Source organism: Streptomyces sp. NPDC002309, from assembly GCF_053593375.1.
Window position 1 is genome coordinate 286,014 of record NZ_JBSFCI010000003.1, and the last position, 45,380, is coordinate 331,393.

The window sequence follows — 45,380 nt, forward strand, 5'->3', positions numbered from 1 at the left end:
CGACGGTGCCGGACGAGCTGGAGGTCACCGCGCGCACGCACGACGGCATCATCATGGGCCTGAGACACCGAGAACTCCCGGTCGAGGGCGTGCAGTTCCACCCCGAGTCGGTGCTGACCGAGCATGGTCACCGGATGCTGGCCAACTGGCTGACGGAATGCGGCGACCAGGGCGCGGTGGCGAGGTCGGCGGGGCTCGCCCCGGTGGTGGGCAGGGCCACGGCGTGACCGCGCTGCGCCCCGAGCGCGAGTCCGGCGCCGCGGCTTACGGCGACGCCGGCGACCAGGGCTTCTCGTACGGGCAGCAGCCGTACGAGGGGGCGGGCGCGTTCGGGGACTGGTACGGGCCGCAGCAGTACGGGTCGCAGCAGCACGGGGCACCGATGGGCGGTGTACCGGGCCAGGCATCGCCGGGCTTGCCATCGATGGGCCAGGCATCCCCAGGCCAGGCATCTGCAGGCCAAGCATCCCCAGGCCAGGCATCGATGGGTCGGACATCGCCGGGGCAGTCATCGAACGGCTGGGCATCGACTGGCGGAGTAACCGCTGGCGGGGCACCCGCTGGTGGGGCAGCGGTTGGCGGAGTGCCGGGGAGTCGGGCTCCGGCGGACGACGCGACCATGGCCCTGCGAATGCCGGAACCGCCGGGCGGAACCGCGGTGGCGGGCTCCGCGACGGGCCGGGGCAGGGCCGCACGAGCCACGGGCGTCACAGGAGCCGCAGGCGCCTCGACGGAGGCCGGGGCGACCGGAACCGCTTCGGGCGGCCGCGCGGCCCGCAGAAAGGCCGCCAAGCGCCGTCACGGGCGTCATGGCGCCCACACCGACCCGGCCGTCCGGTCCGGATCAACGGCGGAGGGTGGTGGGGGGAGCCGGCCGCTCTCCCGGGTCGAGGCCCGCCGTCTCGCGCGCGAGCGCAAACCCGGTGCCGCGGTGGTCGCCAGCCGGCTGATCGGCGAGGTGTTCATCAGCACCGGTGTGCTGATGCTGCTCTTCGTCACCTACCAGCTGTGGTGGACCAACGTCCGGGCGCAGGCGCAGGCCGGCAGCGAGGCCAGCCAGCTCCAGGACGACTGGGCGAACGGCAAGCGCAACCCCGGTGCCTTCCAGCCGGGGCAGGGCTTCGCGCTGCTCCACATCCCGAAGCTCGACGTGGTCGTGCCGATCGCCGAGGGCATCAACAGCGACAAGGTGCTGGACCGGGGCATGGTCGGTCACTACGCCGAGGGCGCGCTCAAGACGGCGATGCCCGACGACAAGACCGGCAACTTCGGGCTCGCGGGTCACCGCAACACGCACGGTGAGCCCTTCCGTTACATCAACAAGCTCCAGCCGGGCGATCCGATCGTCGTCGAGACCCAGGACAAGTACTTCGTCTACGACATGGCGTCGATCCTGCCGGTGACCCCGCCGAGCAACGTGAGCGTGCTCGAACCGGTGCCGCGGGGGTCGGGCTTCACCGCGCCCGGCCGCTACATCACCCTGACGACGTGCACGCCGGAGTTCACCAGCAAGTACCGGATGATCGTCTGGGGCAAGATGGTCGAGGAACGGCCGCGCAGCAAGGGCAAGCCGGATGCGCTCGTCAGTTAAGGGCAGATGACACGTGGCAGCGACCACCGATCGTGAAGAGCACACCGGCGCCTTCCCCGGAGCGCCCGAGCCACGGCGCCGCGGGCCCGGCGGGATCGCCATGGCGGTCAGCGTCCTCGGTGAACTCCTCATCACCGCGGGCCTCGTGCTCGGCCTCTTCGTCGTCTACTCGCTGTGGTGGACGAACGTCCTCGCCGACCGCAGGGCGCACCAGGACGGCGACCGGGTCCGCGACAACTGGGCCGCCTCGCAGCCCACCGGGCCCGGCCGGCTGGACACCAAGGACGGCATCGGTTTCCTGCATGTGCCGGGGATGAACAAGGACGAGATCCTGATCAAGAAGGGCACTTCGACGGATCTTCTCAACAACGGCGTCGCCGGCTACTACACCGATCCCGTCAAGGCGACCCTCCCCGGCAGCGGCAAGAACGGCAACTTCTCGCTCGCCGCCCACCGGGACGGTCACGGCGCCAAGTTCCACGACATCCACAAGCTCGAGAAGGGCGACCCGATCGTCTTCGAGACGAAGGACAAGTGGTACGTCTACAAGGTCTACGCCGTCCTTCCCGAGACGTCGAAGTACAACGTCAAGGTCCTCGACGCCATCCCCGAGGAGTCCGGGGCGAAGAAGGCCGGCAAGTACATCACCCTGACCACCTGCACCCCGGTCTTCACCAGCCGCTACCGGTACGTCGTCTGGGGCGAGCTGGAGCGCGTGGAGAAGGTGGACGGGGAGCGGACGGTGCCGGAGGAACTGCGCGGCTGACAGGCCTCCTTGGAGGAGGTTTGTCCCCTGGCATGGCGGAGGCCCCACGCCACAACTTGCTCTTGCGGCTTCGGGCCTCTTCACGTCATGCCACGCCTACTCGAGGATCTTCAGTGGTTCACCGGCGCTCCACTCCTCCAGTACGCCGCGGTGCACGACGGTGATGCCGGCCTCGGCGGCGATGCTCAGGGCCTCGGGAGTGAAGGGGCATGTCGCCACGTAGAGATGTGGCGCTCGAAGGTGCGGCCGTTCATGGCGCCCATGGCGGCCATGACTCCGACGGTGGGGCGGTCGTCCCGTACTCCTTCGAGCCGTTTCAGTCGGGTGTGGTGCTGGTGGAGGCGCTGTTCGATGCGCTGGACGCCGGCGCGGAGCGCGATCAGCTCGCTGCGGTGCTCGCCCGACGTCTCGATCAGCGCGTTGAACATCGGCACGACCGTCTTGCCGAGGATGTGGGTGATGCGCTGGTCGATGCGGTCGTCCAGGGACACGACGTCTGTGGGGTCGGTGGGGGCCGGGTTTTCCACAGGGTGTGTGCGGGCCCGGTACTCCATGCGAGGAGGTACACACGTACCTGACGAGCGACTTCGCTCTCGCGGAGGAGCATGGCGACGTTGAGGACGGCTCGGCGGGGAAACAGCGCGAGGGACCCTGTGCGCGACTGAATCCCACTGAGGTCCTTGAAGGACCTCAGTGGGTCGCCCGTCAGGAGTCGGTAGCCGTTGGCCTCAAGTTCTGTTCGGTGATCCTTGACGAGTGACTTGATGGCTTCGAGCCCCACCTCGAAATACGCCGCCACCATCGCCGTCGTCACATGCATCCCGTCCGGAAGCAGCGACAGCGCTTTCACCCTGTCGAGCACGTCCGTTCGTTCCAGGACGCTGTCGCGCAGGGTCTTCGACTCCAGCAGCGCCGATTCGTCGATCACGTTCTGCCCTTTCGCTCAGGTGTGGCTCTCGGGCCGGGGCGGAGCTCTGACTCCCCACCCCAGCCGATCAACGAGTCGTGAAATGTGAAGACACGATCGAAATGCGTGCGGGTGTGCGGGTGTGGTGCTTCGTAGGGGTCGTCAGGCCACCTGTACCTATGACGGAGCCCCGGCCCCCTGAGAAGGGGGCCGGGGCTCCGTCATAGGTACGGCGGGAGCGGTCAGTCGCCGTCGTTGCCTCCGAAGAAGCCGCCGCCGTTGTTGCCTCCGTTGTTGCCGTTCAGGTTCACCGTGCGCAGGGTGATCGGCGTGGCGGCCGGGTTGTCGACCTCCTGGTCACCCGACGGGTTCTGCGAGGCGACGATCGCTGCGTCGCTCTGGTCGCTGCCGGGCTCGAACTGGATGTTGGTGAAGCCGGCCGCGTTCAGGATCTGCCTGGCGTCGGCCACGGACTTTCCGAAGACGTTCGGGACCTTGACCTTCTGCTGCGGCTGGCCGACCTTCAGGTTCACGTTCGAACCCTTGTCGACCGGCGTACCGGCAGTCGGTGTGATCTCGAAGACCTTGCCGATCTGGTTCGGGTCGGGGGTCGGCACGTCGTTGCAGGTGCCGGTGAGGCCGCTCTCCTCGAGCCGGCGCTTGGCGTCGTCGCAGGACTGGCCCAGGACGTCCGGGACGGTCGCCTTCTCCTGGGCCTTGGCGACCTCCAGGGTCACCGTGGAGCCCTTCTCCAGCTCCGTGCCGGGGTCGGGGTCCTGGCTCAGGACGGTGCCCTCCGGGGAGGAGGACTCGGTCGCCTCGGTCTCGACCTTGAAGCCCTTCTTCTCCAGCTGCCGTGTCGCGTCGTCGACGTTCTTGTCGATGACGTTCGGCAGGGCCACCTTCGGCGCGCCCGTGGAGACCACGAGGTTGACGACGGTGTTCTTGTCGACCTCCGTCTTGGGCTGCGGGTCCTGCGAGCAGATGGTGCCCTTCTTCTCCTCCTCGCAGGGCTGCGGTGTGACCGTTCCGACTTCCAGGTCGCTGTTGGTCAGCAACTTTCTGGCGTCGGCCTCGGTGTGCCCGACGAGGTTGGGGACCGGCACCTTGCTGTTGCCCACGCCTCCGTCCCCGCCGAAAGCCAGGCGCCCGATGAGGATCGCGCCGACCAGGACGAAGACCGCCGCGACGACCAGCAGGATCGTCGAGGTGTTGGACTTCTTCTGGCGACGCCGGTCGGGCCGGTCGTCGTAGCCGAAGCCGCCGTCGTCCGGGTTGGTCGGGGGCAGCAGGGTCGTCGCGCCGCCGTGGCCGTTGGAGTGCATGGCCGTCGTCGGCTGGTCGTCGGGGTAGCCGCCGTAGCCGACCGCGCCCATCGCCGCCGTGGCGCCGACGGGCTGGCCGTCGAGGCAGGCCTCGATGTCGGCGCGCATCTCGTCGGCGGACTGGTAGCGGTAGTTCGGGTCCTTGACCAGTGCCTTGAGGACGATCGCGTCCATATCCGGCGTGATCTCGGGGTCGTACACCGACGGAGGCTGCGCCTCCTCGCGGACGTGCTGGTACGCGACCGCGACGGGGGAGTCGCCGACGAAGGGCGGGCGGACCGTCAGCAGCTCGTACAGCAGGCAGCCCGTGGAGTAGAGGTCACTGCGCGCGTCGACCTGCTCGCCCTTGGCCTGCTCGGGCGAGAGGTACTGCGCGGTGCCGATCACGGCGGCCGTCTGCGTCATCGTCATGCCGGAGTCGCCCATGGCGCGGGCGATGCCGAAGTCCATGACCTTGACCTGGCCGTTGCGCGTCAGCATGACGTTGGCCGGCTTGATGTCGCGGTGGACGATGCCGCTGCGGTGGGCGTACTCCAGGCCCTGCAGGATGCCGATGGTCATTTCCATGGCGCGCTCGGGCAGCAGCTTGCGGCCGGAGTGCAGCAGCTCACGGAGCGTGGAGCCGTCGACGTACTCCATGACGATGTACGGGATCGAGACCCCGTCGATGTAGTCCTCGCCCGTGTCGTAGACCGCCACGATCGCGGGGTGGTTGAGCGAGGCGGCCGACTGGGCCTCCCGGCGGAAGCGGGCCTGGAACGACGGGTCGCGTGCGAGATCCGCGCGCAGCGTCTTCACCGCCACCTGGCGCCCCAGCCTGGTGTCATGCGCGTGGTAAACCTCCGCCATGCCACCACGGCCGAGCACCGGGCCCAGCTCGTACCGGCCGCCTAGGCGACGCGGCTCTTCCATAGCTACCTACCAGCCCTCTCCGTCGGTCCCGGCCGGCCTGTCGTGCGGCCGGAGACTGCCGTCCGGGCCTACCGTACCCGGCTCGCGTTGTATGACCTGGCCAAGCCCGTCAGCCGATACAGGACCGGTATCGCAACGTGCATCAATGTGCAGGCGACGTGACGGGGCTCTCAGTGCTTGTTCTGGATGACCGCCTCCATCACGCTCTTCGCGATGGGGGCCGCGAGGCCGCCGCCGGAGATGTCGCCCCGGTCCGCCTCCTGGTCCTCGACCACCACGGCGACGGCGACCGGCGAGCTGCCGTCGGGGAGCTTGGCGTAGGAGATGAACCAGGCGTAGGGCTTCTCGCTGTTGTCGATGCCGTGCTGGGCGGTTCCGGTCTTGCCGCCCACGGTCACGCCGTCGATCTTCGCGTTGCCGCCGGTGCCCTTGTCGACGACGGTCTCCATCATCGACTGGAGGATCCGGGCGTTGTCCGAGGAGAGCGGCTCGCTGAGCTCCTCGGGGTCGGTCTGCTCGATGGTGTCGACGTCGGGCGCCTGGAGCTTGTCGACCATGTACGGCTTCATCAGCGTGCCGTCGTTGGCGACCGCGGCGGCGACCATGGCCATCTGCAGCGGGGTCGCGGCGGTGTTGAACTGGCCGATCGAGGACAGCGCGACCTCGGAGGGTGCCATGCCCTCGGAGAACACGGAGGCGTTCGCGCGTACCGGCGTGAACTGCTCCGCGGTGAAGCCGAACTTCTTCGCCGTCTCCAGCATCCTGTCGTTGCCGAGGTCGGAGCCGACCTTGCCGAAGACGGTGTTGCAGGACCACTGCAGGGCGACCCTGAGGGTCGCGTTCTTGCAGGGGATGTTCCCCTCGTTGTCCAGGTGGGTCGTGGTGCCCGGCATGGTCCACGGCAGCGGCGTCCTGGTAGGCGAGTCCGCGTCGGTGTACAGGCCGTGCTCCAGGGCCGCCGCGGCGGTCAGGACCTTGAAGGTCGAGCCCGGCGGGTAGGTCTCGCGCAGCGCCCGGTTCAGCATCGGGTCGTTCGCGTCGTCCGTCTTCTGGAGCTTGTTCCAGGCCTTCTGGTCGTCGTCGGAGTACCCGGCGATCGTGGAGGGGTCGTACGAGGGGTAGGAGGCCTGCGCCAGGATCGCGCCGGTCTCCGGGTTCAGCGCCACCACGGCGCCCTTGCCGCGCTCGGCCAGGCCCTCGTACGCCGCCTTCTGCGCGGCCGCGTCGAGGGTGGTGACGACGTTGCCGCCGGCCTTCTTCCTGCCGGTGACCATGTCGAGGGTGTTGCGGAAGAACAGGCGGTCGTCGTTGCCGGTGAGGATGCCGTCCTCGAGGTTCTCCAGCTGGTTGGTGCCGAAGGCCTGGGAGGCGTAGCCGGTGACGGGGGCCCACATGGGGCCGTCCTTGTAGGTGCGGACGTACTCGAAGTCGCCGCCGGTGGCCCGCTTGGAGCCGGTGATCGCCCTGCCGCCGACGATGACGTCGCCGCGCGGGGTGGCGTAGCGCTCTATCGCCACGCGCCGGTTGTCGGTGTCGCTCGCCAGCTCGTTCGCCCGCGCGTACTGGAGCCAGTTGTCGCGGACCAGCAGGGTCAGGACGAGCAGTCCGCAGAAGATCGCGATCCGGCGCAGAGGCGTGTTCATGACGGGCGGACCACCTGCGTCATCTCGGCGTCGGGGTTGGGAGCGGGGGTCGGTGCCGGGCGGCGTGCGGTGTCGCTGATCCTCAGCAGGATGCCGATCAGTGCCCAGTTGGCGATCACGGACGAGCCGCCGTAGGCCAGGAACGGCATCGTCATACCGGTCAGCGGGATGAGCCCCATCACACCGCCGGCGACGATGAACACCTGGAGCGCGAAGGCGCCGGACAGTCCGACGGCGAGCAGTTTGCCGAAGGGGTCGCGGGCGGCGAGGGCGGTGCGGATGCCGCGTTCCACGATGAGGCCGTAGAGCAGCAGCAGCGCCATCAGGCCGGCGAGGCCCAGTTCCTCGCCGAACGTGGCGAGGATGAAGTCGGAGTTGGTGGCGAACCGGATCAGCTCGGAGTGGCCCTGGCCCCAGCCGCTGCCGAGGGTGCCGCCGGAGCCGAACGCCCACAGCGCCTGCATGGCCTGCTCGGAGTGGAGGATGCCGTCCTGGACGCCCTCGCGGCTGAGCTCGTACTCGCGCATCGGGTCGAGCCAGGCCTGCACACGTGTCTGGATGTGCGGCTCGAAGGAGGCCACGCCGACGGCGCCGACCGCGGACATCAGCAGACCGAAGACGATCCAGCTGGTCCGCTCGGTGGCGACGTACAGCATGATGACGAACATTCCGAAGAACAGCAGCGACGTGCCGAGGTCGGTCTCGAAGACCAGGATGATGATCGACATGCCCCAGACCACGAGGATCGGGCCGAGGTCGCGCCCGCGCGGCAGGTAGAGGCCCATGAAGCGGCGGCTGGCGAGCGCGAGCGCGTCCCGTTTGACCATCAGGTAGCCGGCGAAGAAGACCGCGAGGACGATCTTGGCGAACTCGCCGGGCTGGATGGAGAACCCGCCGACGTTGATCCAGATCTTGGCGCCGTAGATGTTCTGGCCGAGGCCCGGGACCAGTGGCAGCAGCAGGAGGACCAGCGCGCCGACCATCGAGATGTAGGTGTAGCGCTGCAGCGCCCGGTGGTCCTTGAGGAAGATCAGCACCGCGATGAAGAGCGCGATGCCCATGGCCGTGTACAGCAGCTGCCGGGGGGCGGCGGTGCCGGCCTGGCCGATGTCCTGCAGCAGCTCGGACTGGTCCAGCCGCCAGATGGCGACCAGTCCGAGCCCGTTGAGCAGGGTGGCCAGCGGCAGCAGCAGCGGGTCGGCGTACGGCGCGAACTTGCGGACGACGAGATGGCCGATGCCGGCCAGCAGGCCGAGGCCGAGGCCGTAGCTCAGCAGGCCGGCCGGTACCTGGTCGTTGATGGCGAGGCCGACGTTGGCGTAGGCGAAGACCGGGATGACGACGGCGAACACCAGGAGCCCGAGCTCGGTGTTGCGCCGGCTCGGCGTGCCGATCGAGCCGATCGTGGACGTGTGCTGCGTCGACGGGTTGGAAGTACTGCTCATCGTGTGACGGGGCCTCTCACGGCTTGCCTACTGCTTACCGCACAGCGAGACGACCTTCTGCTCTTCCTCCGAGAGGCTGGGGCCGGGGCTGGGAGTGGGCGCGGTCGCGGACTGGCTCGGGGACGTGGAACCGGTGGCCGACGGTGTCGGTGTGGCCTTGGACGTGACGGAGGTGCGGGTGGTTCCCGTGGTGCCGCCTGCCTCGCCCTGGCCGGGCTGCGCGCTGTTCTCGCTCTCGGCGGCGCGGCGCTGCGCCTCCTTCTTGCACGCGGAGGCCTGCACGCCCAACTCGTCGATCTTCGCCTGGGCGTTCTTCAGCCCGCCTTCGGCGATCGTCGCCTCGACCAGCTTCTGCTGGTAGGGCGGCAGGTACTTGAGTTCGATCTCGGGGTGGTCCTTCTCGACCTTCGACAGCGAGACCCAGGCCAGGTCCTGGCTGATGCCCCGGTACAGAGCCACGTGCTCGTCGCTGGTGCCGACGTAGTACTGGGTCTGCGTCCAGCGGTGGCCCCCGTAGAGGCCGCCGCCGATGACGGCCAGCGCGAGGATGCCGTAGAAGGATCGCTTCAGCCAGCGGCGGCGGGGCCGCGGCTTGACGAAGTCGTCCTCGTCGTAGTCGCCGAAGCCGTCCGCCGGGATGTAGCCGGTGGTGTCTCCGGAGCCGGGCGGGCCGAACTCGCCGCCCTGGCCGGGCACCTGGCGGCCGAGGCCGGCGGCGCGGCCGGCCGGGGTCTGCATGATGCCGTTGTCCTGCAGGTGGTTCTGGTTCTCGGCGACCGCGCCGACGACGACGGGGGTGTCGGACAGCTGTCCGGCGAGGGTGTCACCGGTGTCGAGGTCGAGGACGTCGGCGACGATGACGGTGATGTTGTCGGGGCCGCCGCCGCGCAGCGCCAGCTCGATCAGCTGCTGCACGGTCTCCTGCGGGCCGTGGTAGCTGGCGAGGGTCTCCTCCATCGTCTGGTGGGAGACGACGCCGGACAGGCCGTCGGAGCAGATCAGATAGCGGTCGCCGACCCGCACCTCGCGGATCGACAGATCGGGCTCCACGTGGTCGCCGCTGCCGAGAGCCCGCATCAGCAGGGAGCGCTGCGGGTGGGTGGTGGCCTCTTCTTCGGTGATCCGGCCCTCGTCGACGAGGCGCTGCACCCATGTGTGGTCCTGGGTGATCTGCGTGAGGACGCCGTCGCGCAGCAGATACGCGCGCGAGTCGCCGACGTGGACCAGGCCGAGCCGCTGGCCCGTCCACAGCAGGGCGGTGAGCGTGGTGCCCATGCCCTCCAGCGACGGGTCCTCCTCGACCATCTGCCGCAGCTGGTCGTTGGCGCGCTGCACGGCCGTGCCCAGCGAGGTGAGGACGTCCGAGCCGGGGATGTCGTCGTCGAGCTGGACGATCGTGGAGATCGCCTCGGAGGAGGCGACCTCGCCGGCCGCGGCGCCGCCCATGCCGTCGGCGATCGCGAGCAGGCGCGGACCGGCGTATCCGGAGTCCTCGTTGCCCTCGCGGATCATGCCTTTGTGCGAACCGGCGGCGAAGCGCAGTGACAGACTCATGCGCACCTCGCCCGCCGGCTCCGGGTACAGCCGATCGTGTCGAGCCACACTGCCCACCCTCCGGTCGGGAGCGCGCCGGGGCCCCGGGTGTGGACCGCCGCTGCGTGCTCGCTCCGCTCGCGCTCATTCATGATGTAGCACTACTTCCGCAGCTCGATGACGGTCTTGCCGATGCGGATCGGTGCACCCAGCGCGATCGGCGTGGGGGTCGTGAGGCGGGTCCGATCGAGATAGGTGCCGTTCGTGGACCCGAGGTCCTCGACGATCCACTGACCGTCCCGGTCCGGGTAGATCCTGGCATGCCGGCTCGAGGCGTAGTCGTCGTCCAGCACGATCGTGCTGTCGTGCGCCCGGCCCAGGGTGATGGTCTGGGACTGCAGGGCGACGGTGGTGCCGGTGAGTGTGCCTTCCGTCACCACGAGTTTGGTCGGGGCGTTGCGTCGTGCGCGGCCACCGGCCGGTTGCTGGCGCTGCTGAGGCGGCGCTTGGCGCGTGGCCTGCTGCGCCCGTCCCGCGTCCCGTCGGGATCCGCGCTGTGTGACGCGCGTACCGAACAGATCGCTGCGGATGACCTGCACGGCCACGATCACGAACAGCCACAGTACGGCCAGGAAACCCAGCCGCATGACCGTGAGGGTCAGCTCTGACATTGCCCCCGGATCACCCTTCGGCTTGCCTATAGATAACGGTGGTGCTGCCCACGACGATCCGTGAGCCGTCGCGGAGCGTAGCGCGGGTGGTGTGCTGCCCGTCCACCACGATGCCGTTGGTGGACCCGAGATCCTGGATCGTGGGGGGCGTTCCGGTCCGGATCTCGCAGTGCCGGCGGGATACGCCGGGGTCGTCGATCCGCACGTCGGCCTCGGTGCTGCGGCCCAGTACCAGCGTCTGGTGAGAGATCTGGTGGCGGGCACCGTTGATCTCGATCCAGTACCTGGTCCGGGAGCCGGAGGCGGCGCCCGGGGCGGCCCCCGGACGCTGTCCGGCGGGCTGTGCCGGCTGCGGATAGCCGTAGCCGCCGGGGCGGGCGCCGGGCGGGGGCGCCGAAGGCATGGGGGGAGCACCCGAGGGCTGCGGCGGGGTACCCGCGGGCGGGTATCCGTAGCCGCCGGCAGCGCCCTGGGGGCGGGCGCCGCCCGGCGTGGAGCCGGGGGCCTGCTGGTCGGTGGAGGAGGCGAGCGTACGGCTGCGCACCCGGTACAGACCGGTGTCCAGGTCGTCGGCCTTCTCCAGATGGACCTTGATCGTGCCCATGAAGGTGTAGCGCTGCTGCTTGGCGTAGTCGCGGACCATGCCGGCGAGCTCGTCGCCGAGCTGGCCGGAGTAGGGGCTGAGGCGCTCGAAGTCCGGCGCGCTCAGCTCCACGATGAAGTCGTTGGGCACCACGGTGCGGTCGCGGTTCCAGATGGTCGCGTTGTTGTCGCACTCCCTCTGGAGCGCTCCCGCGATCTCCACGGGCTGCACCTCGGACTTGAACACCTTGGCGAAGGTGCCGTTGACCAGACCTTCGAGACGCTGCTCGAACTTCTTCAGGACTCCCATGGGGCACCTCCTCCGGCGTCGCCGTCCTGTGTACTGCCTACCCGTGTACTGCCTACCCGGTACTGCTTACTGATCGTATCCACGCCCCGGTTAATCGGCTGGTTCCCCCTGTCAGCCCGGTCGACGGGTGTCGACGGGTGTCGACGCCTGACGAGGTTCCCTGCGGCGCTCCCCTTCGAACTTCTGGCATGGATCGTAGAGGGGGTCGCAAACAAGTGTCCCGCACCGGACTGCGGACTCTGTCCGGTGCGTGGGCAGACGGGCAGGACCGGTACGAGGTTGATACGTGCGGAGGGTCTCCTGGCCGGTCGGCGTGCCTGTGCGGGGTGCCCCTGCCCCGAATAAGGGATGTGAACCCACCCAGTCCAGCGTGCTAGTGTTCTGGATGTCGGAAGGCGCCGACCCCAAGGGGAAGAGGCCGGAGACACACCCAATGCGCGGGTGGCGGAATAGGCAGACGCGCTGGATTCAGGTTCCAGTGCCCGCAAGGGCGTGGGGGTTCAACTCCCCCCTCGCGCACAGCTGAAGCGGTCGGCATCGTGATCACGATGTCGACCGCTTCGTTTTGTTCTGCTGTCTCTGGGGTAACTTCTGCTGTCCCTTGGGGTGCTTCTCCTGCTTCTCGGGCTCTTTCTCCTGTCTCTCGGGTTGCTTCTTCTGCCTCCTGGGCGGCTTCTGTCCCCTGGGCTGTTCCGTGCGGCGCCCCTCACCGTGCTCCCGGGTCGTGTGTGAGGAACGTCTCAGGGTGCGGTGGCGGTGGGCAGGGCGTGTGCCCGTGGTGGTGACGTGCCGTCGCCACCGCGAGGACCGGCGCAGGCGCCGCCCGTCGCGCCGAGCGCATTCGAGGGGGCTCCGGTGCGCTGTCCCACGGGTGCCGTTCCCGCTCCTCGTCAACGGTGATCGAGTCGTCGTCGAGGGCACTCGTGCGGCCCGTGGTGCGGGGGAGCGTGGTCGTGGTCGTGGGGGTTGTGGTGTGGCGGCGAGCGGGCCGGGCGGTGGTGCGGGCTCCGGAGCGGATCAGTGCAGAGCCTTTCTCCGGAACGTGCACCGCGCTCGGGACCGGCACCGGGAAGTCCAGGCAGGCGGGCGGGAGTTGGGCCGGCAGTCGGGTGAGCGGGCGCGCCGGCACCGGCGCGAGCAGCGCACCCGCCGTGATCAGTGGCGTGGGGCGGACGGCGTACGTCGCGGGGTACGTGCGTTTTCCACAGGTGAGGAGTTGTCCACAGGGTCTGACGGGATGCCGCCCGCCGGTTGTACCGTCGGCACGAGTTGATGTTCGTGCGAGTCACGGGGGAGGCGGTCGCCATGACCGAGGCCGGTGTGCGGGAAGCGGGTTCCGGGACGGTGCGCATCCCGCCGGTGCGGGGTTTCGCCGAGCGTTCCGCGCAGGGCGCGCCCTCACCCAAGGCCGAGGGCAAGGCCCTGCGGGAGCGGATCCCCCGGCGCGTCCACGCCACCCTCGACGTGGACGGCGCCCGGCCCGACGCGGTGGCGGCGGTCGAGGAGTCCAACCAGGGCCGGATTCCCGGGCTCACACCGATAAGGGTGGGCAGGATGGCGGCCACGCCGTTCGCCTTCCTGCGCGGAGCGGCCGGCCTGATGGCCTACGACCTCGCCCGCACCCCCATGACCCGTATCCGCGCCCAGATCTGCGGCGACGCGCACGCGGCGAACTTCGGACTGTACGGCGACGCCCGCGGCGGCCTGATCATCGACCTGAACGACTTCGACGAGACGGTGTACGGCCCCTGGGAGTGGGACCTCAAGAGGCTCGCCGCCTCGCTGGTGCTCGCGGGCCGGGCGGTCGGCGCCGACGAGGACGTCTGCCGGGCGGCCGCCCATGACGCCGCCGGCGCCTACCGCCGCACGATGCGGCTGCTGGCCCGGCTCCCGGTCCTCGACGCGTGGAACGCCATCGCGGACGAGGAGTTGGTCTCCCACACCGACGCCCACGATCTGCTCGGCACGCTGGAGCGGGTCGCGGAGAAAGCGCGGGCCAACACCAGCGGGCGGTTCGCGGCGCGGTCGACCGAGCCCACCGAGGAGGGCGGCCGGCGGTTCGTGGACGCGCTGCCGGTGCTGCGCCGTGTCCCGGACGCCGAGGCGGCGGCGGTCGCGACCTCGCTGGAGGAGTATCTGACGACGCTGTCCGAGGACAGGCTGCCGCTGCTGTCCCGGCACGCGGTGCACGACGTGGCGTTCCGGATCGTCGGCACGGGCAGCGTGGGCCTGCGGTCCTACGTCGTGCTGCTGCTGGACCACCGCGGTGAGGCGCTGATCCTCCAGGTGAAGGAGGCCCGTGGCTCGGCGCTGCTGCCGCATCTGCGGACGGCCGGGTTCCCGGCACCGTCCGTCGGCCACGAGGGCCGGAGGGTGGTTCTCGGGCAGAAGAGGATGCAGGTGGTCAGCGACATCCTGCTCGGCTGGACGACCGTCGAGGGCCGCCCGTTCCAGGTCCGTCAGTTCCGCAACCGCAAGGGCAGCGTGGACCCCGCGGCGCTCTCCGTCGACCAGCTCGACGACTACGCCCGGATGACCGGCGCCCTTCTGGCCCGTGCCCACTCGCACAGTGCCGACCCGCGTCTGATCTCGGGCTACTGCGGCAAGAACGGGGAGTTGGACGAGGCGGTGGCCGAGTTCGCCGTCGCGTACGCCGACCGGACCGAGGCGGATCACGCGGCGCTTGTGGCGGCGGTCCGGGCGGGGCGGGTCGCGGCGGAGTCGGGGGTGTGAGCGGCAGTGGGTGTCGAGGAGGGGCTCTTGCACGGTGAGGGGCGTTCCCGCGGTGCGGAGCCCGCGGTCGGAGCCGGGGTTCCGGGAGCTGGTGGCGGCGTGGCCTACGCTGGTCGGGTGACGACCCCGGAAGCTGAGCAGGGTGGTGTCGCCGACGAGGCCCGGGCGACGCCCGAGGATGGCGCGCCCCGGCCCGAGGAGCGGCTGGAGCGGGCCGTGCGGGCGGCCGAACAGGCGCTGATCGAGTACGAGATCGCGGTCGAGACCTTCCGGGTCGAGATCGAGAACTTCTCCCGGCTGCACCACCAGAGGCTCGGGCCGATGTATGCCCGCCTCGAAGAGCTGGACGCGCAGATAGCCGAGGCGAAGGCGGCCCGTACGGGCGACCCGGAGGATCTGCGCCGTGCGCAGGAGCTGCGGGCCCGGGTGCTGCCCATGCCCTCGGTGGAGGAGCTGTTCCACGGCTGGATGGACGGCGACGGCCTGTTCCCCGAGGCCGCCGCGATGCTGACGGACCGGCCTGTCCGGCCCCCGCAGCGGGTCCGCCCGAGCGACGAGGCCCGCCGTCTCTACCGCGAGCTGGCCCGTAAGGCCCACCCCGACCTCGCCCAGGAGGACGGCGAGCGCAAGCGGCGTGAGGAGTTCATCACCCGTGTGAACACCGCCTACGCCCGTGGTGACGAGGTGCTGCTGCGCGAGCTGGCCGAGGAGTGGGCGGCGGGTCCGGTGCCCGAGGAGCGCCGGCCGAGCCCCAGCGAGGAGCTCTACGCCCGGCTGGACTGGCTCGCCCGGCGCAAGGAGCTGCTCTCGGTCGTCGCCCGTGAGCTGGAGGAGGGCGCCATCGGCTCCATGCTCCGGCTGGCGCCCGACGATCCGGACACTCTGCTCGACGAGATCGCCGAGCAACTGCTCAGGGAGGTCGACGCGCGCGAGACGGAGCTGGCGGCGCTGATCGGTCAGTGAGCGGCCAGGGCGGCCTCCGAACGTCCTCGGGAGTGCTTCGGGTAGCGTCGGGACCATGAATTTCGGAGCTGTTCCCACGGTCGGGGTCACCGACCTCAAGGACGACGACTTCCTGCTGGACGTCCGTGAGGACGAGGAGTGGCAGGCCGGCCATGCCGCGGGCGCGCTGCACCTTCCCATGAGCGAGTTCGTGGCCCGGTACGGCGAGCTGACCGAGGCCGCCCCGCAGGACGGCCGCGTCCACGTGATCTGCCGTTCCGGCGGTCGCTCGGCCCAGGTCGCGATGTACCTCAACCAGCAGGGCATCGACGCCGTGAACGTCGCCGGTGGCATGGAGGCGTGGCAGGCGACCGGGCGGGCGGTGGTCACGGACGCCGGGGAGCCGGGAAGCGTGGTCTGAGGCCGAGGCCGCTGGGCGGACTGGTGCGGGGGCGCGGGGAACCAGTGGCCCCGCGCTTCTGGGCCCGCTTAGTGGACTGGTGGGGGCGTAGGGAACCAGCGGTCTCGGGTCGTCGGGTGGCCGGGGGCAGGGCCGCGGGGAACAGTGGTCTCAGGCTGTCGGGTGGCCGGGCTCGGGGAACTGTGGTCTTGGGTCGTCGGGTGGCCGGGGGTAGGGCGTGGGGGCGTCGGCTGGGGCTGAGGTGGGCCTCGGGCGTGCCGTTCTCATTCCGGTGAATGTGCCGCCAGCAGATCCCCCAGCGCCTCCTCATGCGCCGCCGCCGGGCCGAGGGACAGTTCGAGGTGCTTGGCCCAGGCGTGGTACCGGTGCAGGGGGTACTCGACGTCCGCCCCGAAGCCGCCGTGCAGATGCTGTGCCGTCTGCACCACCCGCCGCACCCCTTCCGAGGCCCAGATCTTGGCGACGGCCACGTCTCCGGCGGCCGGCAGCGCCCCCGGCGCCCCCGAGCTGATCCGCCACGCCGCCTGCCACAGCGTGGCCTCCATCGCCCGCAGGTCGATATAGCGGTCGGCGGCCTGCACGGCGACGGCCTGGAACGTCGCGATCGGGTGCCCGAACTGCTCGCGCTTCCCGGTGTACTCGCCGGTCATCCGCAGCACCCGCTCGCCCAGACCCAGTGCCAGCGCACAGGTCCCGGTGGCCAGCAGCTCCCGCAGCCACTCCCAGGCCCCCTCGGCCGTGACGACGTACCGCTGCGGGACCCGCGCCGACTCCAGACGCAGCTCCCCGAGGCGCTCGCCCGTTGTCGCGAACTGCTCGGCCGTCACAGCCCCTTCGTGTCCGCGGGGGACGAGGGCGAGTACGGCGCGGTCCGCCTCGGTGTGCGCGGGTACGACGGTGAAGTCGGCGTCGTGGATCCACGGCACCGCGGTCTGCACCCCGTCCAGGACCCAGTCGTCCCCTTCCCGCCGGGCGGTCACCGCCCGTTCGGCGGGGTCGTGACCGCCGGTACGTCCCTGCGCGGCGACGGTCAGCACGACCTCGCCCCGCCCGGCCCTTTCGAGCAGCTCGGACTTCAACTCCTTCTCGCCGTAGGCCTGTACGGCGGCCAGCGCCGCGCTGCTCTCCAGCAACGGCACCCGCGCGAGCACCTTCCCCGCCTCGCGCAGCACCAGGCACAGCGCGACGGCGTCGAGACCCGCCCCGCCGTGCTCCGGGTCGAGCAGCAGGCTCAGCAGATCGGCGCCGGCGAGCCTGCCCCACAGCGCGCGGTCGAAGTCGTCGGCCACGGCGCCCCTGGTCAGCGTGGGGCTGGGCACCGCGTCCGGTGCGACGTCGGCGAACAGCCCCCGCGCCGCCTCGGACGCCGCCTGCTGTTCCTCGGTGAAGGTGAAGTCCACGGTCCTGTCCTCCCGGCGGCTCCAGCTGTCTGACGGAGCGTCAAGATAGAACAGGTTCTAGAAGAAGGGAATGGGCGGCGCGGGCACCCCGTCGTCTACCGGTCGAAGTCCAGCTCCACCTTCTCCGTCACCGGATGCGACTGGCAGGCCAGGACATATCCCGCCTGCGTCTCCTCCCGCTCCAGCGCGAAGTTGCGGTCCATCCGCACCTCCCCGGAGACCAGGAAGGCCCGGCATGTGCCGCACACCCCGCCCTTGCAGGCGTAAGGGGCGTCGGAACGGTTGCGCAGCACCGTCTCCAGCAGTGACTCACCGGTCTGGACCGGCCAGGTCCCCGCGCGGCCGTCGAGCCGGGCGGTCACCGTGCTGTGCGCGGGGGCGGTCGACGGGGCGGCGGCCGGAGCGGCGTCGACGTGGAAGATCTCCTCGTGGATCCGGTCGCGCGGGACGTCGAGTCCGCGCAGCGCCCGCTCGGCCTCCTGCACCAGCCCGAACGGCCCGCACAGGAACCAGCCCGCCACGTCGGCCACCGGCAGCAGCGCCGGCAGCAGCCCCGAGAGCCGCTCGTGCTCGAGCCGTCCGGTCGGCAGCCCTGCCTGCTGCTCCTCCCGGGAGAGCGCCGTCACCAGCTGGAACCGCTCGGGGAAGCGGTCCTTCAGGTCGGCGACCTCCTCCAGGAACATCGTCGAGGCGGCCGTACGGTCGCTGCGGATCAGACAGAACCGGGCGCCGGGCTCGCGCGCCAGCAGCGTCGTCGCGATCGACAGCACCGGTGTGATGCCGCTGCCGCCGACGACCGCGGCGTACAGCCCGGGCGCGGGGTCCAGGGTGAAGCGGCCGGCCGGTGTCATCACCTCCAGCTCGTCACCGACATTGATCTCCTTGAGCGCGTACGTGGAGAAGGCGCCGCCCTCCACCAGCCGCACGCCCACCCGCAGGGAGCGCGGTCCCGCGCCGTCCTGAGGTGCCGGGGAGCAGATCGAGTACGTCCGCCGGATGTCGACGCCGTCGACCGTGCGGCGCAGGGCGATGTGCTGTCCCGGTGCGTGACGGAACGCCTCGCGCAGCTCCTCCGGGACCGCGAGTGTGACGGCGACGGCGTCGTCGGTCAGCCGGTCGACCGCGGTCACCGGGAGCGTGTGGAAGCGGGCCATCACAACTCCTTGAAGTGGTCGAACGGTTCACGGCAGGACAGGCAGCGGCGCAGCGCCTTGCAGGCCGTGGAGGAGAAGCGGCTCAGCAGCTCGGTGTCGGCGCTGCCGCAGTGCGGGCAGCGGACCGGCTCGGCCTCTCCGGCCGCTGCCGTGAGCGTGCGCACCGGCCCCAGCTCCAGCGGCACCGGTCCGGACTCCGCGCGTACGCGCGGCGGCGCGATGCCGAACTCTTCCAGTTTGCGGCGCCCTTCGGGCGTGATGTCGTCCGTCGACCAGGCCGGCGAGAGCACCGTGCGGACGGTGACGTCCCGCACGCCGTGCTCGTGCAGGGCGCGCTCGATGTCCAGGGACATCGCCTCGACGGCCGGGCAGCCGGTGTACGTCGGGGTCAGCTCCACCTCGACCGCGTTCTCGCCGCACAGGTGCACCGCGCGCAGGACGCCCAGCTCCCGCAGGGTGAGGACGGGCAGCTCGGGGTCGAGGACCGAGCCGGCGATCGCGATGAGCTCCTCCTCCAGGGCGGTGGTGGTCACCATGACGCCCCCGGGTGGCTGCGGTGCAGATGCTGCATCTCGGCGAGCATCCGCCCGAACGACTCGGTGTGCAGGCCCTGGCGGCCCGCTCCGGCGCTCCACGCCCCCGTCTGCGGCCCGGTGGGGACCGTGAGGGTCGCGCGGCGCAGGACCTCGCCGACGGACTCCTGCCAGGCCGCCCTCAGCCGCTCGCTGTCGACGTCCAGGCCCTCCACGGGCTGGAACATCTCGCCGGTCAACCGCCACAGCGCCTCGCAGGCCCGCCGCATGCGCTCGTGGCTCTCCTGCGTGCCGTCGCCGAGCCGCAGGGTCCACTGCTCGGCGTGGTCGCGGTGGTAGGCGACCTCCTTGACGGCCTTCGCGGCGAGCGGGGCGAAGGGGCCGTCGCCGGTGGCCAGTTCGGCGTACAGCAGGTGCTGGTAGGTCGAGAAGTACAGCTGGCGGGCGATGGTGTGGGCGAAGTCGCCGCCCGGCTGCTCCACCAGCTGGAGGTTGCGGAAGGCGCGCTCCTCGCGCAGGTACGCCAGCTCGTCCTCGTCGCCGACCAGCGACAGCAGCACACGTGCCTGGCCGAGCAGGTCCAGCGCGATGTTGGCGAGGGCGACCTCCTCCTCCAGGACCGGGGCGTGGCCGGCCCACTCGCCGAGGCGGTGGGAGAGAACCAGGGCGTCGTCGCCCAGGGCGAGGGCGGCCGTGGTGGGAATCGTGGTCGTCACAGGTGCCGCACCCCCTCGGGGATCTCGTAGAAGGTGGGGTGGCGGTAGGGCTTGTCGGCGGCCGGCGCGAAGAACGGGTCCTTCTCGTCGGGCGACGACGCGGTCACGGCGGAGGAGGGCACGACCCAGATCGAGACGCCCTCGCCGCGGCGGGTGTAGAGGTCGCGCGCGTTGCGCAGGGCGAGCTCCGCGTCCGGGGCGTGCAGGCTGCCGGCGTGGGTGTGGGACAGGCCCCGGCGCGAGCGCACGAAGACCTCCCACAGGGGCCAGTCGGTGTTCGTCATGCGCGCGTCGCTCCTGTCTCGCTGTGCTTGACCGCGTACGCCGCGGCCGCCTCCCGTACCCACGCGCCCTCTTCGTGGGCCTGCCTGCGCTGGGTGATGCGCTGGTCGTTGCACGGGCCGTTGCCCTTGAGCACGTCCCAGAACTCCGTCCAGTCGATCGCCCCGAAGTCGTGCTGTCCCCGCTCCTCGTTCCAGCGCAGGTCCGGGTCGGGCAGGGTGAGGCCGAGGGACTCGGCCTGGGGGACGCAGATGTCGACGAAGCGCTGGCGCAGCTCGTCGTTGGAGTGCCGCTTGATCTTCCAGGCCATCGACTGCGCCGAGTGCTGCGACTCGTCGTCGGGCGGGCCGAACATCATCAGGGACGGCCACCACCAGCGGTCCACCGCGTCCTGCGCCATGGCGTGCTGCTCGGGGGTGCCCTTGCTGAGGGCCAGCAGCAGCTCGTAGCCCTGGCGCTGGTGGAAGGACTCCTCCTTGCAGATCCGGACCATCGCGCGTGCGTACGGGCCGTAGGAGCAGCGGCACAGCGGCACCTGGTTGGTGATTGCCGCGCCGTCCACGAGCCAGCCGATCGCGCCGACGTCCGCCCAGGTCAGCGTGGGGTAGTTGAAGATCGAGGAGTACTTTTGGCGGCCGCTGTGCAGCTTGTCGAGCAGCTCGTCACGGCTGGTGCCGAGGGTCTCCGCGGCGCTGTACAGATACAGGCCGTGGCCGGCCTCGTCCTGGACCTTGGCCATCAGGATGGCCTTGCGGCGCAGCGAGGGCGCACGGGTGATCCAGTTGGCCTCCGGCTGCATGCCGATGATCTCGGAGTGCGCGTGCTGGGCGATCTGCCGGACCAGCGTCGCCCGGTAGGCGTCGGGCATCCAGTCGCGCGGCTCGATGCGCTCGTCGGCGGCCACGGCGGCGTCGAAGGCGTGCTCGAAGCCGGCCGTGTCGTCCCTTTCGCCGCGGGACGCTGTGTGGTCCGTCTCCTGCGCGGCTGCTGTCGCCATGGGGCCCCCTCGACCTCTGGGTCTGTCCGGAGCACGCTCCCGACCGATCGTTCGGTTCGTGCGATTCCATGGTCGGGCGGGCGCCGTAAGGTGTCAACCGCTGTGGAAAACCCGTCGGCGCGGCCGTGGGCGAGCTGATCGAACGGGCTGTGCCCGGTGGGGCGGCCTGAGTACCGTTCGCGTGCGAGGGGGCAGCCCGCGGCGGAGAAGGACCGGAACGGGACGGAATCGGGGCGTAATGGACGCGCAGGGCGCGAAGGACACGTACGACAGGGGTGCCGGCGTCCCGCCCGGGCGGGACGAGCCGGGCACGCCCCTCGACGTGCGCGCGCCCCTGCCGGAACCGCCCACGGGTGTCGCCGGCCTCTCCCCGCGCTACCAGGTGGGCGTCGCGCTGGCCCTCGCCGTCGTCGCGATAGCCGTGTGTGTGCACCTCGGGATGGTGTTTCTGCACGTCGCCCCGTCGAACACGGTCTCGAAGCAGCACAGCGAGTCGATCGACGACTGGGTCTACCCGGAGTTCGAGCAGAACTGGAAACTCTTCGCGCCGAATCCGCTGCAGCAGAACATCGCCGTCCAGGTCCGCGCCCAGATCCGTACGACCGACGGCGGCAGCCGGGTCACCGGCTGGTACGACCTGTCCGCACGGGACGGCGAGGCCATAGACGGCAATCCGCTGCCGAGCCACACCCAGCAGAACGAGCTGCGCCGCGCCTGGGACTTCTACACGGCCGCGCACGACGGCGACAACCGCCCCTCGGGCCTGCGCGGCGCGCTGAGCGAGACATACATGCGCCGGATCGTGGTGATGCGCCTGGACCGCCTGGAGGTGGCCGGGCCGAACGGTTTCCTCGAGCGGGTCCAGATCCGCTCGAGGACCACCGGCGTGCGCCCGCCCGAGTGGAGCGAGGAGCGGATCTCCCTCGAACCGGTGTACCGGGAGCTGCCCTGGTGGTCGGTGCCGCGGGACGAGACCGCGGGCGGTGACCGGTGAACCGCTTCGCCCTGGCGGTCTCCCGCGGCGTGGCCCGGGTGACCGGGTCCGCCCTCGGCCCGTACCAGACCGCCGTGATCCGGATCGGCTTCGGCGTCACCTGGCTGCTGTTCCTGCTGCGGGAGATCCCGCACCGGCAGGAGCTCTACGGCCCCGACGGCCCGTGGAGCTGGGATCTCGCCGAGCAGCTGGTGGGCGCGAACGGCGCCTTCACCGCGCTGCTGTGGTCCGACGGCCGGTTCTGGTTCGAGACCGTCTACGCGCTCGGCGTGCTCTCCAGCCTCCTGCTGGTGCTGGGCTGGCGTACCCGCACCATGTCCGTGCTCTTCATGGTCGGTGTGCTCTCGCTGCAGAACCGCAGTGTCTTCATGGGCGACGGCGGCGACAACGTCCTGCACCTGATGTGCGTCTATCTGGTGTTCACGCGCTGCGGCCAGGTCTGGTCGCTGGACGCCCGCCGCGCCCGGCGCACCCGCGAGGCACACGCGCGCGGGGAGGCGGTCACCGACCGGACGGGCCCGCTGCTGTGGGGTGTGCTCGGGCTGGCGCTGGTCGGCGTCACCGCACTGGGCCGGCTGGACGGCGACTGGGTGATCCCCGCGCTGCTGTGGGGCGTGTGGGTGGCGCAGGCCCTGTGGTGGCTCGTCGGGCGCCTCACCCGGACCGGCGAGCCGCGGATCATGCTTGACGTGATCGCCGACGTCCTGCACAACGGCGCACTGTTCGTGATCATGGCCGAGGCCTGTCTCATCTACGCGACGGCCGGCTGGTACAAGGTCCAGGGCTCCCGCTGGCAGGACGGGACCGCCGTCTACTACCCGCTGCAACTGGACTACTTCTCCCCGTGGCCCGCGCTGGCGGACCTGTTGTCCAGCAGCGGCACGGTCATCATGCTCATCACCTACGGGACCGTGATCGTGCAGGTCGCCTTCCCGTTCACACTGTTCGACCGCCGGGTCAAGAACGTGCTCCTGGCCGTCATGATCATCGAGCACGCCGTGATCGCCGTGGTGCTCGGGCTGCCGTTCTTCTCGCTGGCGATGATCGCGGCGGACGCGGTCTTCCTGCCGACGTCGTTCCTGCGCCGCCTGGAACACTGGAGCGCACGCGCGCGGGGGCGCCTGACGCGCCGCCGTCTTCCCAAGGTGCCCGCACAGCGGACCGCGGACGACGCCGAGCGCCACGGGGACGCGGAACAGACCCACGTAGGCTTCAGGGCATGAACGACCCCGCGGACAGGGGCGCCGGCGGCTCCGCGCCGCAGCCGGCGGGCGCCTGGCACCGGCTCGCCGGGACCTGTGTGCTGCTCGACGGCTTCCACGCGCTCAAGCACGCCCTGCGGTTCGGCGCCGAGGTCCCCCTCGCGGTCACCGCCGACCGCGAGGCCGCGCTCGCCCTCGCCGAGGAGCTCGCCCCGGACCTGAGGCAGCCGCTGGCCGAACTGCTCACCGAGGTCCCGGAGCCGGTGTACGCCTCCCTGGTGCCACGCCCGCATCCCACCGCCGTGGCCGCCCTGGCCGTACGGCCGCCTCGCGAGGACAACCTGCGGGCGCTCGCCCGCACTCCCCGCGGCGCCCCCGTCGTCGTCCTCGACCAGCCGCGCAACCTCGGCAACGCCGGGGCCGTGATCCGGCTCGCGGCCGGTTTCGGGGCGACCGGAGTGGTCACGACGGGCACGCTCGACCCCTGGCACCCCACCGTCGTCCGCGGCGGCGCCGGACTGCACTTCGCTACCGCGGTGGAGCGGCTGGACGTCGGGGCACTGCCACCCGGGCCGCTGTTCGCCCTCGATCCGGAGGGCGAGGACATCCGCGGCCTGAAGCTGCCGGACGACGCCCTGCTCGCCTTCGGGTCGGAGCGCAGCGGCCTGACGGCGGACGTACGCGCGCGTGCCGACCATCTGGTGGCACTGCCGATGCGCCCCCAGGTGTCCAGCTACAACCTCGCGACCAGTGTGGCCATGACGCTGTACCACTGGAGTGCCACCGGGGGCGCGGCGGCCTGAGGGCTCACGCGTCCCGGCGTACCTCCACCACCCGGAACCGGTTCGCGACGAACGCCCCGTCGGTCAGCGCCGAGTTGGCCGCCGGGTTGCCGCCCGAGCCGTGGAAGTCGGAGAACGCGGCGGTCTGGTTGACGTACACCCCGCCCGTCAGGTTCAGCGAGAGCTGCGCGGCCTCCTCCAGGCAGGCCTCCTCGACCGCCCGCTCGACGTCGGCGTCGGTCGTGTAGGCGCCGACCGTCATCGCGCCCTTCTCCCGGACCGTCCGGCGCAGCAACTCCACCGCGTCGGCGGCGGAGTCGACGGCGACGGCGAAGGCGACCGGGCCGAAGCACTCGCTCATGTAGGCGGCCTCGTCGTCGGGCTTGGCGCCGTCCAGCTTGACGACGACCGGCGTGCGGACCACCGCGCCCGGGAACTCGGGGTTGGTGATCTCCCGGGAGGCGAGGGCGACCTCGCCGAGGCCGGCCGCGGCCTCCAGACGGGCCTTGACGTCCGGGTTGACGATGGCGCCGAGCAGCGCGTTCGCACGCGCGTCGTCGCCGAGCAGGCCGTCGACCGCCTGGGCGAGGTCGGCGGTCACTTCGTCGAAGGACCTGTGCCCCTGGTCGGTGCTGATGCCGTCGCGGGGGATCAGCAGGTTCTGCGGGGTCGTGCACATCTGGCCGCTGTAGAGCGACAGCGAGAACGCCAGGTTGGACAGCATCCCCTTGTAGTCGCCGGTCGACTCCACGATCACCGTGTTGACGCCGGCCTTCTCCGTGTAGACCTGCGCCTGACGGGCGTTGGCCTCCAGCCAGTCCCCGAACTCCGTCGAGCCGGTGTAGTCGATGATCCGGATCTCGGGACGGACCGCGAGCGTCCGGGCGATGCCCTCACCGGCGCCCTCCGCGGCCAGCGCGACCAGGTTCGGGTCGAAGCCGGCCTCCGTCAGCACCTGGCGCGCGACCTGCACGGTGAGCGCCAGCGGCAGCACCGCGCGCGGGTGGGGCTTGACCAGGACCGCGTTGCCCGTGGCCAGCGAGGCGAACAGGCCCGGGTACCCGTTCCACGTCGGGAAGGTGTTGCAGCCGATCATCAGGGCGATCCCGCGCGGCACCGCCGTGAAGCGCTTGGTCAGCGCGAGCGGGTCACGCTTGCCCTGCGGCTTCGTCCACTCCGCGGTGTCGGGGGTGCGGACCTGCTCCGCGTACGCGTACGCGACCGCTTCCAGACCGCGGTCCTGGGCGTGCGGGCCGCCCGCCTGGAACGCCATCATGAACGCCTGGCCGGAGGTGTGCATGACCGCGTGCGCGAACTCGTGCGTCCGGTCGCTGATCCGCTTGATGATCTCCATGCAGACCATGGCCCGGGCCTCCGGCCCCGCGTCGCGCCAGGCGCCCTGGCCGGCCCGCATGGCGGGCAGCAGCGCGTCGACGTCCACGTGCGGGTAGCTGACGCCCAGCTCGATGCCGTACGGGGAGGCCTCGCCGTCCACCCAGCCGTCCGTACCCGGCTGGCCGAGGTCGAGACGGGTGCCGAGCACCGCGTCGAACGCGGCCTTGCCCGCGGCCGCGTCCAGGCTGCCGTTCTCCCCGTAGGCCTTCGGGTGTTCGGGGTGCGGGGACCAGTACGCGCGTGTGCGGATCGCCTCCAGCGCCTGGTCGAGGGTGGGCCGGTGCTGGGCGAGCAGCTCCTGGGCGGTGAGTTCGGCGGCCATGCGGGACCAACTCCTCGTCTTGTGAACTCTTCGTCGAGCTCATGACCTGGGAAAAAACTGAGGCGGGATCGGGCGGTCAGAGTTAGAGTAACCGAACGATCGGTCGGTTCAAGGGGGTCCGCCGCATCTGTGGAAAACCCCGTGCGGGAGGATCGCGTTCATGACAGCACTCGACCTCAGCAGCCCCGTGGCCGTAGTCGGCTGCGGCACGATGGGCCAGGGCATCGCGCAGGTGGCGCTGGTCGCGGGCCACCCCGTACGGCTGTACGACACCGTCCCCGGGCGTGCCGACGAAGCCGCCGCCGCCATCGGCGCCCGGCTCGACCGGCTCGTCGAGAAGGAACGGCTGAGCGGCGCCGACCGGGACGCCGCACGGGCCCGCCTGCTGCCCGCGGAGAGCCTCGCCGAACTCGCCGACGTCTCCCTCGTCGTCGAGGCCGTCCTGGAGCGGCTGGACGTCAAACAGCACCTGCTGCGCGAGCTGGAGGACGTCGTCGCCGAGGACTGTCTGCTCGCGACCAACACGTCGTCCCTGTCGGTCACCGCCATCGGCGGCGGCCTGCGCACCCCGGGCCGCTTGGTCGGCCTGCACTTCTTCAACCCCGCCCCGCTGCTGCCGCTGGTCGAGGTGGTCTCCGGATTCGCCACCGACGTCACGTCGGCCACGCGCGCGTACGAGACGGCCCGCGTCTGGGGCAAGACGCCGGTCGCCTGCGCCGACACCCCGGGTTTCCTCGTCAACCGCATCGCCCGGCCCTTCTACTCCGAGAGCTTCGCCGTCTACGAGGGTCAGGGCGCCGACCCCGCCACCATCGACGCCGTGCTGCGCGAGTGCGGGGGCTTCCGGATGGGCGCCTTCGAGCTGACCGACCTCATCGGGCAGGACGTCAACGAGTCGGTGACGCGGTCCGTGTGGGAGTCCTTCTTCCAGGACGTGCGCTTCACGCCCTCGCTCGTCCAGCGCCGCCTGGTCGAGTCCGGCCGGCTCGGCCGCAAGTCCGGACAGGGCTGGTACGACTACCGGGAGGGCGCCGAGCGCCCCGAACCGCACACCGCGGAGCCCGCCGAACCGCCCGCGTACGTCATCGCGGAGGGCGACCTGGGTCCCGCGTCCGAACTGCTCCCGCTGATCCGCGAGGCGGGCATCCTGGTGCGCGGGGAGGAGGAGGACCACGGCACGCGGTTCGTGCTTCCCAGCGGCGGCCAGCTGGTCCTCGCCGACGGCCAGACCTCGGTGGAGTACCGGGACGTCGTCTACTTCGACCTCGCCTTCGACTACCGCCGGGCCACCCGCGTGGCCCTGTCCGCCTCCCAGGACACCGCCCCGCAGACCCTCGCCGAGGCGGTCGGGCTGTTCCAGGCGCTCGGCAAGAAGGTCAGCGTCATCGGGGACGTCCCCGGAATGATCGTCGCCCGGACGGTCGCGCGGATCGTCGACCTCGCGTGCGACGCCGTCGCCAAGGGCGTGGCCACCGAGGAGGACATCGACACGGCGATGCGGCTCGGCGTCAACTACCCCCTCGGCCCCTTCGAGTGGAACAGCCGGCTCGGCCGGGGATGGGCGTACGACCTCCTGGAGGAGCTGGACCTGCGCGAGCCGTCGGGACGCTACGCGCCCTCCCTGGCGCTGTACCGCCAGGGACACGCCGCGGACAAGCGGGAGGGCACCCCATGAGCACCGCCAAGCGCGACACCTACACCCCGGAGACCCTGCTCTCGGTCGCCGTCCGGGTCTTCAACGAGCGCGGCTACGACGGCACCTCCATGGAGCACCTCTCCAAGGCGGCCGGCATCTCCAAGTCGTCGATCTACCACCACGTCACGGGCAAGGAGGAGCTGCTGCGCCGGGCCGTGAGCCGGGCCCTGGACGGGCTCTTCGGCATCCTCGACGAGGAGCACGCGCGCGGGGGACCCGCCTCCGCGCGGCTGGAGTACGTCGTCCGGCGCATGGTCGAGGTGCTCATCGCCGAACTGCCGTACGTGACGCTGCTGCTGCGGGTGCGCGGTAACACCGGCACGGAGCGGTGGGCGCTGGAGCGGCGCCGCGACTTCGACCACCGCGTCGCCGAGCTGCTGAAGGCGGCCGCCGCGGAGGGCGACGTGCGCGGCGACGTGGAGGTGCGGCTGGCCACCCGGCTGGTCTTCGGCATGATCAACTCGATCGTCGAGTGGTACCGGCCGGACGGGCGCGGCATGGGGGAGCGCGAAGTGGCCGACGCGGTCACCCAGATGGTGTTCGAGGGACTGCGCCGGGCGCGCTGAGAGCCGTCTGCTGAGAGCCGTCTTCGGCCGCCGGCCCGGCGGCTCAGCCCTGGGGTTCCAGGTCCTCCTCCTCGAACACCAGCAGCGTGCGCGTGCTGAGTACCTCGGGGATCGCCTGGAGGCGGGTCAGCACCACCTCGCGCAGCGCCCGGTTGTCGGAGGTGTGCACCAGCAGCAGGACATCGAAATCGCCCCCGACGAGGGCGATGTGCGAGGCGCCGGGAAGCCGTCTGAGCTGCTCGCGCACGGTGCGCCACGAGTTCTGGACGATCTTCAGGGTGATGTAGGCCGACGTCCCGTGCCCCGCGCGTTCGTGGTTGACGCGGGCGCCGAAGCCGCGGATGACGCCGTCCTCGACGAGCCGGTTGATCCGGGCGTAGGCATTGGCCCGTGAGACGTGCACCCGCTCGGCCACCGACCGTATCGAGGCGCGGCCGTCCGCCTGGAGCATCCGCAGGATGTCCTCGTCGATCGCGTCGAGGGGGCGCGGCGGCGGCGGGGCGGTGCCGGCCTCCGTCCCTTCGGCCATTTGTTCAGATGCCATGTCCCCCCACCTCTCTACCATGGACGTAATGCGTCCATCTCAGGTTGTGGAGAACCGTTTGTCCACAGCCACGGGGGGCCTGTAGCCAAAATGTGCCGTCGACCGAACAATCGGTAGGTGAGGCGCATCACAGACGAGCGCCTCCCCGAAGCCGCTCCCACGAGGAGGTGCCGTCATGACGGTCATGGAGCAGCGTGGCGCGTATCGGCCGTCGCCACCGCCCGCCTGGCAGCCCCGCACCGACCCCACGCCGCTGCTGCCCGACGCGGCTCCGTACCGCGTGCTCGGCACCGAGGCCGCCGCCAAGGCCGACCCCGAGCTGTTGCGCCGGCTGTACGCGCAGCTGGTGCGCGGGCGCCGCTACAACGCGCAGGCGACCGCGCTCACCAAGCAGGGCCGCCTCGCCGTCTACCCGTCCAGCACCGGCCAGGAGGCCTGCGAGGTCGCCGCCGCGCTGGTCCTCGAAGACCGTGACTGGCTCTTCCCCAGCTACCGCGACACCCTCGCCGCCGTCGTCCGGGGCGTCGACCCCGTCGACGCGCTCACCCTGCTGCGCGGCGACTGGCACACCGGCTACGACCCGCACACCCATCGCGTGGCCCCCCTGTGCACCCCGCTCGCCACCCAGTTGCCGCACGCCGTCGGCCTCGCGCACGCCGCCCGCCTCAAGGGCGACGACGTGGTCGCGCTGGCGATCGTCGGTGACGGCGGCACCAGCGAGGGCGACTTCCACGAGGCGCTGAACTTCGCCGCCGTGTGGCAGTCGCCGGTCGTCTTCCTGGTCCAGAACAACGGCTTCGCGATCTCCGTCCCGCTCGCCAAGCAGACCGCCGCGCCCTCCCTGGCCCACAAGGCCGTCGGGTACGGGATGCCGGGCCGCCTGGTCGACGGCAACGACGCCGCCGCCGTGCACGAGGTGCTCGCCGACGCCGTGCGCCACGCGCGCGCGGGTGGCGGTCCGACGCTCGTCGAGGCGGTGACGTACCGACTGGAGGCGCACACGAACGCCGACGACGACAAGCGCTACCGCGCGGAGTCCGAGCTCGACGCCTGGCGCGACCACGACCCGATCACGCTCCTGGAGCGGGAGCTGACCGCGCGCGGCTGGCTCGACGAGGCCGGTGTGCGCGCCGCGCGCGAGGACGCCGAGACACTCGCCGCCGACATGCGCGCCCGGCTGAACCAGGACCCCCGGCTCGACCCCATGGAGCTGTTCGACCACGTCTACGCCGAGCCGACCCCGCAGCTGCGGGAGCAGCGGGCCCTGCTGCGGGCCGAGCTGGAGGCCGGGCAGGAGGAGCTGTCATGACCACGGTTGCCGTGAAACCCGCGACCATGGCCCAGGCCCTGACCCGCGCACTGCGCGACTCCATGGCCGCCGACCCGACCGTGCACGTCCTGGGCGAGGACGTCGGCACCCTCGGCGGCGTCTTCCGCGTCACCGACGGCCTCGCCAAGGAGTTCGGCGAGGACCGCTGCACGGACACCCCGCTCGCCGAGGCGGGCATTCTGGGCACCGCCGTCGGCATGGCGATGTACGGGCTCAGGCCGGTCGTCGAGATGCAGTTCGACGCGTTCGCCTACCCGTCGTTCGAGCAGCTGGTCAGCCATGTGGCGCGCATGCGCAACCGCACGCGCGGTGCGATGCCCCTGCCGATCACCATCCGTGTCCCCTACGGCGGCGGCATCGGCGGCGTCGAGCACCACAGCGACTCGTCCGAGGCGTACTACGTGGCGACTCCGGGGCTCCACGTCGTCACGCCCGCCACCGTCGCCGACGCCTACGGCCTGCTGCGGGCCGCCATCGCCTCCGACGACCCGGTCGTCTTCCTGGAGCCCAAGCGCCTGTACTGGTCGAAGGACGCCTGGAACCCGGAGGAGCCGGGGACCGTCGAACCCATCGGCCGCGCGGTGGTGCGGCGTTCCGGCCGGAGCGCCACGCTCATCACGTACGGCCCGTCGGTGCCCGTCTGCCTCGAAGCCGCCGAGGCGGCCCGGGCCGAGGGATGGGACCTCGAAGTCGTCGACCTGCGCTCCCTGGTGCCGTTCGACGACGAGACGGTCGCGGCCTCGGTGCGACGGACCGGGCGAGCGGTCGTCGTCCACGAGTCGGGCGGGTTCGGCGGACCGGGCGGTGAGATCGCGGCCCGGGTCACGGAGCGCTGCTTCCACCACCTGGAGGCTCCGGTGCTGCGCGTCGCCGGGTTCGACATCCCCTACCCGCCGCCGATGCTGGAGAGGCACCATCTTCCTGGCGTCGACCGCATCCTGGACGCCGTGGCGCGTCTGCAATGGGAGGCCGAGAGCTGATGGCACAGGTGCTGGAGTTCAAGCTCCCCGACCTCGGGGAAGGGCTCACCGAGGCGGAGATCGTGCGCTGGCTGGTGCAGGTCGGCGACGTCGTCGCCGTCGACCAGCCGGTCGTGGAGGTGGAGACGGCCAAGGCGATGGTCGAGGTCCCCTGCCCCTACGGCGGTGTGGTCACGGCCCGTTTCGGCGAGGAGGGCGCGGAGCTCCCGGTGGGGGCGCCGCTGCTGACCGTGGCGGTGGGCGCGGAGGTCTCCGGTCCGCAGGGGCCCGGCGCGGGGTCGGCTTCCGGCCCGGTACCGGGTTCCGCTCCGGTGCCCGTCTCGGGTTCCGGTGCACTTGACGGCGGCTCCGTGACCGTTTCGGCCAACGGCTCGGCCGCGCGGTCCGGCGGCGGCTCCGGCACAGGCTCGGGCAACGTCCTGGTGGGCTACGGCACGGGTGCGCCTCCGGCGCGGCGCCGGAGGGTGCGGCCGCAGGCTCCGATAGCTCCCCAGCGGGCCGCCGGGGACACTCGGGCCGCCCCGGCCACGGGATCTCCGGCAGCCCGGGCCGACGACCACCTCGACGGCCGGCCCGGCGACCGTCTCGACGGCGACGGTAGCCGTGGTGAAGGGCCCGTGCCGGTGATCTCGCCGCTCGTGCGGCGGCTCGCCCGTGAGAACGACCTGGATCTGCGGGAGCTGACGGGTTCCGGCCCCGACGGACTGATCCTGCGCGCCGACGTGGAGTACGCGCTGCGGGCCGCCGCCGCGCAGGGCCGTTCCGCGCAGCCCGCCACACGCGTGTCTCCCTCGCGGACCGCCGCCGCCGGCGCCCCGGCCGACACCGCGCCGGCCACCGCCGCCGTCACCTCCGGCACCCGCGTCCCCCTCAAGGGCGTCCGCGGCGTCGTCGCCGACAAGCTCGCGCGCAGCCGGCGGGAGATCCCGGACGCGACCTGCTGGGTGGACGCGGACGCGACGGAGCTGATGCGGGCTCGCACCGCGATGAACGCGGCGGGCGGTCCCAAGATCTCCCTGCTCGCGCTGCTGGCCCGGATCTGCACCGCCGCCCTCGCCCGGTTCCCCGAACTGAACTCCACCGTCGACATGGCGGCCCGGGAGATCGTCCGGCTGGACCAGGTGCACCTGGGCTTCGCCGCGCAGACCGAGCGGGGACTGGTCGTCCCGGTCGTCCGGGACGCGCACACCCGCGACGCGGAGTCCCTGACCGCCGAGTTCGCCCGGCTGACCGAGGCGGGCCGGGCCGGGAGGCTCACCCCCGCGGAGCTGACCGGCGGCACCTTCACGCTGAACAACTACGGCGTCTTCGGTGTCGACGGCTCCACGCCGATCATCAACCACCCCGAGGCGGCCATGCTCGGCGTCGGCCGGATCATCCCCAAGCCCTGGGTGCACGAGGGCGAGTTGGCGGTGCGGCAGGTCGTCCAGCTCTCGCTCACCTTCGACCACCGGGTGTGCGACGGCGGCACGGCGGGCGGTTTCCTGCGCTATGTCGCCGACTGCGTGGAACAGCCGGCGGTGCTGCTGCGCACGCTGTGATCGGGCGGTCCGCCCGCGTTCCCCGAGACGGTGGGCGGACCCCATACTCAGGGGGTGAGCGAGAAGCAGCGCACCGCGTCGGGCGACCTCGGTTACGACGCCGTGGTGCTCGCCGGCGGTGCCGCGCGGCGGCTCGGCGGGGCCGACAAGCCCGGCGTACGCGTGGGCGGCCGCGCGCTGCTGGACCGGGTGCTCGCCGCCTGCGCCGACGCCCGGGCCACCGTCGTCGTCGCCGAACCCCGGCCCACGGCACGGCCCGTGGCCTGGGCGCGCGAGGACCCGCCGGGCGGGGGGCCACTTGCCGCCCTCGCGGCCGGGCTGCCGTCGGCCGGCACGGGCCGGGTGGTCGTCCTCTCCGCGGACCTACCGTTCCTCGCCGCCTCGACGGTCAAAGGTCTGCTCACCGCGTTGGAATCGGGCACCGCCGACGGCGTGTTGCTCACCGACCCGGGCGGCCGCGACCAGCCGCTCGTGGCCGCGTACCGGGCGGACCGCCTGCGCGCGACGCTCTCGGACCTCGCAGGCCGGCACGGCGGCCTCACCGGCCTGCCGCTCCGGCTCCTCACCGCCGAACTGCACCTCACCCGCGTCCTCGACCCCGTCGCGTCCTTCGACTGCGACACCTGGGACGACATCGCCACCGCCAGGTCACGTATCAGGGAGCATGGTCTCGTGCTGGACGAATGGATCTCCGCAGTCAAGGACGAACTGGGCATCGACATCGACGTCGACACCGGCGTCCTGCTCGATCTCGCCCGCGACGCGGCCCACGGGGTGGCCCGGCCCGCGGCACCGCTGACCACCTTCCTCGTCGGTTACGCCGCGGCCCGCGCCGGCGGTGGCCCCGAAGCGGTCGCCGAGGCATCGCGCAAGGCCGCCGCCCTGGCGTCGCGCTGGGCGGAGGAGGACGCCGCCAAGGACGGCGGGCCCTCCGCCGAGCCTCGCCCGGACGCCGGATGAACGCCCCCGGCGTCCATGACGGCGAGGTCGTCGACGAGCGCAACCCCGACGGCCGTGGCACCGAGGGCCGGGACATCCAGGACCCGGGCGTCGGCGACCGCAGCGTCCAGGAGGGCAAGGGCCGCACCGTCGAGGACCGGAGCGTCCTGGAGGGCAAGGGCCGCACCGTCGAGGACCGGAGCGTGGGCCGCACCGTCGACGACCGGAGCGTCCCGGAGGGCAAGGGCCGCACCGTCGAGGACCGGGACGTCGAGGAGGCACTGGCACTCGTGAAGGAGGACCGGGACAAGGTTCGTCACCGGGGCAACGCCCTTCACCGGGACAGCGCGGCTCACCGTGAGAATGCAGCTCACCGGGACGGCGCGGCTCACCGTGAGAGTGCGGACCATCGGGACGGCGCAGTTCGCCGGGAGGCCGACGCTCACCGGGACGGCGCCCTCGTCGGCGACGGCGCCGGGCTCTCCGCCGCCCCCGGCGGTTCCGGTGGCCGCACCGCACGCCCCCAGGACCGCGCCCCGGTGCAGGACACCCCCCGGCCGGCCGGCCACCGGCACGGCACGCCACAGGACCGGCATCACCAGGCCACCCCCTGGCCCGAGGCCCGCGAGATCGCCGCCAGGGCCGCCAGGACCCGCGTCCGCGGTGCCCCCGTCACGCTCCCCCTCGTCGCGTCCCTCGGCCTGACCCTGGCCGTCCCCCTCACCGCCCTCACCGACCTCCCCTCCTTCGACACCTCCGCGATGGACGGCTGGGCGGTCGCCGGGCCGGGCCCCTGGATGGTCCGGGAGGACGGCGTCCTCGCGGGCCACGCGTCCCCCGCGCGCCTCGATGACGGCGAGGCCGTCCGGATCGCCACCGGCGCCCGGGTCCCGCCGGACACCACAGCCGTACTGCGCAGCGAGCACGGCCGCACGGACGGCCGGGGCAGACTGCACGCCACCCGCGACCCCGGTCACGGCCAGGACATCCGCCCGCGTGGTCAGGAGTGTCGTAGCGGCGACCGGTTGCTGCCGCCGGGCACGCTCGTGACGCCCGCCGTGCTGGGCCTTGCCGCTGCGGCCGGGTACGACACCCTGACCGCCGTCCCGCGCCCGCGCGCCGAGGTCTTCGTCCTGGGCGACGAGCTGCTCACCGAGGGACTCCCGCACGACGGCCTGATCCGCGACGCCCTCGGCCCCATGCTGCCGTCCTGGCTGGAGGCGATGGGCGCGGAGGTCACGGGTGTGCGGAGGATCGGCGACGACGCCGACGCCCTGTACGAGGCGATCACGGCCAGCGACGCCGATCTCGTCGTCACCACCGGTGGCACCGCCTCCGGCCCGGTCGACCATGTCCAGCCGACACTGCGTCGCATCGACGCGGAACCTCTGGTCAACGGGGTCAAGGTGCGCCCGGGCCACCCGATGCTGCTGGCCCGTACCGGGGAGAACCAGCACCTCGTCGGCCTGCCCGGCAACCCCTTGGCGGCCGTCTCGGGGCTCCTGACCCTCGTCGAACCCCTGCTCCGTACGCTCGCGGCACGCCCGGCCCGGGAGCCGAACGCGCTGCCCCTGCGGGACGCCGTGCAGGGGCACCCGTTCGACACACGGCTCGTCCCCGTCACACTGCGCGCCGACCGGGCGGTGCCGCTGCACTACAACGGTCCGGCCATGCTGCGTGGCGTCGCCGCCGCGGACGGCCTCGCCGTCGTGCCGCCCGGTGGGGCACGGCCCGGTCAGGCGGCGGAAATCCTCGCCCTCCCGTGGGCCACGGCGGGCCCCGGGGTGTGTTTCACGTGAAACATCGACGACGCACCGTGATCGTCGCCCTCGGTGCTGCTCGCCATACCGTGGGACCACGCGTCAGGCGGTGACCACCGGTCGGCTCACCGTGATGACCCGGTCCCCCGCCCGCAGCTCCGTCCGCCACCCGTCGGTGTAGCCCAGCATCTTCCTGTCCCGTACGACCGCCACCACCAGGTCGGCGCATTCGCGGGGCGTTCGGCCCACCTCGGCCGACGTCACCGGCCGTTCGATCAGGTCCATCCCTCTGCCGAGGGTCATCAGATCCTCCAGCGTCCGGGCCACGGCGGGGCTGGCCGTGAACTTGCCGAGCAGTCGGCCGGCCGAACTGGAGGTGGTCACGACGGTGTCGGCACCGCTCTGCTTGAGCAGCGGCACGTTCTCGTCCTCGCGGACCGCGACGACGATCGTGGCGTGCCGGTTCAGCTGGCGTGCGGTGAGGGTGATCAGGGTGGCCGTCTCGTCGCGCTGCGGGGCGATGATCACGCGGGTGGCACGCTGGATCTCCGCCTTGAGCAGGGTCTCCGAGCGGGTGGCGTCACCGGTCACCGCCACGAGCCCGTCGTCGCCGGCCGCGTCTGCCGTCTTGCGCTGCGCGTCCACGACGACGATCCGCTCCTTGCCGATGCCCTGCCCGACCAGGGTCTCGATGGCGTGCCGGCCCTTGGTGCCGTACCCGATGACCACGACGTGGTCCCGGGTGCGGGCGCGCCAGCGATGGATGCGCACCTGCTGGCGGGTGCGCTCGGTGAGCACTTCCAGGGTCGTGCCGACGAGAATGATCAGGAACAGCACGCGCAGCGGTGTGATGACGAAGATGTTGGTGAGCCGGGCGGTCTCGCTGACCGGGGTGATGTCGCCGTACCCGGTGGTGGAGAGGGTGACGGTGGCGTAGTACGCGGCGTCGAGCAGGTCGACGGGGCCGTCGGAGTTGTCGGTGTACCCCTCGCGGTCGACGTAGACGATCAGGACCGTCAGGGCGAGCACCAGTATGGCCACGGACAGGCGCTTGAGGACCTGCTGGAGCGGCGGTACGACGTTCTGCGCCGGCATGGTGATGGAGCGGCCCGCCTCGGCGTCGGCGCGGGCCTCCTTGCGCGAGCGGCTCCAGAGGGACCGCAGCAGCGCGGACCTCGCCCCCTGCGCGGTCGGCTGCTCGTCGTCCTTCATGGCTGGCCCCCTGCGGCGTAGTCCGTCGGTCGGGTCCATCGTTTCGCACGGCACCCGGTGCGGACGCCGTGCCCCCTGTCCCGACACGCCGACCGGGGTGGGCGCTCGTCCGGACGCTCGGTAGCGTCGGACCAGACGTCTGGGAGCCGTACCCGCTCGGCTCCCCGCACATGCCCGCTGGAGGTTCTCCTTGCGCGACCACACCGTCGTCGTCGGCTTCGGAACGAAGGGCCGGGCGGCGATCCAGGCCGTCTGTGCCACGGGGCTGAAGAAGGACCGGGTCGTGGTGATCGATCCCAGCGCCAAGGCGATCGACGCGGCGACGGCCCAGGGCTACGCCGCCGTGCTCGGGGACGCGACCCGCAGTGACGTGCTGAAGCGGGCCGAGGTGCAGCGGGCGCGGCAGATCATCATCGCGACCCAGCGCGACGACACGGCCGTGCTGGTGGCGCTGACGGCCCGGCAGCTCAACCAGGGCGCGACGATCGTGGCCGCGGTGCGCGAGGAGGAGAACGCGCCGCTGCTGCGGCAGTCCGGCGCGGACGAGGTCATCACCAGCGCCGGCGCGGCCGGGCGGCTGCTCGGTCTGTCGGTGCTCAGCCCCACCGCCGGACTGGTCATGGAGGACCTGATCCGTCAGGGCAGCGGCCTGGACGTCGTCGACCGGCCGGTGACGCGTGCGGAGGTGGGCCGTAGCCCGCGCGAGACCGAGGATCTGGTGATCAGCGTCGTCCGCGGCCACCGGGTGCTGCACTACGACGACCCGGCCGTTCGGACGCTGGAACTGACCGACCGGGTGATCACCATCGCGTCGCGGGCCGCGCCCGGGACGCCGGGCGGAGACACCCCGGAAACGGCGTCGTCGCCCCGCGCGGCGCCCGAGATGCCCCGGAGTACCGCACAAGGAATCCCCCGGGCTGCCGCTCAGGAAAGGCCCCGACACCCCGCCGCATCCGACAGGCCCCGGCCTCCCGCCGCATCAGACAGGCCCCGGCCTCCCGCCGCGTCCGACAAGCCCCACGTCACCGACGAGTAGCCCCGCACCCCTTGCGGGGCCACATCCTCGTCAGGGAACTACTTGCGGTTGTACAGCCGCATCGTGATCGGCCCGAAGACCAGGAGGAACAGCCCGGCCCAGCCCAGCGACCACGCGACCTCGTCGGCGGGCCAGTCGCCGCCCATCAGCCCGCGCACCGCGGAGGCCAGGTGGGTGACCGGGCTGTTGTTGACGAAGGCCTGGAGCCAGCCCGGCATGGTCCGCGGGTCGACGAACACGTTGGACAGGAAGGTCAGCGGGAAGATCACCATCATGCTGACGCCCATCACCGACTTCTCGGTGCGCAGCATCAGCCCGAACATGGTCCAGATCCAGGAGAACGCGAACGAGAAGACCACCAGCAGCGTGATTCCGGCGAGCACACCGCCGACCCCTCCGTCCGGCCGGTAGCCGAGGATCATGCCGACGGTCAGCATCACCACGGACGCGATCGTGTAGCGCAGCGCGTCGCCGAGCAGATAGCCGACCATCGTCGCCGGCCGCCAGATCGGCAGGCTGCGAAACCGGTCGAAGACACCCTTCTCGATGTCCGTGTTGACCGAGACGCCCGTGTACATCGTGATCATCACGACGGACATCACCAGGATGCCGGGCAGCAGGAACTGGATGTACTCCTTCGGTGAACCCGCCAGCGCCCCGCCGAACAGGTACGTGTACATCAGCACCATCATGATCGGGAAGGCGGTGACGTCGAAGAGCTGCTCGGGTACGTGCTTGATCTTCAGGATCGCGCGCCAGCCGAAGGTCAGCGAGGCCGACAGGGCGCTCGGCCGGGGCGGCCGCTCCTTGGCCACGAGCAGCGCGGCGAGCGACTCCGTGCTGACGGGGGCGAGTTCCTTGGTCTCGGTGCCGGTCGCGGTGCTCATGCGGCTGCCCCGTCCTTCGCGTCGTGAGCCCGTGGCTCGTCGTGCGCCTTGGTGTCGTGTCCGGTGAGGGCGAGGAAGACCTCGTCCAGGCTCGGCTGGCCCAGTGAGAAGTTGTCGACGACGACGCCGGCGCGCGCCAGTTCGGCGAGTGCCGCGGCGGCCTGCCCGGCGGCGCCCCGGCCGCCGTCGCCGCCTACGCGCGCCGTGAGCGCCACCGGGTCCGGCTCCAGCTGCACATCGGCCCGGAGCACCTGCCGCAGCAGCCGCGAGGCCTCCGGCCGCTGGTCCGCCTCGCGCAGCCGCAGATGGACGGAGCCGGCGCCGACGGACGCCTTGAGCTCGCCCTTGGTGCCTTCGGCGATCACCTTGCCGCGGTCGATGACGGCGATCCGGGAGGCCAGTTGGTCGGCCTCGTCCAGATACTGCGTCGTCAGCAGCACGGTCGTGCCCTGGGCGACGACCGCGCGGACGATGTCCCACACCTGGTTGCGGCTGCGCGGGTCGAGACCGGTCGTCGGCTCGTCCAGGAACAGCAGGTCGGGCGTGTTCAGGATGGACGCGGCGATGTCGATGCGGCGCCGCATGCCGCCGGAGTAGTTCTTGACCTGCTTCGCGGCCGCGTCGGAGAGCCCGAAGGCTTCCAGCAGCTGGGCGGCGCGCTCCCGCGCGGCCTTCTTGTGGTGGCCGAGGAGGCGGCCGAGCAGCACGAGGTTCTCGGTGCCGGTCAGGTCCTCGTCGACGGACGCGTACTGCCCGGTCAGGCTGACCCGGCCGCGTACCTCGTCCGCCTCCCGGACGACGTCGTGACCGAAGACATGGGCCTCGCCGCCGTCCGGCCGGAGCAGGGTGGCGAGCATCTTCACGGTGGTGGTCTTCCCGGCGCCGTTCGGGCCGAGGACGCCGTACACCGTGCCGGTGGGCACGGCCAGGTCGACGCCGTCCACGGCCCTCGTCTCGCCGAACGTCTTGACCAGGCCCGCTGTCTCGATGGCCAGACCGGGCGTCTGCTGGCTCATGGTGTGTTGTCCTTCCCCGTACTTGGGTAACGCATGAGGAGACCTTTACCGTCGCGCAAACTCATCGGCCGCGCACAGGGATTTCTCAGCGGACCGGACCAATGACGGAGCGGCCTCGGTCCGAGGACGGAGGAGTAGCGTCCCTTTCATGCATGCGATCACGATTCCCGAACCTGGTGGGCCCGAGGCGCTGGTGTGGGACGAGGTCCCGGATCCGGTCGCCCGGAAGGGCGAGGTGCTGGTCGAGGTGGTGGCCAGTGCCGTCAACCGGGCCGACGTCCTGCAACGTCAGGGCAACTACGCCCCGCCCGCCGGCGCGTCCCCCTATCCCGGCCTGGAGTGCTCCGGCCGGATCACCGCGCTCGGCTCCGGGGTCTCCGGCTGGGCCGTCGGTGACGAGGTGTGCGCGCTGCTCTCCGGCGGCGGCTACGCCGAGAAGGTCGCCGTTCCCGCCGGTCAGCTGCTGCCCGTGCCCCGCGGCCTCGACGTCCGGCAGGCCGCGGCGCTGCCCGAGGTGACCTGCACGGTCTGGTCGAACGTCTTCATGGTGTCCCACCTGCGCCCCGGCGAGACCGTGCTGGTGCACGGCGGTTCCAGCGGCATCGGCACCATGGCGATCCAGCTCGCCAAGGCCGCCGGCGTCAAGGTCGCCGTCACCGCGGGCACCAAGGAGAAGCTCGACCGCTGCGCCGAGCTGGGCGCCGACATCCTGATCAACTACCGCGAGCAGGACTTCGTCGAGGAGATCCGGCAGGCCACGGCCGGTGAGGGCGCCGACGTCATCCTCGACAACATGGGCGCCAAGTACCTCGACCGCAACGTCCAGGCCCTCGCCGTCAACGGCCGGCTGGCGATCATCGGGATGCAGGGCGGCGTCAAGGCCGAGCTGAACATCGCGGCCCTGCTCGCCAAGCGCGCCGCGATCAGCGCGACCTCGCTGCGCGCCCGCCCGCTCGGCGAGAAGGCGGCCATCGTCGCGGCCGTCCGTGAGCATGTCTGGCCGCTGATCGAGTCCGGCCGGGTCAGCCCGGTCGTCGACCGTGAACTGCCGATGCGGGACGCCCCCGCCGCCCACCGTCTGCTGGAGGAGAGCGGCCACATCGGCAAGGTCCTGCTGGTCACGGCGTAGCGGGGAGCCTAGGCCGGCCCTCGCGGCTCGCGGCGTGGCGGGGTCCCGGAGCGCCGCCCTCGCCGCTCACCCCTGTGCGTGGCGCACCCGCAGGGCCACGAAGGCGAGGCCCAGGCCGAGGCCGATCAGGACCAGGCCGCTGCCCAGCGGCAGGATCCGCGGCGCCGGTCCGCTCGGATCGGCGTCCGGCACGGCCTGCACGTCCTCGTCCACCGCCCCGGGACCGGACGTCGACGGCGACGGGGACACGTCGTCGGCGGCGCCGGTCCCGCTCGGGCGCGGGGTCCGCGTCTCGGGCTCCTCCGGCCGCCCGGGGCGCAGCCGCCCCTCCCCGGCCCTGCTCCCGGCCCAGCTGGGTTCCACGGAGCCGGAAGGGGAGCCGGAGGGGGAAGGGGGAGCGGAGCCGGAGGGGGAGGCCGACGATTCCGTCCCGGCGTACGACGGACCGGCCGTCCCGTACGAGGCCATGGGCCCGCAGGCGAGTACGACCGTGCTCAGCGCGCCCCCCAGCACCACCGCCCCGGCCGCCCGCCGCGCGCCCCGCCTGCGAGTCATGTCGGTGACCCCCTCCCGGGAACAGGTCGCCACCAGCGACGGGACAATGCTTGCATCACGTGACGATCACGGCATTCCGGGCGTCGATGTGGGGTCCTGGACAAGAGGCGTCATCGGTGGATCACCGTGCGCGGGGGGTGCCTCGGTGATGGGGTGGACGTGTGCGAGAGAATGACGGCATGGAGATGCCGAGCAACGAACGGTCGTCGGAGAACGCCCAGAAGATCGTGGTCGTGGGCCAGGACGGCATGGCACTCGGCGGGGGCGGGGACGACGACTCCCATGAGACTCCGTTGACCGAGCAGGTCGAGCAGCCGGCCAAGGTGATGCGGATCGGCAGCATGATCAAGCAGCTTCTGGAGGAAGTGCGCGTGGCTCCTCTCGACGAGGCCAGCCGGGTCCGGCTCAAGGAGATCCACGCGAGCTCCGTGAAGGAGCTGGAGGACGGTCTGGCACCGGAGCTGGTCGAGGAACTGGAGCGGCTCTCCCTGCCCTTCACCGACGATGTGACGCCCAGCGACTCCGAACTGCGGATCGCGCAGGCCCAGTTGGTCGGCTGGCTGGAGGGCCTCTTCCACGGCATCCAGACCACGCTGTTCGCCCAGCAGATGGCGGCACGGGCCCAGTTGGAGCAGATGCGCCGCGCCCTGCCGCCCGGCCTCGGCCAGGAAGGCGACGACCCCCGTACGGTCGGCCGCTCGGGCGGCCCGTACCTGTAAAGCCGTCCCGTACCTGTAAAGCCGTCCCGTACCTGTAAAGACGTAAGGACACCGCAAAAAGGGCCCGGCATCCGCCGGGCCCTTCCTCTTTCCGCCGCTCAGGAGGGCGGATACCCCGTCGAGACCTCGAGCAGGATCTCCGGCATGTCCTCCGGGTCCACGTCCGTCCCCGCGGACGGGAACTGGTTCATGACCGCGTCCTTGCCGTAGGTGTTCTCGTCGACCTCTTTGGTCTTCAGCTGCCAGCCCGCGGCCTGGAGGCATTCCCTGACCGAGGTGAGGTTCTTGAACTGGAAGTTCGGAATCCGGATTTTCTCGGGGTCGTTGTACGACTCCTCCGGTTCCGAGCACTCCTCCTTCTCGATCGTTCTCGTCAGGTCCGGCTCCCGGTAGCCCGGGACCTCGGTCGACGAGGTGGAGGTGGAGGTGGAGGTGGAGGTGGAGGTGCTGGTCCCGCCGTTTCCGCCGCCACCCTTGTCGTCGCTGTCGCCGCCGTTCAGAGCGAGGGCCGTGATCAGGCCGCCGACCGCGAGCACGGCGACCGCGATCGAGCCGATGATCACCGGCTTGTTGCTCCCGCCACCACTCGCGGGCGCCTGCGACTGCGGCGTGATGTTGTACGGCGGGGGCGTGCTCGGCGTCGGCTGGGGCCCGTACGCGGCGTGCGGCGTCGCGTAACCGCCCTGCTGCGGGTAGCCGTACGCGGGCGAGGGCGCCGGGGTGGGCGCCGGCGTGCCGTACGGGTTCGGCGTCGGGTGCGGCTGGTAGGGCGTCTGCACGCCGCCGTGCGGCGGCGCCGGGGTCGCCTGGCCGATCGGCGGGAACACGGCGGAGCCGACGCCACCGCCGCTCTGCGTCGGTGCGCCCGGCACGATGCTCGGCGGGGCCGCCTGGAAGGACGCCGCCACCCGCAGGCACTCGTCACGCATGGACTCGGCCGTGGGGAAGCGCTCGTTGGGGTTCTTCCTCAGCGCACGGGTGATCAGCGCGTCGACGGCGGGCGGCAGCGCCCGGTTGATCGAGGACGCGGCCGGCGGTTCCTCCTGCACATGCGCGTACGCGATGGCCAGCGGCGAGTCCGCGTCGAACGGCAGCCGCCCGGTGACCAGTTGGAACAGCATGATGCCGACCGAGTACAGGTCGGAGCGGGCGTCGACGCCGCGGCCGAGCGCCTGTTCCGGCGAGAGGTACTGCGGGGTGCCGACGACCATGCCGGTCTGCGTCATGGACGTGACGCCGGACTGCATGGCGCGGGCGATGCCGAAGTCCATGACCTTGACCACGCCGCGCTTGGTCACCATCACGTTGCCCGGCTTGATGTCCCGGTGGACCAGGCCCATCTCGTGGCTGATCTCCAGGGCCGCGAGTACGTCCGCGGTGATCTTCAGCGCCTTGTCGGCGGGCATCGCCCCGGCCTGCCGCACGTCCTCGTCGAGCACGGAGCCGAGCGGGCGGCCCTCGACGTACTCCATGACGATGTAAGGCGTCGTCAGACCGTCGAGGTTGTCCTCGCCCGTGTCGAAGACCGAGACGATGTTGGTGTGCGTGAGCTTCGCCACGGCCTGGGCCTCGCGGCGGAAGCGCTCGCGGAACGCCTGTTCGCGACCCAGCTCCGTGTGCAGGGTCTTGATCGCGACCTGGCGGTCGAGCACGGAGTCGTAGGCGAGGTGCACCGAAGCCATGCCGCCCTCGCCGAGCAGGTCACGCAGCTGATACCGGCCACCGGCGAGTGCCCGCCCCGTGTACCGGCCCTGTGCCCCGTCCTGGCTCATGTTCCGTATCCCCCGTGGGCCTTGAGGCGCCGTTGATCGAAAGTGCTGCTTCCGGCCAAGTCTGCCCCAGGGCACTGACACGTCAAGCTCGGTGCCCGTTCCGTGACCGTACGCGAAAGAAGCGTCGCGGAAGCGTTACAGCTGCCGTACGGGCGGTACACAGGATTTGCACGACGCGACGGCACGAGGGTTTCATGACCGGTTCGACGGCCCGTCCGTCCCGGTCCGGCCCCCTGGCCGTCTCGATCCATCTCGGACCGGGGGCTTGCGCGAAGGCTGTAGCGTGGCCGACGGAGACCGTAACAACACCGCGCGCACCGCGGGCAGAAACGACGGCGAGGACTGATGGCACAGCAGCAGCGCGCTCAGGGCCCGTCCGACCCCGAGGCGACTGGCGGCGGAATGTCAGATGCGCCGGAGATGTGGGGTAACGGCGGACTTGTCGGGGACGGCCGGTACCGGCTGACCGGCAGACTCGGCCGGGGCGGCATGGCCGAGGTCTTCGCGGCCGAGGACGTGCGCCTCGGGCGCACCGTGGCGGTCAAGCTGCTGCGCGCGGACCTCGCCGAGGATCCGGTGTCCAAGGCCCGCTTCACGCGCGAGGCGCAGTCGGTGGCCGGCCTCAACCACCACGCCATCGTCGCCGTCTACGACTCCGGCGAGGACTTCGTGGGCGGCCAGTCGGTGCCGTACATCGTGATGGAGCTGGTCGAGGGCCGCACCATCCGCGACCTGCTGCACAACGCCGAGGCGCCCGGCCCGGAGCAGGCCCTGATCATCGTCTCCGGTGTCCTGGAGGCGCTCGCCTACTCGCACCAGCACGGCATCGTGCACCGCGACATCAAGCCGGCGAACGTGATCATCACGGACAACGGCGCGGTGAAGGTCATGGACTTCGGCATCGCCCGCGCCCTGCACGGGGCGTCGACGACGATGACGCAGACCGGCATGGTCATGGGCACCCCGCAGTACCTCTCCCCGGAGCAGGCGCTCGGCAAGGCCGTCGACCACCGTTCCGACCTGTACGCGACGGGCTGCCTGCTGTACGAACTCCTCGGGCTGCGACCGCCGTTCATCGGTGAGACGCCCCTGTCGGTGGTCTACCAGCACGTCCAGGACATCCCCACCCCGCCGTCCGAGATCCATGAGGGTTCCCCGCCGGAGCTGGACGGCCTCGTCATGCGCGCGCTCGCCAAGGAGCCGGACGACCGTTTCCAGACCGCCGAGGAGATGCGCGGGCTGGTCCAGTACGGCCTGCAGATGCTGTACGACCAGGGCCCCCACACCGGCACCTGGAACACCGGCCCCGTCACCGCGCACGACGCGGGCAGGACCTCGGCGATGGGCATGGCGGGCACGGCCGTGCTGTCGCACCCGGGTGAGGGCACCGCGCAGATCCCGCGGCCGATGATCCCGGGCCAGGGCGGCCGCGACGACGGCGGTTTCGAGGGGCACGGCAACCAGGGCAGCGGTCGCGGCAAGCTGTGGATCCTGGCCGTGCTCGCGGTGATCGCGATCTCCGCGGGTGTCGCGCTGGCGCTGAACAACGGCGGCGGCGAGGGCGGCACCGGCACGAAGCCGACGCAGACCAGTTCGGAGAGCACCGACAAGGAGACGTCGAGCGAGAAGCCGAGCGAGGAGGCGACCGACGAGTCCACGGACACCTCCACCGAGAACGAGGGCGGTAACTCGGGCTCGGGCTGGGGCGACGACACACCCTCCTCCACGCCGTCGTACACCCCGACGGACGAGCCGACCGACGAGCCGACGGACCCCGAGCCGACGGACCCGGAGCCCACGGTCACGGAGCCGACGGACCCGGAGCCCTCGGACCCGGAGCCCTCGGACCCGGGTGAGCCGTCGGACCCGGGGGAGCCGACGGGCGGCACGCTCGAGGGGCTCACTCAGGGCACCACCGGCTGACCCGCACACCTCGGTTCCGCCGGCGAGCCACCTCCGTACCCGTCGGCCCCGCCGACGAGCCACCCCCCGCGCGCGTGCGGGCCCCCCCCGGCGCCCCGCGCGCGGGCGCCGCGCGCGGGGGGGGGGGGGGGGGGGGGGGGGGGGGGGGGGGGGGGCGGGGTCTTGGTCGGAGGCGGGGTCGTGGGCGTGTCGCCGTAACCGCCCTCGTCGCCGTAGC

At 71.6% G+C, this 45,380-nt stretch carries 40 protein-coding genes, 1 tRNA gene and 1 pseudogene (1 of these 42 only partly in view); 21 read left to right on the top strand and 21 right to left on the bottom strand.

The genetic code is table 11. The annotated features are described in order from the left end of the window. The 3 genes in view from ACWCPM_RS04345 to ACWCPM_RS04355 are tightly spaced (at most 13 nt apart) and all read left to right on the top strand, a layout consistent with a single transcriptional unit that may run on beyond the window. Nucleotides 1-227 carry the end of an aminodeoxychorismate/anthranilate synthase component II gene (locus tag ACWCPM_RS04345; RefSeq protein ID WP_450974610.1) on the top strand. Its footprint begins 412 nt before the window's first position, so the window shows 227 of its 639 coding nt (coding positions 413-639); its start codon lies off the left edge, out of view; its stop codon occupies nucleotides 225-227. After that, complete coding sequence (locus tag ACWCPM_RS04350; protein ID WP_450974611.1) at nucleotides 224-1,591, top strand: class E sortase; 1,368 nt, start codon at nucleotides 224-226, stop codon at nucleotides 1,589-1,591. Before ACWCPM_RS04345 ends, ACWCPM_RS04350 begins: the two co-directional genes overlap by 4 nt. Nucleotides 1,592-1,604: 13 nt before the next feature. Then, nucleotides 1,605-2,357 (top strand): class E sortase, encoded by a 753-nt coding sequence (locus ACWCPM_RS04355; protein ID WP_450974612.1) that lies wholly within the window; start codon nucleotides 1,605-1,607, stop codon nucleotides 2,355-2,357. 96 nt (nucleotides 2,358-2,453) lie between these two features. Here the strand turns inward: ACWCPM_RS04355 and ACWCPM_RS04360 are convergent, their stop codons facing one another. The 8 genes from ACWCPM_RS04360 to ACWCPM_RS04395 all read right to left on the bottom strand — a co-directional run bounded on the left by ACWCPM_RS04360 (nucleotide 2,454) and on the right by ACWCPM_RS04395 (nucleotide 11,685). Next, nucleotides 2,454-2,576 (bottom strand): hypothetical protein, encoded by a 123-nt coding sequence (locus ACWCPM_RS04360; protein ID WP_450974613.1) that lies wholly within the window; start codon nucleotides 2,574-2,576, stop codon nucleotides 2,454-2,456. Beyond that, entirely contained in the window at nucleotides 2,543-2,848 is a 306-nt protein-coding gene (locus ACWCPM_RS04365) for a hypothetical protein (RefSeq protein ID WP_450974614.1), read from the bottom strand. Before ACWCPM_RS04365 ends, ACWCPM_RS04360 begins: the two co-directional genes overlap by 34 nt. A gap of 658 nt (nucleotides 2,849-3,506) precedes the next feature. After that, nucleotides 3,507-5,501 (bottom strand): Stk1 family PASTA domain-containing Ser/Thr kinase, encoded by a 1,995-nt coding sequence (gene pknB, locus ACWCPM_RS04370; RefSeq protein ID WP_450974615.1) that lies wholly within the window; start codon nucleotides 5,499-5,501, stop codon nucleotides 3,507-3,509. Nucleotides 5,502-5,671: 170 nt separating this feature from the next. Continuing rightward, nucleotides 5,672-7,144 carry a penicillin-binding transpeptidase domain-containing protein gene (locus tag ACWCPM_RS04375; protein ID WP_450974616.1) on the bottom strand — a complete coding sequence of 491 codons (1,473 nt, stop codon included), beginning with the start codon at nucleotides 7,142-7,144 and terminating at the stop codon, nucleotides 5,672-5,674. Beyond that, the gene (locus ACWCPM_RS04380) at nucleotides 7,141-8,589 is read right to left on the bottom strand and encodes an FtsW/RodA/SpoVE family cell cycle protein (RefSeq protein WP_450974617.1); all 1,449 of its coding nucleotides are present in this window, start codon (nucleotides 8,587-8,589) and stop codon (nucleotides 7,141-7,143) included. Before ACWCPM_RS04380 ends, ACWCPM_RS04375 begins: the two co-directional genes overlap by 4 nt. A 27-nt stretch (nucleotides 8,590-8,616) precedes the next feature. Continuing rightward, nucleotides 8,617-10,143, bottom strand: a complete 1,527-nt coding sequence (locus ACWCPM_RS04385; protein ID WP_450974653.1) for a Stp1/IreP family PP2C-type Ser/Thr phosphatase — start codon at nucleotides 10,141-10,143, stop codon at nucleotides 8,617-8,619. A 140-nt stretch (nucleotides 10,144-10,283) separates the two neighbouring features. Then, entirely contained in the window at nucleotides 10,284-10,793 is a 510-nt protein-coding gene (locus ACWCPM_RS04390; protein ID WP_450974618.1) for an FHA domain-containing protein FhaB/FipA, read from the bottom strand. Between the two features lie 10 nt (nucleotides 10,794-10,803). Continuing rightward, a complete protein-coding gene (locus ACWCPM_RS04395; RefSeq protein WP_450974619.1) occupies nucleotides 10,804-11,685 on the bottom strand; it encodes an FhaA domain-containing protein in 882 nt (293 codons plus the stop codon). A 435-nt stretch (nucleotides 11,686-12,120) separates the two neighbouring features. On the opposite strand from ACWCPM_RS04395, the gene ACWCPM_RS04400 reads away from it, so the two are divergent. From ACWCPM_RS04400 to ACWCPM_RS04415, 4 genes are all read left to right on the top strand, one after another. Next, nucleotides 12,121-12,204, top strand: a tRNA-Leu gene (locus ACWCPM_RS04400). Between the two features lie 753 nt (nucleotides 12,205-12,957). Continuing rightward, on the top strand, nucleotides 12,958-14,418 hold the full coding sequence (locus ACWCPM_RS04405) for a DUF2252 domain-containing protein (RefSeq protein WP_450974620.1): 1,461 nt from the start codon (nucleotides 12,958-12,960) through the stop codon (nucleotides 14,416-14,418). Nucleotides 14,419-14,424: 6 nt separating this feature from the next. Further along, a complete protein-coding gene (locus ACWCPM_RS04410) occupies nucleotides 14,425-15,381 on the top strand; it encodes a hypothetical protein (protein WP_450974621.1) in 957 nt (318 codons plus the stop codon). A 55-nt stretch (nucleotides 15,382-15,436) separates the two neighbouring features. Beyond that, nucleotides 15,437-15,781, top strand: coding sequence for a rhodanese-like domain-containing protein (locus ACWCPM_RS04415; RefSeq protein WP_450974622.1), 345 nt, complete (start codon nucleotides 15,437-15,439; stop codon nucleotides 15,779-15,781). Between the two features lie 263 nt (nucleotides 15,782-16,044). On the opposite strand, the gene ACWCPM_RS04420 is transcribed toward ACWCPM_RS04415, so the two are convergent. From ACWCPM_RS04420 to paaA, 6 genes are all read right to left on the bottom strand, one after another. Next, on the bottom strand, nucleotides 16,045-17,181 hold the full coding sequence (locus ACWCPM_RS04420) for an acyl-CoA dehydrogenase family protein (RefSeq protein ID WP_450974623.1): 1,137 nt from the start codon (nucleotides 17,179-17,181) through the stop codon (nucleotides 16,045-16,047). Nucleotides 17,182-17,276: 95 nt separating this feature from the next. Continuing rightward, on the bottom strand, nucleotides 17,277-18,335 hold the full coding sequence (locus ACWCPM_RS04425; RefSeq protein WP_450974624.1) for a 2Fe-2S iron-sulfur cluster-binding protein: 1,059 nt from the start codon (nucleotides 18,333-18,335) through the stop codon (nucleotides 17,277-17,279). After that, complete coding sequence (gene paaD / locus ACWCPM_RS04430; RefSeq protein ID WP_450974625.1) at nucleotides 18,335-18,871, bottom strand: 1,2-phenylacetyl-CoA epoxidase subunit PaaD; 537 nt, start codon at nucleotides 18,869-18,871, stop codon at nucleotides 18,335-18,337. The genes ACWCPM_RS04425 and paaD overlap by 1 nt, the downstream gene beginning before the upstream one ends. Further along, on the bottom strand, nucleotides 18,865-19,584 hold the full coding sequence (gene paaC / locus ACWCPM_RS04435; protein ID WP_450974626.1) for a 1,2-phenylacetyl-CoA epoxidase subunit PaaC: 720 nt from the start codon (nucleotides 19,582-19,584) through the stop codon (nucleotides 18,865-18,867). The genes paaD and paaC overlap by 7 nt, the downstream gene beginning before the upstream one ends. After that, on the bottom strand, nucleotides 19,581-19,868 hold the full coding sequence (gene paaB, locus ACWCPM_RS04440; protein WP_450974627.1) for a 1,2-phenylacetyl-CoA epoxidase subunit PaaB: 288 nt from the start codon (nucleotides 19,866-19,868) through the stop codon (nucleotides 19,581-19,583). Before paaB ends, paaC begins: the two co-directional genes overlap by 4 nt. After that, complete coding sequence (gene paaA, locus ACWCPM_RS04445; protein ID WP_450974628.1) at nucleotides 19,865-20,863, bottom strand: 1,2-phenylacetyl-CoA epoxidase subunit PaaA; 999 nt, start codon at nucleotides 20,861-20,863, stop codon at nucleotides 19,865-19,867. Before paaA ends, paaB begins: the two co-directional genes overlap by 4 nt. Nucleotides 20,864-21,101: 238 nt before the next feature. Between paaA and ACWCPM_RS04450 the strand changes: the two genes are divergently transcribed. Genes ACWCPM_RS04450 through ACWCPM_RS04460 form a run of 3 tightly spaced genes read left to right on the top strand, consistent with a single transcriptional unit; the run spans nucleotide 21,102 to nucleotide 23,862 of the window. Next, nucleotides 21,102-21,857, top strand: coding sequence for a DUF5819 family protein (locus ACWCPM_RS04450; protein ID WP_450974629.1), 756 nt, complete (start codon nucleotides 21,102-21,104; stop codon nucleotides 21,855-21,857). After that, nucleotides 21,854-23,080: an HTTM domain-containing protein gene (locus ACWCPM_RS04455; RefSeq protein ID WP_450974630.1), complete on the top strand. Its 1,227-nt coding sequence runs from the start codon at nucleotides 21,854-21,856 to the stop codon at nucleotides 23,078-23,080. The genes ACWCPM_RS04450 and ACWCPM_RS04455 overlap by 4 nt, the downstream gene beginning before the upstream one ends. After that, nucleotides 23,077-23,862: a TrmH family RNA methyltransferase gene (locus ACWCPM_RS04460; protein ID WP_450974631.1), complete on the top strand. Its 786-nt coding sequence runs from the start codon at nucleotides 23,077-23,079 to the stop codon at nucleotides 23,860-23,862. The genes ACWCPM_RS04455 and ACWCPM_RS04460 overlap by 4 nt, the downstream gene beginning before the upstream one ends. 4 nt (nucleotides 23,863-23,866) lie before the next feature. Here the strand turns inward: ACWCPM_RS04460 and paaN are convergent, their stop codons facing one another. Then, the gene (gene paaN / locus ACWCPM_RS04465; RefSeq protein ID WP_450974632.1) at nucleotides 23,867-25,558 is read right to left on the bottom strand and encodes a phenylacetic acid degradation protein PaaN; all 1,692 of its coding nucleotides are present in this window, start codon (nucleotides 25,556-25,558) and stop codon (nucleotides 23,867-23,869) included. 160 nt (nucleotides 25,559-25,718) lie between these two features. Here paaN and ACWCPM_RS04470 point away from each other — a divergent pair, with 160 nt between their 5' ends. Both ACWCPM_RS04470 and ACWCPM_RS04475 read left to right on the top strand, forming a co-directional pair. Further along, complete coding sequence (locus ACWCPM_RS04470) at nucleotides 25,719-27,233, top strand: 3-hydroxyacyl-CoA dehydrogenase (protein ID WP_450974633.1); 1,515 nt, start codon at nucleotides 25,719-25,721, stop codon at nucleotides 27,231-27,233. After that, nucleotides 27,230-27,820, top strand: coding sequence for a TetR/AcrR family transcriptional regulator (locus tag ACWCPM_RS04475; protein WP_450974634.1), 591 nt, complete (start codon nucleotides 27,230-27,232; stop codon nucleotides 27,818-27,820). The genes ACWCPM_RS04470 and ACWCPM_RS04475 overlap by 4 nt, the downstream gene beginning before the upstream one ends. A 43-nt stretch (nucleotides 27,821-27,863) precedes the next feature. On the opposite strand, the gene ACWCPM_RS04480 is transcribed toward ACWCPM_RS04475, so the two are convergent. Then, nucleotides 27,864-28,364 carry an Lrp/AsnC family transcriptional regulator gene (locus tag ACWCPM_RS04480; protein ID WP_450974635.1) on the bottom strand — a complete coding sequence of 167 codons (501 nt, stop codon included), beginning with the start codon at nucleotides 28,362-28,364 and terminating at the stop codon, nucleotides 27,864-27,866. A 175-nt stretch (nucleotides 28,365-28,539) separates the two neighbouring features. Between ACWCPM_RS04480 and pdhA the strand changes: the two genes are divergently transcribed. The 5 genes from pdhA (at nucleotide 28,540) to ACWCPM_RS04505 (ending at nucleotide 34,953) form a co-directional block, all read left to right on the top strand. Continuing rightward, nucleotides 28,540-29,673: a pyruvate dehydrogenase (acetyl-transferring) E1 component subunit alpha gene (gene pdhA, locus ACWCPM_RS04485; protein WP_450974636.1), complete on the top strand. Its 1,134-nt coding sequence runs from the start codon at nucleotides 28,540-28,542 to the stop codon at nucleotides 29,671-29,673. Further along, nucleotides 29,670-30,674, top strand: coding sequence for an alpha-ketoacid dehydrogenase subunit beta (locus ACWCPM_RS04490; protein ID WP_450974637.1), 1,005 nt, complete (start codon nucleotides 29,670-29,672; stop codon nucleotides 30,672-30,674). The genes pdhA and ACWCPM_RS04490 overlap by 4 nt, the downstream gene beginning before the upstream one ends. Then, entirely contained in the window at nucleotides 30,674-32,215 is a 1,542-nt protein-coding gene (locus ACWCPM_RS04495) for a dihydrolipoamide acetyltransferase family protein (RefSeq protein ID WP_450974638.1), read from the top strand. Before ACWCPM_RS04490 ends, ACWCPM_RS04495 begins: the two co-directional genes overlap by 1 nt. A 54-nt stretch (nucleotides 32,216-32,269) precedes the next feature. Continuing rightward, the gene (locus tag ACWCPM_RS04500; RefSeq protein ID WP_450974639.1) at nucleotides 32,270-33,175 is read left to right on the top strand and encodes an NTP transferase domain-containing protein; all 906 of its coding nucleotides are present in this window, start codon (nucleotides 32,270-32,272) and stop codon (nucleotides 33,173-33,175) included. Nucleotides 33,176-33,357: 182 nt separating this feature from the next. Then, on the top strand, nucleotides 33,358-34,953 hold the full coding sequence (locus ACWCPM_RS04505; RefSeq protein WP_450974654.1) for a molybdopterin molybdotransferase MoeA: 1,596 nt from the start codon (nucleotides 33,358-33,360) through the stop codon (nucleotides 34,951-34,953). Nucleotides 34,954-35,016: 63 nt separating this feature from the next. Here ACWCPM_RS04505 and ACWCPM_RS04510 read toward each other — a convergent pair whose 3' ends face one another. Next, complete coding sequence (locus ACWCPM_RS04510) at nucleotides 35,017-36,126, bottom strand: potassium channel family protein (protein ID WP_450974640.1); 1,110 nt, start codon at nucleotides 36,124-36,126, stop codon at nucleotides 35,017-35,019. A gap of 175 nt (nucleotides 36,127-36,301) precedes the next feature. On the opposite strand from ACWCPM_RS04510, the pseudogene ACWCPM_RS04515 reads away from it, so the two are divergent. Continuing rightward, nucleotides 36,302-36,997, top strand: a pseudogene (locus ACWCPM_RS04515) (potassium channel family protein); the annotation flags it as partial. Between the two features lie 203 nt (nucleotides 36,998-37,200). Here the strand turns inward: ACWCPM_RS04515 and ACWCPM_RS04520 are convergent. Beyond that, the gene (locus ACWCPM_RS04520) at nucleotides 37,201-38,049 is read right to left on the bottom strand and encodes an ABC transporter permease (protein WP_450974641.1); all 849 of its coding nucleotides are present in this window, start codon (nucleotides 38,047-38,049) and stop codon (nucleotides 37,201-37,203) included. Next, nucleotides 38,046-39,065 carry an ATP-binding cassette domain-containing protein gene (locus ACWCPM_RS04525; protein WP_450974642.1) on the bottom strand — a complete coding sequence of 340 codons (1,020 nt, stop codon included), beginning with the start codon at nucleotides 39,063-39,065 and terminating at the stop codon, nucleotides 38,046-38,048. The genes ACWCPM_RS04520 and ACWCPM_RS04525 overlap by 4 nt, the downstream gene beginning before the upstream one ends. 148 nt (nucleotides 39,066-39,213) lie before the next feature. Between ACWCPM_RS04525 and ACWCPM_RS04530 the strand changes: the two genes are divergently transcribed. Then, entirely contained in the window at nucleotides 39,214-40,194 is a 981-nt protein-coding gene (locus tag ACWCPM_RS04530) for an NAD(P)H-quinone oxidoreductase (protein ID WP_450974643.1), read from the top strand. Nucleotides 40,195-40,260: 66 nt separating this feature from the next. On the opposite strand, the gene ACWCPM_RS04535 is transcribed toward ACWCPM_RS04530, so the two are convergent. Further along, the gene (locus ACWCPM_RS04535) at nucleotides 40,261-40,749 is read right to left on the bottom strand and encodes a hypothetical protein (protein ID WP_450974644.1); all 489 of its coding nucleotides are present in this window, start codon (nucleotides 40,747-40,749) and stop codon (nucleotides 40,261-40,263) included. A gap of 179 nt (nucleotides 40,750-40,928) precedes the next feature. Here ACWCPM_RS04535 and ACWCPM_RS04540 point away from each other — a divergent pair, with 179 nt between their 5' ends. Continuing rightward, nucleotides 40,929-41,468 (top strand): bacterial proteasome activator family protein, encoded by a 540-nt coding sequence (locus ACWCPM_RS04540; RefSeq protein ID WP_450974645.1) that lies wholly within the window; start codon nucleotides 40,929-40,931, stop codon nucleotides 41,466-41,468. Between the two features lie 98 nt (nucleotides 41,469-41,566). Here the strand turns inward: ACWCPM_RS04540 and ACWCPM_RS04545 are convergent, their stop codons facing one another. Then, on the bottom strand, nucleotides 41,567-43,240 hold the full coding sequence (locus tag ACWCPM_RS04545; protein WP_450974646.1) for a protein kinase domain-containing protein: 1,674 nt from the start codon (nucleotides 43,238-43,240) through the stop codon (nucleotides 41,567-41,569). A gap of 345 nt (nucleotides 43,241-43,585) precedes the next feature. Between ACWCPM_RS04545 and ACWCPM_RS04550 the strand changes: the two genes are divergently transcribed. Further along, on the top strand, nucleotides 43,586-45,163 hold the full coding sequence (locus tag ACWCPM_RS04550) for a protein kinase domain-containing protein (protein WP_450974647.1): 1,578 nt from the start codon (nucleotides 43,586-43,588) through the stop codon (nucleotides 45,161-45,163). Nucleotides 45,164-45,380: the final 217 nt, after the last annotated feature.

What these genes read in the sequence shown, in the direction of transcription:
- ACWCPM_RS04530 (WP_450974643.1), top strand. Translation starts at nt 39,214, where the DNA reads ATGCATGCGATCACGATTCCCGAACCTGGTGGGCCCGAGGCGCTGGTG.
- ACWCPM_RS04480 (WP_450974635.1), bottom strand. Translation starts at nt 28,364, where the DNA reads ATGGCATCTGAACAAATGGCCGAAGGGACGGAGGCCGGCACCGCCCCG.
- ACWCPM_RS04520 (WP_450974641.1), bottom strand. Translation starts at nt 38,049, where the DNA reads ATGAGCACCGCGACCGGCACCGAGACCAAGGAACTCGCCCCCGTCAGC.
- paaA (WP_450974628.1), bottom strand. Translation starts at nt 20,863, where the DNA reads ATGGCGACAGCAGCCGCGCAGGAGACGGACCACACAGCGTCCCGCGGC.
- ACWCPM_RS04390 (WP_450974618.1), bottom strand. Translation starts at nt 10,793, where the DNA reads ATGTCAGAGCTGACCCTCACGGTCATGCGGCTGGGTTTCCTGGCCGTA.
- paaD (WP_450974625.1), bottom strand. Translation starts at nt 18,871, where the DNA reads ATGGTGACCACCACCGCCCTGGAGGAGGAGCTCATCGCGATCGCCGGC.
- ACWCPM_RS04550 (WP_450974647.1), top strand. Translation starts at nt 43,586, where the DNA reads ATGGCACAGCAGCAGCGCGCTCAGGGCCCGTCCGACCCCGAGGCGACT.
- ACWCPM_RS04460 (WP_450974631.1), top strand. Translation starts at nt 23,077, where the DNA reads ATGAACGACCCCGCGGACAGGGGCGCCGGCGGCTCCGCGCCGCAGCCG.
- ACWCPM_RS04535 (WP_450974644.1), bottom strand. Translation starts at nt 40,749, where the DNA reads ATGACTCGCAGGCGGGGCGCGCGGCGGGCGGCCGGGGCGGTGGTGCTG.
- ACWCPM_RS04475 (WP_450974634.1), top strand. Translation starts at nt 27,230, where the DNA reads ATGAGCACCGCCAAGCGCGACACCTACACCCCGGAGACCCTGCTCTCG.
- ACWCPM_RS04385 (WP_450974653.1), bottom strand. Translation starts at nt 10,143, where the DNA reads ATGAGTCTGTCACTGCGCTTCGCCGCCGGTTCGCACAAAGGCATGATC.
- ACWCPM_RS04545 (WP_450974646.1), bottom strand. Translation starts at nt 43,240, where the DNA reads ATGAGCCAGGACGGGGCACAGGGCCGGTACACGGGGCGGGCACTCGCC.
- pdhA (WP_450974636.1), top strand. Translation starts at nt 28,540, where the DNA reads ATGACGGTCATGGAGCAGCGTGGCGCGTATCGGCCGTCGCCACCGCCC.
- ACWCPM_RS04450 (WP_450974629.1), top strand. Translation starts at nt 21,102, where the DNA reads ATGGACGCGCAGGGCGCGAAGGACACGTACGACAGGGGTGCCGGCGTC.
- ACWCPM_RS04525 (WP_450974642.1), bottom strand. Translation starts at nt 39,065, where the DNA reads ATGAGCCAGCAGACGCCCGGTCTGGCCATCGAGACAGCGGGCCTGGTC.
- paaB (WP_450974627.1), bottom strand. Translation starts at nt 19,868, where the DNA reads ATGACGAACACCGACTGGCCCCTGTGGGAGGTCTTCGTGCGCTCGCGC.
- ACWCPM_RS04470 (WP_450974633.1), top strand. Translation starts at nt 25,719, where the DNA reads ATGACAGCACTCGACCTCAGCAGCCCCGTGGCCGTAGTCGGCTGCGGC.
- ACWCPM_RS04415 (WP_450974622.1), top strand. Translation starts at nt 15,437, where the DNA reads ATGAATTTCGGAGCTGTTCCCACGGTCGGGGTCACCGACCTCAAGGAC.
- ACWCPM_RS04510 (WP_450974640.1), bottom strand. Translation starts at nt 36,126, where the DNA reads ATGAAGGACGACGAGCAGCCGACCGCGCAGGGGGCGAGGTCCGCGCTG.
- ACWCPM_RS04495 (WP_450974638.1), top strand. Translation starts at nt 30,674, where the DNA reads ATGGCACAGGTGCTGGAGTTCAAGCTCCCCGACCTCGGGGAAGGGCTC.
- ACWCPM_RS04425 (WP_450974624.1), bottom strand. Translation starts at nt 18,335, where the DNA reads ATGGCCCGCTTCCACACGCTCCCGGTGACCGCGGTCGACCGGCTGACC.
- ACWCPM_RS04540 (WP_450974645.1), top strand. Translation starts at nt 40,929, where the DNA reads ATGGAGATGCCGAGCAACGAACGGTCGTCGGAGAACGCCCAGAAGATC.
- ACWCPM_RS04375 (WP_450974616.1), bottom strand. Translation starts at nt 7,144, where the DNA reads ATGAACACGCCTCTGCGCCGGATCGCGATCTTCTGCGGACTGCTCGTC.
- pknB (WP_450974615.1), bottom strand. Translation starts at nt 5,501, where the DNA reads ATGGAAGAGCCGCGTCGCCTAGGCGGCCGGTACGAGCTGGGCCCGGTG.
- ACWCPM_RS04405 (WP_450974620.1), top strand. Translation starts at nt 12,958, where the DNA reads ATGTTCGTGCGAGTCACGGGGGAGGCGGTCGCCATGACCGAGGCCGGT.
- paaN (WP_450974632.1), bottom strand. Translation starts at nt 25,558, where the DNA reads ATGGCCGCCGAACTCACCGCCCAGGAGCTGCTCGCCCAGCACCGGCCC.
- ACWCPM_RS04395 (WP_450974619.1), bottom strand. Translation starts at nt 11,685, where the DNA reads ATGGGAGTCCTGAAGAAGTTCGAGCAGCGTCTCGAAGGTCTGGTCAAC.
- ACWCPM_RS04380 (WP_450974617.1), bottom strand. Translation starts at nt 8,589, where the DNA reads ATGAGCAGTACTTCCAACCCGTCGACGCAGCACACGTCCACGATCGGC.
- ACWCPM_RS04490 (WP_450974637.1), top strand. Translation starts at nt 29,670, where the DNA reads ATGACCACGGTTGCCGTGAAACCCGCGACCATGGCCCAGGCCCTGACC.